40 protein-coding genes, 6 tRNA genes, 2 pseudogenes and 1 riboswitch are annotated in these 57671 nt (G+C 70.5%); of the genes and pseudogenes, 20 read left to right on the forward strand and 28 right to left on the reverse strand.

The window, feature by feature from the left end; all coding sequences use genetic code 11:
• Positions 1–192: 192 nt before the first annotated feature.
• Positions 193–2301: an asparagine synthase-related protein gene (locus KUM44_RS17235; RefSeq protein WP_217208780.1), complete on the reverse strand. Its 2109-nt coding sequence runs from the start codon at positions 2299–2301 to the stop codon at positions 193–195.
• Between the two features lie 701 nt (positions 2302–3002).
• On the opposite strand from KUM44_RS17235, the gene KUM44_RS17240 reads away from it, so the two are divergent.
• The 4 genes from KUM44_RS17240 to KUM44_RS17255 all read left to right on the forward strand — a co-directional run bounded on the left by KUM44_RS17240 (position 3003) and on the right by KUM44_RS17255 (position 8558).
• Positions 3003–4427, forward strand: a complete 1425-nt coding sequence (locus KUM44_RS17240) for an MFS transporter (RefSeq protein ID WP_217208782.1) — start codon at positions 3003–3005, stop codon at positions 4425–4427.
• Positions 4428–4789: 362 nt separating this feature from the next.
• A complete protein-coding gene (lhgO, locus tag KUM44_RS17245) occupies positions 4790–5998 on the forward strand; it encodes an L-2-hydroxyglutarate oxidase (protein ID WP_308402633.1) in 1209 nt (402 codons plus the stop codon).
• A gap of 321 nt (positions 5999–6319) precedes the next feature.
• The gene (gene trmB / locus KUM44_RS17250; protein ID WP_217208786.1) at positions 6320–7150 is read left to right on the forward strand and encodes a tRNA (guanosine(46)-N7)-methyltransferase TrmB; all 831 of its coding nucleotides are present in this window, start codon (positions 6320–6322) and stop codon (positions 7148–7150) included.
• An 82-nt stretch (positions 7151–7232) separates the two neighbouring features.
• Positions 7233–8558: a PrsW family intramembrane metalloprotease gene (locus tag KUM44_RS17255; RefSeq protein WP_217208787.1), complete on the forward strand. Its 1326-nt coding sequence runs from the start codon at positions 7233–7235 to the stop codon at positions 8556–8558.
• A gap of 183 nt (positions 8559–8741) precedes the next feature.
• Here KUM44_RS17255 and KUM44_RS17260 read toward each other — a convergent pair whose 3' ends face one another.
• The 5 genes from KUM44_RS17260 to KUM44_RS17280 form a co-directional block, all read right to left on the reverse strand.
• The gene (locus KUM44_RS17260; RefSeq protein ID WP_217208788.1) at positions 8742–9689 is read right to left on the reverse strand and encodes an aldo/keto reductase; all 948 of its coding nucleotides are present in this window, start codon (positions 9687–9689) and stop codon (positions 8742–8744) included.
• A 161-nt stretch (positions 9690–9850) separates the two neighbouring features.
• Positions 9851–10876 (reverse strand): M23 family metallopeptidase, encoded by a 1026-nt coding sequence (locus KUM44_RS17265; RefSeq protein WP_217208789.1) that lies wholly within the window; start codon positions 10874–10876, stop codon positions 9851–9853.
• A gap of 11 nt (positions 10877–10887) precedes the next feature.
• Positions 10888–11045: riboswitch (cyclic di-AMP (ydaO/yuaA leader) on the reverse strand.
• 273 nt (positions 11046–11318) lie between these two features.
• On the reverse strand, positions 11319–12404 hold the full coding sequence (locus KUM44_RS17270; protein ID WP_217208790.1) for a PP2C family protein-serine/threonine phosphatase: 1086 nt from the start codon (positions 12402–12404) through the stop codon (positions 11319–11321).
• Positions 12405–12539: 135 nt separating this feature from the next.
• Positions 12540–12613, reverse strand: a tRNA-Met gene (locus tag KUM44_RS17275).
• Between the two features lie 100 nt (positions 12614–12713).
• The gene (locus KUM44_RS17280; protein WP_217208791.1) at positions 12714–13847 is read right to left on the reverse strand and encodes a dihydrofolate reductase family protein; all 1134 of its coding nucleotides are present in this window, start codon (positions 13845–13847) and stop codon (positions 12714–12716) included.
• Between the two features lie 83 nt (positions 13848–13930).
• On the opposite strand from KUM44_RS17280, the gene KUM44_RS17285 reads away from it, so the two are divergent.
• Positions 13931–14446: a MarR family winged helix-turn-helix transcriptional regulator gene (locus KUM44_RS17285; protein ID WP_217208792.1), complete on the forward strand. Its 516-nt coding sequence runs from the start codon at positions 13931–13933 to the stop codon at positions 14444–14446.
• A gap of 111 nt (positions 14447–14557) precedes the next feature.
• Complete coding sequence (gene ribA / locus KUM44_RS17290; RefSeq protein ID WP_217208793.1) at positions 14558–15202, forward strand: GTP cyclohydrolase II; 645 nt, start codon at positions 14558–14560, stop codon at positions 15200–15202.
• An 84-nt stretch (positions 15203–15286) separates the two neighbouring features.
• On the opposite strand, the gene KUM44_RS17295 is transcribed toward ribA, so the two are convergent.
• The 4 genes and pseudogenes from KUM44_RS17295 to KUM44_RS17310 form a co-directional block, all read right to left on the reverse strand.
• On the reverse strand, positions 15287–18568 hold the full coding sequence (locus KUM44_RS17295) for a S8 family serine peptidase (RefSeq protein WP_217208795.1): 3282 nt from the start codon (positions 18566–18568) through the stop codon (positions 15287–15289).
• A gap of 274 nt (positions 18569–18842) precedes the next feature.
• Entirely contained in the window at positions 18843–19190 is a 348-nt protein-coding gene (locus KUM44_RS17300) for a hypothetical protein (RefSeq protein WP_217208797.1), read from the reverse strand.
• A 390-nt stretch (positions 19191–19580) separates the two neighbouring features.
• Positions 19581–20137: pseudogene (locus KUM44_RS47185) on the reverse strand (DUF5994 family protein).
• Between the two features lie 156 nt (positions 20138–20293).
• Positions 20294–20545 (reverse strand): hypothetical protein, encoded by a 252-nt coding sequence (locus tag KUM44_RS17310; protein ID WP_217208799.1) that lies wholly within the window; start codon positions 20543–20545, stop codon positions 20294–20296.
• A 176-nt stretch (positions 20546–20721) separates the two neighbouring features.
• On the opposite strand from KUM44_RS17310, the gene KUM44_RS17315 reads away from it, so the two are divergent.
• Positions 20722–21192 (forward strand): DUF5994 family protein, encoded by a 471-nt coding sequence (locus KUM44_RS17315; protein ID WP_217208800.1) that lies wholly within the window; start codon positions 20722–20724, stop codon positions 21190–21192.
• 267 nt (positions 21193–21459) lie between these two features.
• On the opposite strand, the gene KUM44_RS17320 is transcribed toward KUM44_RS17315, so the two are convergent.
• The gene (locus KUM44_RS17320) at positions 21460–22407 is read right to left on the reverse strand and encodes a LysR substrate-binding domain-containing protein (RefSeq protein WP_254389646.1); all 948 of its coding nucleotides are present in this window, start codon (positions 22405–22407) and stop codon (positions 21460–21462) included.
• A 174-nt stretch (positions 22408–22581) separates the two neighbouring features.
• Between KUM44_RS17320 and KUM44_RS17325 the strand changes: the two genes are divergently transcribed.
• Together KUM44_RS17325 and KUM44_RS17330 are read left to right on the forward strand one after the other, a co-directional pair.
• A complete protein-coding gene (locus KUM44_RS17325) occupies positions 22582–23547 on the forward strand; it encodes an FAD-dependent oxidoreductase (RefSeq protein WP_217208801.1) in 966 nt (321 codons plus the stop codon).
• Positions 23547–24518 carry a DUF2207 domain-containing protein gene (locus KUM44_RS17330; RefSeq protein ID WP_217208802.1) on the forward strand — a complete coding sequence of 324 codons (972 nt, stop codon included), beginning with the start codon at positions 23547–23549 and terminating at the stop codon, positions 24516–24518. Before KUM44_RS17325 ends, KUM44_RS17330 begins: the two co-directional genes overlap by 1 nt.
• A 1026-nt stretch (positions 24519–25544) precedes the next feature.
• Here the strand turns inward: KUM44_RS17330 and KUM44_RS17335 are convergent.
• A pseudogene (locus KUM44_RS17335) lies at positions 25545–26642 on the reverse strand (bifunctional (p)ppGpp synthetase/guanosine-3',5'-bis(diphosphate) 3'-pyrophosphohydrolase); the annotation flags it as partial.
• Between the two features lie 476 nt (positions 26643–27118).
• Here KUM44_RS17335 and KUM44_RS17340 point away from each other — a divergent pair.
• Positions 27119–27283, forward strand: coding sequence for a hypothetical protein (locus KUM44_RS17340; protein WP_217208803.1), 165 nt, complete (start codon positions 27119–27121; stop codon positions 27281–27283).
• A 147-nt stretch (positions 27284–27430) separates the two neighbouring features.
• Positions 27431–29935, forward strand: a complete 2505-nt coding sequence (locus tag KUM44_RS17345; RefSeq protein WP_217208804.1) for a tetratricopeptide repeat protein — start codon at positions 27431–27433, stop codon at positions 29933–29935.
• A gap of 181 nt (positions 29936–30116) precedes the next feature.
• On the opposite strand, the gene KUM44_RS17350 is transcribed toward KUM44_RS17345, so the two are convergent.
• The 5 genes from KUM44_RS17350 to KUM44_RS17370 all read right to left on the reverse strand — a co-directional run bounded on the left by KUM44_RS17350 (position 30117) and on the right by KUM44_RS17370 (position 37171).
• Positions 30117–30189, reverse strand: a tRNA-Lys gene (locus tag KUM44_RS17350).
• A 233-nt stretch (positions 30190–30422) separates the two neighbouring features.
• Positions 30423–33542, reverse strand: coding sequence for a VCBS repeat-containing protein (locus KUM44_RS17355; protein WP_254389647.1), 3120 nt, complete (start codon positions 33540–33542; stop codon positions 30423–30425).
• A 223-nt stretch (positions 33543–33765) separates the two neighbouring features.
• Positions 33766–35919 carry a DEAD/DEAH box helicase gene (locus tag KUM44_RS17360; protein WP_217208806.1) on the reverse strand — a complete coding sequence of 718 codons (2154 nt, stop codon included), beginning with the start codon at positions 35917–35919 and terminating at the stop codon, positions 33766–33768.
• A 252-nt stretch (positions 35920–36171) separates the two neighbouring features.
• Positions 36172–36711, reverse strand: a complete 540-nt coding sequence (locus KUM44_RS17365) for a hypothetical protein (RefSeq protein WP_217208807.1) — start codon at positions 36709–36711, stop codon at positions 36172–36174.
• Between the two features lie 109 nt (positions 36712–36820).
• Positions 36821–37171 (reverse strand): metallopeptidase family protein, encoded by a 351-nt coding sequence (locus KUM44_RS17370; RefSeq protein WP_217208808.1) that lies wholly within the window; start codon positions 37169–37171, stop codon positions 36821–36823.
• Positions 37172–37255: 84 nt separating this feature from the next.
• Here KUM44_RS17370 and KUM44_RS17375 point away from each other — a divergent pair, with 84 nt between their 5' ends.
• From KUM44_RS17375 to KUM44_RS17405, 7 genes are all read left to right on the forward strand, one after another.
• On the forward strand, positions 37256–38827 hold the full coding sequence (locus KUM44_RS17375; protein WP_217208809.1) for a metallophosphoesterase: 1572 nt from the start codon (positions 37256–37258) through the stop codon (positions 38825–38827).
• 80 nt (positions 38828–38907) lie between these two features.
• A tRNA-Glu gene (locus tag KUM44_RS17380) sits at positions 38908–38980 on the forward strand.
• A gap of 37 nt (positions 38981–39017) precedes the next feature.
• A tRNA-Asp gene (locus KUM44_RS17385) sits at positions 39018–39092 on the forward strand.
• Between the two features lie 22 nt (positions 39093–39114).
• Positions 39115–39188: transfer RNA gene (locus KUM44_RS17390), tRNA-Phe, on the forward strand.
• 130 nt (positions 39189–39318) lie between these two features.
• Complete coding sequence (gene hrpA, locus KUM44_RS17395) at positions 39319–43263, forward strand: ATP-dependent RNA helicase HrpA (RefSeq protein WP_217208810.1); 3945 nt, start codon at positions 39319–39321, stop codon at positions 43261–43263.
• Positions 43264–43357: 94 nt separating this feature from the next.
• Positions 43358–43432, forward strand: a tRNA-Asp gene (locus KUM44_RS17400).
• Between the two features lie 471 nt (positions 43433–43903).
• Positions 43904–44119: a DUF6274 family protein gene (locus KUM44_RS17405; RefSeq protein WP_217208811.1), complete on the forward strand. Its 216-nt coding sequence runs from the start codon at positions 43904–43906 to the stop codon at positions 44117–44119.
• A 516-nt stretch (positions 44120–44635) separates the two neighbouring features.
• On the opposite strand, the gene bldC is transcribed toward KUM44_RS17405, so the two are convergent.
• A complete protein-coding gene (gene bldC / locus KUM44_RS17410) occupies positions 44636–44842 on the reverse strand; it encodes a developmental transcriptional regulator BldC (RefSeq protein ID WP_003949541.1) in 207 nt (68 codons plus the stop codon).
• Between the two features lie 577 nt (positions 44843–45419).
• Positions 45420–46262, reverse strand: a complete 843-nt coding sequence (locus tag KUM44_RS17415) for a hypothetical protein (RefSeq protein WP_217208812.1) — start codon at positions 46260–46262, stop codon at positions 45420–45422.
• 220 nt (positions 46263–46482) lie between these two features.
• Between KUM44_RS17415 and KUM44_RS17420 the strand changes: the two genes are divergently transcribed.
• Together KUM44_RS17420 and KUM44_RS17425 are read left to right on the forward strand one after the other, a co-directional pair.
• A complete protein-coding gene (locus KUM44_RS17420; protein WP_217208814.1) occupies positions 46483–47571 on the forward strand; it encodes a Glu/Leu/Phe/Val dehydrogenase dimerization domain-containing protein in 1089 nt (362 codons plus the stop codon).
• Positions 47572–47889: 318 nt separating this feature from the next.
• Positions 47890–48141 carry a DUF3073 domain-containing protein gene (locus KUM44_RS17425; RefSeq protein WP_217208815.1) on the forward strand — a complete coding sequence of 84 codons (252 nt, stop codon included), beginning with the start codon at positions 47890–47892 and terminating at the stop codon, positions 48139–48141.
• 85 nt (positions 48142–48226) lie between these two features.
• On the opposite strand, the gene purM is transcribed toward KUM44_RS17425, so the two are convergent.
• The 9 genes from purM to purS all read right to left on the reverse strand — a co-directional run bounded on the left by purM (position 48227) and on the right by purS (position 57366).
• A complete protein-coding gene (purM, locus tag KUM44_RS17430; RefSeq protein ID WP_217208817.1) occupies positions 48227–49294 on the reverse strand; it encodes a phosphoribosylformylglycinamidine cyclo-ligase in 1068 nt (355 codons plus the stop codon).
• A 62-nt stretch (positions 49295–49356) separates the two neighbouring features.
• On the reverse strand, positions 49357–50886 hold the full coding sequence (gene purF, locus KUM44_RS17435; RefSeq protein WP_217208818.1) for an amidophosphoribosyltransferase: 1530 nt from the start codon (positions 50884–50886) through the stop codon (positions 49357–49359).
• A gap of 61 nt (positions 50887–50947) precedes the next feature.
• Entirely contained in the window at positions 50948–51742 is a 795-nt protein-coding gene (locus tag KUM44_RS17440) for an META domain-containing protein (protein WP_217208819.1), read from the reverse strand.
• Between the two features lie 79 nt (positions 51743–51821).
• Positions 51822–52619 carry a maleylpyruvate isomerase family mycothiol-dependent enzyme gene (locus tag KUM44_RS17445; RefSeq protein WP_217208821.1) on the reverse strand — a complete coding sequence of 266 codons (798 nt, stop codon included), beginning with the start codon at positions 52617–52619 and terminating at the stop codon, positions 51822–51824.
• 9 nt (positions 52620–52628) lie between these two features.
• Positions 52629–53495, reverse strand: a complete 867-nt coding sequence (locus KUM44_RS17450) for a M23 family metallopeptidase (RefSeq protein ID WP_217208822.1) — start codon at positions 53493–53495, stop codon at positions 52629–52631.
• Positions 53496–53539: 44 nt separating this feature from the next.
• Positions 53540–54040: a helix-turn-helix transcriptional regulator gene (locus KUM44_RS17455; protein WP_217208823.1), complete on the reverse strand. Its 501-nt coding sequence runs from the start codon at positions 54038–54040 to the stop codon at positions 53540–53542.
• 130 nt (positions 54041–54170) lie between these two features.
• A complete protein-coding gene (purL, locus tag KUM44_RS17460) occupies positions 54171–56429 on the reverse strand; it encodes a phosphoribosylformylglycinamidine synthase subunit PurL (protein ID WP_217208824.1) in 2259 nt (752 codons plus the stop codon).
• On the reverse strand, positions 56426–57106 hold the full coding sequence (purQ, locus tag KUM44_RS17465; protein ID WP_217208825.1) for a phosphoribosylformylglycinamidine synthase subunit PurQ: 681 nt from the start codon (positions 57104–57106) through the stop codon (positions 56426–56428). The genes purL and purQ overlap by 4 nt, the downstream gene beginning before the upstream one ends.
• Complete coding sequence (gene purS, locus KUM44_RS17470; protein ID WP_019982969.1) at positions 57103–57366, reverse strand: phosphoribosylformylglycinamidine synthase subunit PurS; 264 nt, start codon at positions 57364–57366, stop codon at positions 57103–57105. The genes purQ and purS overlap by 4 nt, the downstream gene beginning before the upstream one ends.
• Between the last annotated feature and the right edge of the window lie 305 nt (positions 57367–57671).

The following is a 57671-nucleotide window of genomic DNA, read 5'->3' on the forward strand; positions in this document are numbered from 1 at the left end:
CCTGCGGGTGGGTGGGGGCCAGGGACGGTGGCGGCCTCAGACGCCGGACAGGCTAGAAGTACCTGGGCCTACCAAACCCCTGCGGGTGGGCGGGGGCCAGGGACGGTGGCGGCCTCAGACGCCGGACAGGCTAGAAGTACCTGGGCCTACCAAACCCCTGCGGGTGGGCGGGGGCCCGGGACGGTGGCGGCCTCAGACGCCGGACGGGCTGGAGTGGCCGACCCCCGTTCCCAGTGCCCCCCGCTGTGGCTTGATGCCTGCCGGTACTGCTCGTTGGCGGGCGGGGGTGCCGGTCCAGCAGGTGCCTCGGCGGGCCAGTAGGCGGTGGAGCCAGAGTTCCAGGGATACGAGGTCGGCGAGGCCGTCGAGGGGGAGGGGTTCGCCTTCGGCGGCGGCGCGGAGGGCCTTGCGGACGACTCGGGCTTCGACCAGGCCTGCCTGGGCGAGGAGGGGGGTGCCGAAGAGGGCCATCAGGGAGTCGGCCGACGCTCGAAGGCCGGTACGTACCGCTGCTGCCGCCGGGGCGTGGGACGGGGCGCCCCAGCCGGGCGGGAGGTCGGCGACTCCGGCGCCCTCCAGGACCGTGCGGAGGATGGCGGCGCGGGCGCCGGGCTGGACGCGCAGGGCCTCGGGGAGCGCGCGGCACGCGCGTACCACCTGGTTGTCGAGGAACGGGGTGTGCAGGCGCTGGGAGCGGATCTCGGCGGCTTGTTCCAGGACGCGGATGTCCGCGGCCTGGCGGGCGAGGGCGGCACGCGCGCGGTAGTCGCCGGGGCGTTGGCCGGGGCCCACTCCGTTGCGGCTCGTCGCGGCTTGCAGGCGAACCGATACTTCAGCCAGGGCCTCGCCGGTCAGCCAGCGGGCCGCGGGGCCCGGTCTGGCCCAGGTGAGCGCGGCGAGCGACGCCCCTACGGCACCTCCGGGCTCGTCGAAGCGGCGGTCCATCAGACGGGCGGCCAGGGACTCCACTCCCGTGCGGTACGGCGTACGGGCCAGCTTTCTCGCCGCGCCGTACACGCGCGCGGGGACCAGCACCGAGCCGTCCGCCTTCGCCAGCGCCGCGACCGGGCGGACCAGGTGGCGGCGTTTGCGGTCCATCAGGAGGTCGGCCAGGCGGGCCGGGTGGGCGTCCAGGACCTGGCGGGCGCCGTAGCCCGTGAAGTGGTCAGCGCTGCCGGCGGCGAGGCGGACGCGGTGACGCGCCGCCGTGACCAGGCTGGGGCCCGGCTCGTCCGTCAGGGGGCCCTCCAGGTCGGCGTACGGCAGTGTCTCCTCGCCGCCCGTGACCACCACGTGGTGCAGGCGGGGGTTGGCCGCCAGGTTCCCGGCCCGCTCCAGCTCGGCCTCGCGGCCGCCCACCGCGAGGTCGTTGAAGGTGACCGCCAGGAGGCGCTCCCCCGCGCCCGTGCCGTGGCCCAGGACCGTGCCCGGCATGCCCGGGAGGCCTGCGGCGAGAAGGGCCAGGGTGCCTGACGCGGGGCCGCCGGAGAGGTCCGCGCCGATGCCCGGGACCGGCATCCCGCGCGCGGCGCGCCGTTCGGCGGGGCCCATGCCCGGGACCGGGCCGGGGTCTATGTCGGCGCCGGGGACATGGCGGGGCGCGGACAGACGTGCGCGTACCGCCTCCACCAGGGCGTCGCGTACGGCGTCCACCGCGCTGTCCGGGTCGGCGGTGGGCGCCGCGACCGCCAGCGAGGCGACCGGCTCGTACCCGGCGATCTCGCGCGCCCCGGTGCGCAGGATCAGCGCATGCCCCGGCGGAATGCGCCGTACGCCGTCGTACGGGGTGGAGTCGTGCAGGGCGGCCGGTACGTCGGGGGCTGCCAGCAGCGCGGCGAGGTGGCCGAAGTCGAGGTTGGCCTCGATGAGGTCGGCGAGGGGGAGCGCGGCGGTCGCATAGGCCGTACCGCCGGCCCAAGGGGTGTAGAACACCGGCCGCGCGCCCGCCAGATCACCGCACACCGTGACCCGGCGGCCGACCTGGACGACGGCCGTGTAGCTGCCGGACCAGGCCGTCAGATGCCGCAGTGCGCCTCCGCGCGCGGCGAACAGGCCGAGGCGCAGTTGTTCGTCACTCGCGCCGCAGGTACCGAGGACGGCGATCCTGTTCTGCGCGTCGGCCTTCACCACGCGCACCTCGTCGGGGCGCCAGTCGCCGACGGCCCACAGTGGATCGGGGTCGCCCCACAGGAGTTGGGAGCCGACCGGGTGCACGGTCTCGCCGTCGCTTCCGGTGGCCCCCGCGGAGCCGATACCGGCGGCCACCGCGGTGGTGCTGCTCCATCCCACCAACCACCGCATCGCCGCCTCCACAGGCTGTGGACAACCAGTGCACCGTACGAACCGGTCACCATGCTGCCATGAAGGACGCGCGCCGGAGTGGCGGCGGAGCCGCTCGAGATCCCGGAATTGTCAGCGTGCAAGGCCCGTCGGGCGATCCGAACGCCCGCACGAGGCAAGGGGATCGGCCACCGACTGCGACGCGAATGCGCCCCCGATGCGCTCCCCCAAAACGCCCTTCACGCCCTCAAGTCCCATGGTCGGAGCGGTAATTGCCCGGGCGAGGCGGGGTCGCTTTTCGGCCAAATCGGCGATGCGGGGACAGGCTCGCGCACACTCCGTGCAATCCCTGCGCACTACGCGGTGTGCTCGCGGTGCGCGCAGTCCGGGGAACGGTGTACGCCCCCCGGACCGTTCCGCCGCCCGCGGGGATGTAGGCGGCGGAATCCCCCAGCCCGCTGGATCCAGTACAGCGGGCCGACCCACGCATGAGCCATGGAACCGCTCCCCCGGTGGCTGGAGAAGAGCGCACGGACGGGCGCACGGCCACACAGCGGGAGCACGTCACAACTGTGTGTAGGGGATGCGCACTTGAGTACGGACCACAATCCCGCCATCCGGAAGAATGCCCCTTAACGCTTGGGATGCGGCGAACTACGCTGGGTTTACGAATGCCGCGTGGTTATGCCAGCGCGGCAGCCGTCTGTGTCGAGGGGTGGCGCATGTCCAGGGAGCAACGCGGGCCGAACGAAAAACTCGGCGCCGTTCTCGCCCTCGCGGGAATCAGCAACGCAGGACTCGCCCGACGCGTCAACGATCTTGGCGCTCAGCGGGGCCTGACTCTTCGCTACGACAAGACGTCGGTGGCGCGCTGGGTGTCGAAAGGCATGGTGCCGCAGGGTGCCGCGCCGCACCTCATCGCGGCCGCCATCGGCCAGAAGCTGGGCCGTCCGGTGCCGCTCCACGAGATCGGCCTGGCGGACGCGGACCCCGCACCCGAAGTGGGCCTCGCCTTCCCCCGGGACGTCGGACAGGCGGTGAAGTCGGCGACGGAGCTCTACCGTCTCGACCTCGCCGGGCGGCGCGCCGGCTCCGGCGGCATCTGGCAGTCGTTGGCCGGTTCGTTCGCAGTAAGCGCATACGCAACGCCCGCCTCACGGTGGCTGATAACCCCGGCCGACAGTTCGGTGGCGCGCGAGGTGAACCCGTCCGAGGGGGCCGGCGCACCGCTCAAAGTCGGCCACAGCGATGTGCAGAAGCTGCGGGAGGCCGCCGAGGACGCCAGGCGCTGGGACTCCAAGTACGGAGGCGGCGACTGGCGTTCGTCCATGGTGCCCGAGTGCCTGCGGGTGGAGGCGGCACCGCTGCTGCTCGGCTCGTACTCCGACGAAGTGGGCCGTGCCCTGTTCGGGGCGAGTGCCGAACTCACGCGTCTCGCCGGGTGGATGGCCTTCGACACCGGGCAACAGGAGGCCGCCCAGCGGTACTACATCCAGGCGCTGCGACTCGCCCGCGCGGCGGCCGACGTACCCCTCGGCGGGTACGTGCTGGCGTCGATGTCGCTCCAGGCGACCTACCGGGGCTTCGGCGACGAGGGCGTCGACCTCGCCCAGGCCGCGCTGGAACGCAACCGGGGGCTCGCCACGGCCCGCACCATGAGCTTCTTCCGCCTCGTCGAGGCACGCGCACACGCGCGCGCGGGTGACGCACAGGCCGCCGGTGCGTCGCTGAAGGCGGCGGAAGGCTGGCTGGAGCGGTCCAGGGAGGGCGACAACGACCCGTCCTGGCTCGGCTTCTACTCCTACGACCGCTTCGCCGCGGACGCCGCCGAGTGCTACCGCGACCTGAAGGCACCACGTCAGGTACGGCGGTTCACGGAACAGGCGCTGTCGAAGCCGACGGAGGAGTTCGTGCGGTCGCACGGGCTGCGGCTCGTCGTCTCGGCGGTGGCCGAGCTGGAGTCGGGCAATCTCGATGCGGCGTGTGAGCAGGGGGTGCGGGCGGTGGAGGTCGCGGGGCGGATATCGTCCGCGCGCACCACGGAGTACGTCAAGGACCTGCTGCACCGCCTGGAGCCGTACGGCGACGAACCGCGCGTGGTCGAGCTACGGGAACGTGCACGGCCGTTGCTGATGGCGCCGGCGTAGGCGGAGATCGGAGGGCCTCGGCACCCGCGCGTGGTCGGCGGCGGCCGGCCTTCAAGGCGGTCTCCTTCTCGTTGCAGAGCATCCGCACCAGGTAGGTGTCGCCCCTTGCCGCCCTTGCCTGCCCTGCGGAAGACGTCCCACTGGACTCGCCATGGGTGAAGCGCAGCTCGGCGCCCGGTGAACTCCTCGTGGCGGAATCACGGCGGACGAATGCCGCATTTCCCGCCCTTGCCCAAGGATCCCCCTGGGAATCGTCACGCCGAGGCGCGCGGGCCGGGCATCCCCTCCCGGCGCCGTGGTCCCTTGGGTTTGAGTGCGTTGTCAGTGGCGCAAGGCATTATCGAAACCGGGAGGTGGGGCAGGTGCGGACGCTCGCTTACGACTGTGACGTGCTCGTCATCGGCGGTGGGATCGTCGGGCTGTCCACGGCGTATGCGATCACGCGTGCGGCGCCGGGGACGCGGGTGACCGTCCTGGAGAAGGAGCCGGGTCCGGCCCGGCACCAGACGGGGCGCAACAGCGGGGTCATCCACAGCGGGATCTACTACCGGCCGGGGTCTCTGAAGGCGCGGTACGCGGTGCGGGGCGCCGCCGAGATGGTCAAGTTCTGCGCGGAGTACGGCATCGCGCACGCCGTCACCGGCAAGCTGATCGTCGCGACGGAGCGGGCGGAGCTGCCACGGCTGCACGCGCTGGTACAGCGCGGCCGGGAGAACGGCATTCCGGTGCGGGAGCTGGGCGTCGCGCAGATCGCGGAGTACGAGCCGGAGGTGCAGGGGCTCGCCGCCATACACGTCGGGACCACGGGCGTGTGTGACTTCGTCGGGGTCGCGCGGCAGCTGGCCGAGGCCTCCGGGGCGGAGATCCGGTACGGCGCGGAGGTCGAGCGGGTCGACCGGCGGGCGGAGCGGGGGGTCGCGGTGCGGACCACGCGCGGGGACGTCGTGCGGGGGCGCGTGCTGGTGAACTGTGCCGGGCTGTACTGCGACGAGGTGGCCCGGATGACCGGGGACGAGCCCGAGGTGCGGATCGTGCCGTTCCGGGGGGAGTACTACTCGCTGGCGCGGCCCGAGCTGGTGCGGGGGCTGGTGTATCCGGTGCCTGATCCGGCGTTCCCGTTCCTCGGGGTGCATCTCACGCGCGGGATCGACGGGGATGTGCACGTCGGGCCCAACGCGGTGCCGGCGCTGGCCCGGGAGGGGTACGGGTGGGGGATCGTACGGCCGCGGGAGGTCGGGGCGACGGTGGCGTGGCCCGGGGTGTGGCGGATGGCGCGGCGGCACTGGCGGTACGGGGCGGGGGAGCTGCGGCGGTCGGTGTCGCGGGGGGCGTTCACGGAGGCGGTGCGGAGGTTGTTGCCTGCGGTGACCTCGGATGATCTGGTGCCGGCTGCGGCAGGGGTGCGGGCGCAGGCCGTGTTGCGGGACGGGGGGCTGGTGGATGACTTCCTGATACGGGAGGGGGTGCGGGCCGTGCATGTGCTGAATGCGCCGAGCCCTGCGGCTACCGCTTCGCTGCCGATCGGGAGGGAGGTGGCGAGGCGGGCGCTGGGGGTGTTGGGGGCTGTGTGAGTGGGGTGCGGTGCGGTGTGGGTGCGGGGCCGCGGTTTTCGCCCCCGCCGCCCCTACCCGTCCCATCCCTTGAAGGGCCTCCGCCCCTTCCACCCCGCTGGGGCTGCCGCCCCAGACCCCGCCATCGGCCCGAAAGGCCTCGTCCTCAAACGCCGGACGGGCTGAGAGTGCCTGGGCCGGCGAAGACCCTGCGGGTGGGCGGGGGCCAGGGACGGTGGCGGCCTCGTCCTCAAACGCCGGACGGGCTGGAGATGCCCGGCCCGGGCCGACGAAAAGCCTGCGCGTGGATCGATGCGAGGGCGCCGTAAAATCGGTTTCACTGTGTCTGACTCCCTCAACGCCTCCGAAGCCCCCCAGCCCGAGCACGCCGGGGATGCCGGCCATCACCCCGGTGTTTCCGTACGGCGCACCCGGGCCAAGGGGGAGCCGCGGTTTCCCGACGGGCCCAAGGCCGATCCGGCCGGGTCGCACTTCGAGCGGCGGATTCGGAGTTTTCAGCCGCGGCGGAGTCGGGTGACCGCGGGGCAGGCGGACGCGTTGCAGCGGCTGTGGCCCAAGTGGGGGCTCGACATCGACGGGCAGCGGGTCGTCGACCTCCCCGAGCTGTTCGGGAACGACAACCCCGTGGTGCTGGAGATCGGCTTCGGGATGGGCGAGGCGACCGCGCAGATGGCCGCCGGTGACACCGGCACCAACATCCTCGCCGTCGACGTGCACACCCCGGGGCAGGGCAATCTGCTCAATCTCGCCGATCAGAACGGGCTGTCCAACGTCCGGGTCGGCAACGGCGACGCGATCATCCTGCTCCGCGAGATGCTCGCGCCGGACTCGCTCGACGGACTGCGCGTCTACTTCCCGGACCCTTGGCCCAAGAAGCGGCACCACAAGCGGCGGCTCATCCAGCCCGAGTTCCTCAGCCTCGCGGCGACCCGGCTGAAGCCCGGTGCCGTCGTGCACTGTGCCACCGACTGGGAGCCGTACGCCGAACAGATGCTCGAAGTGCTGACCGCGCACCCCGACTTCGAGAACACCCAGGGCGACGGCGGTTTCGCGCCCCGTCCGCAGTTCCGGCCGCTGACCCGTTTCGAGGGGCAGGGACTGGACAAGGGTCATGTGGTGAACGACCTGCTCTTCCGCCGCGTACAGCGGTAGCAGCAGCAAGCAACCCCCCCACCGGCGCCCGAGCCCCTCGCGCTGCTGCCGACGGCGCCCCTGCCTCGTTAGGGTCAATGCCGTGGCCACCTGTCCCCCGTACCCGACGCACCCCACCGGGCCCACCGGTCCCACCGGCGGCGCACCGCGGCACGCGCACTGGTGGCACAAGCGGTGGGTGCGTTACGGCGCGCTCAGCACGCTGCTCGCGCTCTCCGGGCTGGTCATCCTCGCCCTGGTACGTGAGCAGACCGGCACCGAAGGGTTCCTGGTCGGGCTCGGGCTCGCCGTACTGCCCGTGCCGCTGCTCGTCGCCTCGTTCCGGTGGCTGGACCGGGTCGAGCCGGGGCCCTGGCGCAATCTGCTGTTCTCCTTCGCCTGGGGTGCCTGCGCGGCGGCGCTGATAGCGATCGTCGCCAACAGCTTCGCGACGAGATGGATAGCCACCGCGACCGCCGACCCGTCCCATGCGGACACCCTGGGCGCGACCGTCATAGCGCCCGTCGTGGAGGAGATGGCGAAGGCCGCGGCCGTACTGCTCGTGTTCCTCTTCCGGCGACGGGACTTCACCGGGATCGTCGACGGCGTGGTGATAGCCGGCGTCACCGCCACCGGGTTCGCCTTCACCGAGAACATCCTCTACCTCGGTACCGCCTTCGGTACCGACCAGCTCTCCGGCGACAGCGGCATCGCCTCCGTGACCGCGGCGACCTTCTTCGTCCGCGTCATCATGTCGCCGTTCGCGCACCCCCTCTTCACCGTCCTGACCGGCATCGGCTTCGGCATCGCCGCGCTGTCGGGCGAGCGGCAGCATGTGCGGCGCGTTCTCCTCCCTCTCTTCGGGCTGTTGCTCGCCATGGGCATGCACGCCCTGTGGAACGGCTCGTCGGCCTTCGGCGAGTTCGGGTTCTTCGCGGTGTACGCGGCCTTCATGGTGCCCGCCTTCGGGCTGCTGACGTGGCTGGTGATCTGGACGCGGCAGCGGGAGCTGCGAACCGTGCGGGAGGAGCTGCCCGCTTATGTCGCCGCCGGGTGGCTGGCGCCGGGGGAGCCGTTCGCGCTCGGTTCGATGCGGGCTCGGCGGGTGGCTCGGCAGTATGCGCGGCGGCTCGGTGGACGGGGGGCCGCGCGGGCGGTGGCGGAGTACGAGGGGTACGCGACGTCGTTGGCGTTTCTGCGGCGTCGGGGGCGGCGGGGGCGGGTTGGGGGTGACTTCGTGGTGCGTGAGCGGGAGTTGTTGCAGGAGTTGTGGTTGCGGCGCGAGGTGGCTCGGCCGGCGTTGGAGCGGGCTGCGTTGGAGGGGGTGGCTGTGCAGGTGTGGGCTGCGTATGGGTATGCGGGGGCGGGGTACTGGCAGGCGTATGGAGCGGCGGCGCCGTACCCCGGGTACAACCCGTATCGGACGTGAGCGGGGTTCAGCGCGGTTTTCCTCGCCCCCGCCGCCCCTACCCGTCCCATCCCTTGCAGGGGCTCCGCCCCTTCCACCCCGCCAGGGGGCTGCCGCCCCCTGGACCCCCGCTTCGGCCCGAAGGGCCTCGTCCTCAAACGCCGGACGGGCTGAAAATCAAACGCCGGACCCGCTGAGAATGCCTCAAGCCGACGCCTCCGTGAGCCTCCCCACCTCCTCCTCCGTCAGCCTCAGCTCGTCCACCCCGATCAGGGCCGGCAGCTGCTCCACCGTCCGGGCCGAGGCGATCGGGGCCGTGACCGTCGGCTGGGCTGCCAGCCAGGACAGGGCTACCGTCGCCACCGGTGCCTCGTGGGCGGCGGCGATGTCGTCCAGGGCGGTGAGGACCCTCTGGCCGCGCTCCGATGCCGCGTGCTTGGCGGCGCCCTCGGCGCGTGGGCTCTCCACCGTCGCGCCGGCGCGGTACTTGCCCGTGAGGAAGCCGGACGCCAGGGCGAAGTACGGGACCGCCGCCAGACCCTCGCGCTCGGCGAGGTTCTGGAGTTCGCCCTCGTAGGTGTCGCGGGAGACCAGGTTGTAGTGGGGCTGGAGGGCGACGTACCGGGCGAGGCCCTCGCGGTCGGAGAAGGCCAGGGAGGCCTCCAGGCGCCGCGCCGAGATGTTGGACGCGGCGATGTGCCGTACCTTGCCGGCCTTCACCAGGTCGTCCAGCGCGCCGATGATCTCCTCGACCGGCACTTCCGGCTTGTCGAAGTGGGTGTAGTAGAGGTCGATGTGGTCGGTGCCGAGTCGGCGGAGCGAGGCGTCCGCGGCAGCCTTGATGTTGGCCGCGGTCAGGCCCTGGAAGTCCGGGTGCTGGCTGACCTTGGTGGCGATGACGACGTCGTCCCGGTTGCCGCGCGCCTTCAGCCAGTTGCCGATGACGGTCTCGGACTCGCCGCCCGCGTTTCCCTCGACCCACGCCGAGTACGAGTCGGCCGTGTCGATGAAGTTGCCGCCCGCGGCCGTGTAGGCGTCCAGGACGGCGAAGGACTGGGACTCGTCGGCCGTCCAGCCGAAGACGTTGCCGCCGAGGGAGAGCGGGAAGACCTCCAGGTCGGAGGAGCCGAGCTTGCGAAGGGGTGCAGTCATGCTCGGAATCAACGTCCTTGCCGGAGGCCGATCTTCCTGGCCCGCCGCAAAGTTCCCGTAAACAAGTGGAGCCCGGCGCTCCGGGAACCGGCAGCCCTGACGTCGGGGGGTTGTCGTCAGGACCACCGGGGATCAGGAACCGCCGGGGAGACCTCAGGGGCTCAGGGCGTGAGCCCCTTGCCGCGCAGCCACGCCAGCGGGTCGATGCCGTTCGCGCTGCCGTCGGGGTGGACCTCGAGGTGCAGGTGGGCGCCGGTCACGTTGCCCGTGGCGCCCACGCGGCCGATGACGTCGCCCGTGTTGACCTTCTGGCCGACGCTCACGCTGATCGAGGACTGGTGGGCGAACCAGATCTCGGTGCCGTCGTCGAGGGTGAGCTCCGTCTTGTAGCCGTACGACCCGTCCCAGCCGGCGAACGTGATCGTGCCGCTGTGCACGGCCTTGATCAGCGTGCCCGTGGGAGCGGCGAAGTCGAGGCCGGTGTGGTAGCCGGAGGACCAGTAGGCGCCGGCCTGACCGAAGGTCGAGGTGATCGTGTACGACGAGGTCGGCAGCGTGTACTGCTTGGCCAGCTCGGCGAGGCGCTCGGCCTCGGCCTTCTTGCGGGCCTCCTCCTCGGCCTTGGCCTTGGCGGCGGCGGCCTTGGCCTCGGCCTCCTTCTCCGCCTTGGCGGCCGCGGCGGCGGCCTCCTTCTCGGCGGCGGCGACAGCAGCCGCGGCGGCCTTGCTCTCGATCTGGTCCTGCTGCTGCTCGGCCTGCGCCATGATCCGGCTGCGCAGCGCCTCGCCGGCGTCGGTGGTGTCCTGCTGGGTCTCGTCGGCCGCCGCACCCATGGTGCTGAGAGCGGTACCGGCGTCCTCGGCGGGCGCGGCGTCGTCGTCGGAGATGAGGGGCAGGTCCGGGATGGTGATGGCCACCGGCGGCTTGCCGCTGTTGGCGCTGGCCATGCCGCCCGCGCCGACGGCGGCTATGACACCGACGCCGAGCACCGTGGAGCTGCGGGCGAGTCCCCCGCCGCGCTGCTTGGAGACGCGATGCCTGCCGCGTACCGGACGAATGGACTCCGCGGTGGGGTTCCACTCCTCGAACGGGCCCTCGTCGGTGCGATGGCGGTCGTAGCCGAAGGTCTCGGTGGTGCGCCGGCTCGGCACGAACGGGGCTTGCGGGGCAGGGCGGTTGGACGCCACGTGGGCGTGCTCCTTTCCTTCCTTCTCGCCTACCGGGTTAGCTGACGGGTTCGGAGCAGGAAGGTCTCCTACGCGCGTATACCGGCCGTGGGTTCCCGGCGGTATCCGTGCGATTCACCCCAAGGTGGTGGTTCCCCGGTTCCCTTGCGGGATTCGGCGCGTGCGCACGGAGCCGCCTCTTGTGACGGCTGGGACGACCGCGCTGCGTTATCGAACGTTAATAGACGCGGGGTGCGGATTCCAAGCTGTTCCGCTTGATCATTAACGATTTTCGCCTGGACTTACGGGTCATGAGCGGCCTAATTCGGGCGAGTTGGCCAGCACTCGGGAGTCACACAGGTAATGACGGTATGTCAGTTGTTATGCGGAGGGGGGTCGCCCGATCACCGTTGGTGACAACGATCAAGGGTGCTGCCTCCATGGCCGCTCCACAAGATCTCCATCAGGGTCGCCGTACGGCGATGAGGGCCATGTCGTCCGCCATCCCTCCCCCGGAGTGCCGGCGCACCTCCGCCGCGAGCGCGCCGAGCAGCGCGGCCGGCTCGCGCCGGGCGTTGGCCCGCCCCGCGAGTCCCGCCTCGGGGTCGTAGAACCGGTCGCGCTCGTCCCGGGCCTCGGACAGGCCGTCGGTGTACACGAGCAGCGTCGCTCCGCTCGGGAAGCCGGTCTCCTGGGCCCGGTCCGGCCAGGCACCCAGCTCCCGCATGCCGAGCGGCAGCGCAGGCTCGGGGGCGGACAGCGCGCATACGGTGCCGTCGGCGTAGAGCAGCAGCGGCGGGGGATGCCCCCGGTTGACCAGACGCACGATCCCGTCGCCGTGCGGGAGTTCGGCGAGGACGGCGGTGGTGAACCCCTCGGCGGACTCCACCCCCTCGCGTCCCGCGCGCTCCCTTGCGAGGGCCCGCTCCAGGCGCTGCGCCACCGCCTCCAGCGTGGTCTCCTGCTCGGCGGCCTCCCGGAACGCCCCGATGACGACGGCGACGATCCCGACCGCCCCCATCCCCTTGCCGCGCACGTCCCCCACCACGAGCCGCACACCGTGCGCACTGTCCTGCACCGCGTACAGGTCACCGCCGATGAAGGCCCCCTCCTGCGCCGCCTCGTACCGCGCCGCGATCTGGAACCCACCGATCCGCCCGGGGGGTTCGGGCAGTACGGCGCGCTGGGCGGCCTCGGCGATGGCTCGGGCGGAGGCGAGGCGGGCGTCGCTGCGGCGGACGAGGAGGTTGACGAGGACGGCGAGGACCGAGACGGTGACCACCGTGACCAGCTCGGTGATCACCTCGGCCCGGGAGAGGCCGCCCAGACCGGCGCGGAGCACGAGCAGCGCGCCGACCGCCACGGCACTGGTGAGCACCGTGCCGCGCTGCGAGTAGAGCGGGGCGGCGACCAGGGGCGCCGCGGTGAAGAAGGGGGCGCCGGTGAAATCCGTGGGCGTGACGTAGTCGTAGCCGCATCCGGCCGCGATCAGCAGGGCAGGCAGCAGCCGGACGAACCGGCGTGCGTACGAGATCCGCCGTTCCTCCACCTCACCAGGGTTGCCGACGCGTGGGCGGCGAGCGAGTGGTGGGAGCCGACCGGACCAGCGGGGGTATCGGGCGGGAAAGCCGCGGTGGAAAACACTCAGGGCCGGAACTTTTCAGTTCCGGCCCTGAGTCTTCAGTAGCGGGGACAGGATTTGAACCTGCGACCTCTGGGTTATGAGCCCAGCGAGCTACCGAGCTGCTCCACCCCGCGGCGATGACTCAATAGTACGCCATCCGCGGGACGCAAAGCACCAGCGTTTCCCGGGGCCGCCGCGAGCGGCGGTTTTCGAGGTTTGTTCAGGGCCCCGGCGTCACGGCAGAAGGTGGCTGTTCGGGGCCTTGGCCCGGCCCTCGTACTCGGGCAGGACGACCACGTCCACCCCTTCGCCCGCCAGCAGCCCGCTCCCGTCGGCGCCCGTCACGAACGTGTCCGGCTCCCGCCAGGCCGTCACCACCCGGCGCACCCCCGCGTCGAGGATCAACCGGGCGCACGGCACCGGACGGGACGCCCGGCGCGTGCACGGCTCCAGGCTCGTGTAGACCGTGGCGGACGTCACACGCGGATCCCCGGGCGCGATCTTCGCCAGCGCCGCCTCCTCGGCGTGCACCACGGGATCGCCGCCCTCGCGGGAGTGGCCCCGCGCCAGCTCGGTCCCGTCGGCCGCCACCACGACCGCCCCGACGCTGAAGGCCGTACCCGACGGCGGGCACTCGGCCGCCAGCTCGCATGCCAGCGCCAGCCATTTCCGGTCCGCGGCGGAGGGCAGCACGCCGGCGCCGGGCGCGGTCGGCTCGTAGCGCATCAGGACGACGTCCTCGATCTGTCGCGTCTCCAGCAGACGCAGGCGTCCGCCCTGGTACCCGCCCGGGCCGAACAGCCGCGGCGCCTTCGGATCCCCCACGAACAGCGGCGCCAGCACCAGCTGCACCTCGTCGGCCAGGCCCTGCTGGAGCAGCTGCGTGTGGATCGTGCCGCCGCCCTCCACCATCAGCCGCTCGACCCCGCGCGCCTCGCGCAGGTGGCGCAGCAGGCCCCGCCAGTCCAGGTCGGCGCCCAGCGCGACCACGTCCGCCGCGACCGGCGCCCGGCGCAGCCGCTCCGCGCCCTTCTCCGTCGTATAGACGATCTTCTCGCCGCCGGTGTGCCAGAAGCTCGCCGTCGGATCCAGCTCGCCGGACGCGCTGACGGTCACCTTCAGCGGGTACTCCGGTTTGCCTTCCGCCTTGCGCGCGGCCCGCCGCTCGGCCGAGTTCACCAGCAGCCGGGGGTTGTCGGCCCGGATCGTGCCGGCGCCGATCAGGATGGCGTCGACGGACGCGCGTACCTCGTCGACGCGGTCGAAGTCGGCCGGGCTGGAGAGAAGCAGACGGTCGGGGGTGGTGTCATCGAGGTAGCCGTCCAGGGAGACCGCGGCGGACAGCAGGACGTAGGGGTACGACGGCATCGACGCGCTCCCTTTCGGGGCCGGAGTGGGGTCGGAACGAGACAGGGCTTGGTTCAAGTTTGAAACAAAACTACACTGGCCGTATGACGACTCGCTGGCTCACCCCCGAGGAGCAACGCGCCTGGCGCGCGTACATCGGCGCCGCCCTCCTGGTCGAGGACGCGCTGGACCGGCAGCTCCAGCAGGAGGCCGGCATGCCGCACATGTACTACTCCATCCTCTCCACCCTGTCCGAGTCCCCGGAACGCCGCCTGAGGATGACCGATCTCGCGGAACGGCTGAAGATCACCCGCAGTCGGCTGACGTACGCCGTGACGCGCCTGGAGAAGGACGGCCTGGTACGGCGCGAGGACTGCCGCTGGGACAAACGGGGCAGCGTGGCGGCCCTCACCGACGAGGGGATGCGGGTCCTGGAGCGCGCGGCCCCGGGGCACGTCGAAACCGTACGGTCATTGCTCTTCGACCGGCTGACCCCGGAGCAGGTCGGGCAGCTGGAGGAGATCTTCACGGCGGTCGGCGAGGGGTTCAAGGGTGAGGGTGCGCACGGTACGGCGGATGACGTGCCGTGGCGGCGGCGGTCGCCCAAGTCCTGTTCGTGACCTCGGCGACAAACTTGTTGCTTCAAATTTAAAGCATGGGGTAGGGTCCTGATCCGAGGAGCTGCTTCAAATCTGAAGCAGACAGCCCTGTACGGAACCCGGAGAACCCGCATGCCCGACTTCACCGCCGCCGCCACCCAGCGCGCCCGCGTCCGGGTCCCGCTGCGCTTCCAGGACGGCTACCGCGCCGACGCCGAACTGGTCACCTTCCACGGCCTGACCGACGGCCAGGAGCACGTGGCCGTCGTCCTCGGCGATCCGGCCCCCGGCTCCACCCCGCTGGTCCGCCTGCACTCCGAGTGCCTCACCGGCGATGTCTTCGGCTCGGCCCGCTGCGACTGCGGCCCCCAGTTGCGCGAGGCCGTCGAGCGCATCGCCGAGCGCGGCGGCGTGCTGCTGTACCTGCGTCAGGAGGGCCGCGGCATCGGGCTCTACAACAAGCTGGACGCGTACGCCCTCCAGGACCAGGGCCTCGACACCTACGCCGCCAACGCCGCCCTCGGCCTCCCGGAGGACGCCCGCGACTACACGGCGGCCGCCCAGATGCTCACCGCCCTCGGCATCGGCGAACTGGACCTGCTCTCCAACAACCCCGACAAGGCCGACCAGTTGCGCGCCCTCGGCATCCAGGTCCAGGACCGCGTCCCCACCGGCGTCTTCGCCACCCCGGACAATGTCCGCTACCTGCGCGCGAAGGTCGTGCAGACCCAGCACACCCTGCCGCTCGGCGAGCTCGCGGGGCTCAACGCGGGCTGACGGCAAGGCGAAAGGGGCGGGCGTCCGGCATCGGACACCCGCCCCTCAGTCGTACAACTGCCGTTCAACCGGGCCGTACGACGACTACGGCGTGACCTTCTCGATCGTCACGCCGCCCACACCCGCGGTCGTCCCGCGCGTGTTCACCAGCCGCACCTCGCCGAAGAGCTGCCGGCCCTCGGGCACCGCCCGCGCGACCGTGACGTCGGCCGCCACCTTCGCCGAGTCGCCCGTGCCGAGCTTCACCGGCGACGACTCGTCGACCTTGACCGAGCCGAGCGCGGAGGAGAAGAAGGCGTCCCGGTAGTCGTAGGCGGTGGAGCCGGAAGGCGCCTCGAAGCCGACCACCTCGACGGTGTAGGTGCCTGCGGCCGGGTTCGCGATGGAGACGGACTCGTCGGAGTCGCCGTCGGCGGACTGGCCGACGAGCTTGCCCGCCGCGTCGTACACCGACAGGTCGAGGTCGGCGCCCGCGTCGGAGACCTTGCCGATGGAGACGTCCAGCGAGGTCGTGCCCTCGGGCACCTCGACGGTGCTGGTCTGCGTCTGGCCCTCGGCGATGGTCGGCCGCGCCGTCTTCGAGGAGCCGAGGGCGCCGCCCTTGAGGTTGCCCTCAACGGCCTCCATCTTGTTCGTCACCGTCCAGGAGGCGGGGAACGGCGTGCCGACCTTGGCCTCCGGCACGGTCACGGACGCCGGGTCGAAGGACGCGCCGTACACGGTGGCGTTCAGCTTGTACGGGTTGTCCAGCAGCGTCGACGTACGGCGCGCGTCGACCTCGATCTCCCAGACGCCGGGCTCCGGGTCCGCGTACCGGGCGATGTCCGTCGTCTTCACGTCGTCGTCGGCGGCCTGGGTGCCGTACGGGCTGATGGCGCTGAACACCGTCTTGCCCTCCTTCAGCCCGCCGAGCGTGACCTGGAGCGACTTCGCGCCCTGGGGGACGGTGACGAAGTACGACTTGAAGTTGTTGCGCTCCACCGAACCGGAGGCGGTGAAGGTGTGCTTCACCGGCGTGGAGACCACGACGGTGTTGAGGATCTGCTTGTCGACGCCCGCCGTCCTCGGGTCGTCGGCCACCAGGATCGCGCTCTTGATGCCCGCGTGCTTGGGCGCGGCCTGCACCTTGACGGTGACCGGCTTGTTCAGCGGCAGGTCGACGACCTTCGGGCCGAGGATCGAGAAGGTGCGGGCCTTGTTGTTCGCCAGGCGCAGGGTGTGCGCGAGCGAGCCGGCGGGCCCGGACGTACGGGTGATGGTGACGTCGTACGTCTTCTTCTCCCCGGCCTTGAGGCCGCCCTCGCGGTCGTAGACGCCCGTGCCGAAGCCCGGCGTCTTCAGCGCCTGGTCGAGCGCGGTGTCGACCGGGGCCTTGACGGCGTAGTCATGGGCGGTGGCGCCCGCCTTGATCGCCTTCCAGGCATCGCCGACGTCGATGAGGCCGGCGCCCTCCTCGTAGGCCTGAAGTCCCTCGATGTGCCGGGCCGTCGAGGTCAGCGCGGTACGCAGCTTCTCGGGCGTCAGCTTGATGCCCCGCTGCTTGGCGGCGGACAGGAGCAGCGCGGACGAGCCCGCGGCCTGCGGGGACGCCATCGAGGTGCCGTTGTACATGGCGTAGCCGGCCGGGAGCTTCCAGCCCGCCTCGGCGATCGGCGCGCCGGGCATCCAGGCCGGGATCGGGCTGACCGCGGAGCCGGGGGCGACGACGGTCGGGGTGAAGCCGCCGTCCTCACGCGGGCCGCGCGAGGAGAAGTTGAACAGCTGGTACTCGTTCGCCACGCCGCTGCCGTAGTTGGCGGCGTACGTCTCCTTGGAGACGCCGGCGCCGACCGAGAGGACCTTGTCGGCGAGGCCGGGGTCGCCGATGGTGTTGGCGCCGGGGCCGGAGTTGCCGCCGGAGATGACGAGCTGGACGCCGTAGGTGTCGATGAGGCGCGTGTAGAGCTCGGCGCGGGCGTTGTTGCCGTCGTTCAGCGGGGGCAGGCCGCCGATGGACATGTTGACGACGTCGACGCCGCGGTTGGCGACGAGGTCGATCATGCCCTCGGTCATCGCGACGTTGGTGCAGCCGGGGCCGAAGATGCAGGCTCGGGACGACACGATCTTCGCGCCGGGGGCGGCGCCGTTCATGTGCTTGCTGCCGAGCATGCCGTTGGCGGCGGTGATGCCGGCCACATGGGTGCCGTGGGAGCCTGCGGTGAGGCCTATGTTGACGAAGTCGGACTTCTTGCCGACCCAGTCGCCGCCCAGCGGGTCCATCGGGACGCCCTTGCGGATCTCGACGACGAAGTCCTGCGTCTCGGGGATGTCGGTCGCCGGGTTGTCGGTGCCGAAGCGGCCGACCTGGTGACCCTCCTTGTACGGCTTCATCGGGGTGTCGTCGGTGAAGTCGCCGTTGTCGTTGACGTCGACGGTGACCGTGCCGGCGGCGGGGTCGTAGAGCACGCCCCAGTCGTCGGTCTTGTCGCCGTCGCGGTTGACGTCACCGTCGGCGTCGCCGTCCTTGACCTCGCCCTGGTTGGTGACGGCCTCGCTGAAGGTGCTGATCCCGTACGAGCCCGCGGGGGCCTTCCAGGTCTTGTCGCCGTAGGTGAAGGTGGGCCCGGTGACGGACGTGGTCATCGGGCGCCAGGTGCCGTCGCCGTCGACGATCGGGTCGGTGGCGGTCACCCAGTCGACGATCTTGCGCTCACCGGTCGTCGTCTTCTGTAGCGCGGGGCTCGCGAGGTCGACGCCGGTGTCGAGGACGCCGATGGTCACACCGCGGCCGTCCGCCTTCGGGTTCTTCTTCACGAAGTCGACGGCGCCCGTCTCGAAGGACGGGTTGTACGGGTTCTTCGCGGGGGTGTCCTTGCCGGGGCCGGGGTAAGTGGCCGCGGAGGCGCTCGACTTGCCGCCGCTGTCGAGGCTCGGCTCCTCCAGGGGTATCTCGTCCCGCAGGTCGATGGCGTGCACGGAGGAGAGCCTCGTGGCGGAGGCGATGGCCGAGTCGGCCTTGCCGGTCGGCACGGTGGCCCGTACGTATCCGAGCTTGTCGTACGTACGGCCGACCGAGCCGCCCTTGATCGCGTCCAGCTCCTGGGCGACCTTCTCGGTCTGCCCCGGCGCCGTGGCGATCATCATCGTGACGGTCTTGTCGCGCTGTGCCTTGGCCTCCGCGAGGAGGTCGGCGTCGTCCGAACCGAGCTTGTCGTGAGCGGACTTGACGCCGGGATCGGCCGCGGTGGCGGTCGAGCCGTCCGCGGCGAGGGCGAGGGGTATGGGCCCGGCCGCGGAGAGCGCGGCGACGAGGCCTGCGGCCACGGCGATCCGGGCGGCGCGTCGCGCGCCGCCCGGTATCGGGGCCGGGTGGGGGGTGGGGGGCATGGTGATCCCTGGTGCTGAAGGAATGAAGGTCGGCGGCCGGATCGAGCACCTTCGACCGCCGCGGTCCGGAATGTGATCCCGGATGATCGCCCAGCTTCCCTCAAGGGACCGTTTTCTGTTGATAGTTCAGGGCGACGAGATCGCGGTGTGACGCAAACTCGCCATGCGTCAGGGGGGACTTATCGGGCTGGCCTGTGACATTCCTGCGGGGGGACATCGGGCTCGCGCGGTCCCCGAAGTCCGAGCTCGTGGACGCGCCTGTCGACGTCGTCGTTCACAGGCGGAGCAGGCGTCGGGTGATCTCCCGGTACTGCCTCAGCGCCAGGTGGAGTTCGGCCGCCTGCGTTTCGGGGTCCTGGTCCTGCCAGCCCGCGCGGAGGGTCCGCCGCTGTTCGGCGAGGACGGCCATGAGCTGGGCGGTGGCCTCGTCGAAGGCACCCTCGGCTTCCTGCAATGACTCACGCGGAGCGTCGGGGAACGTGTTGACGGCCCGTCCGAGGCGCCGGACGATCTCGTTCCGCGCGTCCGACGGGATCAGCTGTGCCGGCCCGGGGGCATGGCGTCCCGTGACGTCGCGGGGCTGGTCCGCGGGCTGTTGAGCGCGCGTCTGGTCGTACATCATCGAGTACCGCTTTCCTGTGCGTCGGGCCGGGTGTCCGCAGCGGCACGACCCTGAGCGGTGCCACCGGTCGACGTCCGGCGCCAGCCTGTGTCAGCGCGATGCCGCTTGCGGGCGGACGCGGCGGTTACACAGGCGGGAGTACGGTGAAGGAGACGAGGACCCTTCCTGTGCCGGAAACCCGGACCGGCTCAAGGGCGCGCTCTCGTGTTCCGGTCCTCATGTTCCGGTCCTCTGTTCCGGGGTCCTCTGTTCCGGTCTCGTGTCCGGTCCTCGCGTTCTGATGAGTCCACCAGAACACATTCCTTCCACAGCATGCCACCGTCGCTCGGTCCGATCCCCGCCACGACGGGCGCAGCGTCGGGCTCCGCCCCGCTGCGGTGACCACGGCGATCACATCCCCGCGGCGCGCTGCTGGTTCTGGCCGTGTGCCCAGAAGGCACCGCCGCGCCCGTCCTCTCCGGTCCTCTCCTGTCGCGGGCTTGCGCAGCGGGCCCGTTCCGCCGTCATGAGCGCGGTCGCGGTCATCGGCGGGCCGGTGCCCGCACTCGCGGCGGCCATCAGCCGGGCGGCCGAGGCGGCGTCGGTCTCCGGGGGGATCACCAGGAGGTTCCAGGGTCCCGCGGTGAAGGAGAGCAGAAGGATCGCGTGCGGGTCCAGATCCGCCGTGAACCAACCGACCCGCACCACATGGCCGTTGACGAAGATCCTGGCGGGAGGATGGGCCAGTGCCGGGGGTTGACGGCCATCCGGGTGATCCGTCCCCACAGCGGATCCAGCACGTCGGCCAACGCGGAGAGCTCGCCCAGCAGGTCATCCGACCGAGGCCACCAGGCGCCGTCCAGCTCGGCCGGCCCGCCGGAAGGGCTCTCGGGTTTCAGCGCGAGGCGCGCGGGCGGGGCCCTGAAGGGAACGGCCCGCAGCGGAGGAGGAGGGATGGTCGCGGACATCAGGCAGGACCCGTTCTCCGGACCCTGCGCGGGCACAGTCGTCCGGCGTCGTCGCTCATCGGGAACGGCACCGGCGTCGGAGCCGGTGTGCGAAGTGCTCCCGATGCCTTCACGCTACTCCGCGAAGGGGTCGGGCGGGCCGTTCCGGGCCCTGGCTCACTTCCGGCGGCGGGCGTTCTCCGCGGACCGGCTGGTCTCCAGCCACGACCGTGCCGGTTCTGCCGGGCGGGCGGTGTCCACGGTGAGGTCGAGGCGCGTTCCCCCGTCGGCGCCCGCGGGGTAGCTGCGCTGCTCGGTGGCGGCGAAGCAGTGGCGGAGAGCCTCCGCGACCCGGCGGGCGGCCTCGGGCGAGGAGGCGACGATACGGACCTCGGCGTACCCGTCCGAGGGTGCTTCCATGGGCTGCATGGCGACCTCGGAGTTCGATGGACCAGAAGAGGACGGGACGGTTCTCCCACCCTACCGCGGTGCGTCCCACAGCCCTGGCGGATGTCCCGCGGGCTTCCCGGCCACCGCAGGCCGGGGAGTACCGTGAAACCAGGAAGCCACGCCGTTCCCTCGTTCCAGGCAGGCAGGCGAGACCGATGCCGGACTCCCACTCCCCGCAGGTGACCAGGCTCCTGCCGGACGCTGTCCACCAGGCGGTGAAGCCCGGGACGGCCGTCGTACGGCTGGAGACGACACACGACCGCCAGGGAGTGCTCGACGGGGCGTGGTGGCCGCGCTCCCGTGACATCGCCGCCGAGCTTCCCGCTCTGATCACCGCGCTCACCGAGTATCTCGGGCCCATCACCCGCGTCGGCCTGGACGCCGACGCCTGGGAAGCGCTGCCGACGCGGATGACCGTCGAGGGCCGTGTCGTCCACATCGATTCCTCTCCGGTCGGCGACGACACCGTCCTCATCACCCTGGGCGAGCAGGATCTCTTTTCCTTCCTCGTGGTCCCGCCGCACGCGACGCCCGAGGCGGCGCGCGCCGCCATGACCGAAGCGGTCCGCGCGGACAACGTCACGCAGGCCGCGCAGATCCTCATCGACACCGGCGGCAGGGCCTGAGAAGGTCAGCCGCGGCGGCCTTGGCGCAGGTGACCGGCGCGGGCGTATCTGATGGATCAGGACACGGCTGGTCAGCATGGTCCACTCCGGAACCGCGATCTGCGCACCGTTCGAACTGCGCGGAGACCCGGGCGAGTTGGTTCAGTCCTGCGCCGGTCGCCAGTTGGTGGGCCGCCCAGGACAGTGGCTCCACGTGCGCGGCAGGCACGTTCGTCGGCTCTCGTGCACTGCCCCCCCATCAGCGCAGCACGTTGATGGCCTGCACCGTCACGGCGTGGGCGTCGGCCCCGGCCCAACGCCGCCCACCGGGTCCCCGGAGTCATCCGGTCCCGCCTGGCCGGCCACCGACTCGACGACATCCAGGAGCCGGTCCAGCAGGGGAGTGGCGGTGCGTCGGTGGTAGGCCAGGGCGATGTCCACGGTGGGGACGGGGGCGCTCAGCCGACGTAGGCGCACCCCGGGTACCCGGAGCGCACGCGCTCGCCCCTCGGGCACCGGCGCGATTCCGGCGCCCGTGGCCACCGCGAGGAGAAGCTGCTCGTCGTCGGGTTCCTCACGGACGATGCGCGGGCCGCCATGGGGCCACAGCTGCTGGGTGATCCGGTCGTGCATGCCCGGGCCGTTCTCGCGCGGCCACAGGATCACCGGTTCCGTGGCGATGCGGTGGCGGGGGATCCGGCGTTCGCCGGCGAGCGGGTGGTCGACGGGGACGGCCAGGAGGAGTTCTTCCCGGGCGATCAGACGGCACTGTATGCCCGGTGTGTCCAGTGGAGGGCGGACGAAGGCCGCGTCCAGTCGGCCGGCGAGCAGTTCGCTGACGTTGTGTGCCGTCCACCCCGTCTGCGGGACGAGGTCGATGTCCGGGTTGCGTGCGCGGAACTGCGCGACGAGGGCGTCGACGACACCGCCACGGGCGGAGCGGGTGTAGGCCAGGCGCAGTTGCTCCCGCCGCCCGTCGCGTGCCGCACGGATCCGCTCCTGCGCCGCGGCCGCGTGGGCCAGCAGTTCAACGGCTTCACGCGCCACGACCGTCCCCACGGCGGTCAGGGCGCAGCCACGACTGGTCCGGTCGAGCAGCCGGGCACCGATGTCCCGTTCCAACGCCTTGATCTGCTGGCTCAGGGCGGGCTGGGCGATGTGCAGCCTGTGCGCGGCCCGGGTGAAGTTCAACTCCTCCGCCAGTACCGCGAAGTACCGCAGCCGTCGCAGGTCCATCCACCGACTATAAGCGCTTCCATAAGCGCTTCTTATGGCATCGAGCAGGACTGGTCTTGGACGGCCCGTCAGCCCGGGCTGTGCACTGGGCAGTACGCGAATCCGCGAGGTCCACGAGGTCATCCGCGAGGTCATCCGCGAGGTCTTCCACGAGGTCAGGACGGTGGTGCCGAGATGTTCGATGTGACGGTCGTCGGTGGCGGGGTCATCGGGCTCACCAGCGCGCTGCGGTTGCAACAGGCGGGCGCCCGGGTCGCCTTGGTCACGGCCGAGCCACCGGGCTCGACCACGTCGTCGGTCGCGGCGGCCGTCTGGTACCCGACCCGTACGCCGGGCCAACCGCGGGTACTGGACTGGGCCACCCGAACCTTCGACGAACTCGCCCGCCAGGCGGCCGACGGTGTCCCCGGGGTGGTGATGCGCCCGACGAGGATGCTGCTGCGGGCCGAACCTCCCGCCGTGCAGTGGTGGACGGCGGCCGTCCCCGACGTACGTCGGCTGAGGGCGGAGGAGATACGGGCGCCCTACACCAGCGGTCTGGCGTTCACCGTGCCGTCCGTGGAGATGCCCCGCTACCTGCCGTGGCTGCACCAGCAGTTCACCGCGGCGGGCGGCACGCTGGTGCTGCGCCGGATCGACCGCCTGGACCAGGCGACCGCGTGGGCACCGGTGGTCGTCAACGCCACCGGCCTGGGCGCCCGCGCGCTGTGCGGGGATGCGCGGCTGCGGCCGGTCAGGGGCCAGCTGCTCCTGGTCGGCAACCCTGGCCTGCACGTCTCCCTGCGGGACGAGGACGACCCGGACGGCTACACCTACATCCACCCCCGCAGCACCGATGTCGTCCTGGGAGGCACCTTCGAGAACGACCGGTGGGACACCGCGCCCTGCCCGGACACCGCCCGGGCGATCCTGCGCCGCTGCACCGCCCTGCTGCCGGAACTCGCCGACACCCCGGTCATCGGGCACGTGGTGGGGCTACGGCCGCACCGAAACGGCGGTGTCCGGCTGGAAGCCGACCCGCACGTCCCGGACGGGGGGACACGGCTGGTCCACAACTACGGGCACGGCGGCGCCGGCGTCACCCTGGCCTGGGGCTGCGCCGATGCCGCCACCGCCCTGGCACTCGGCGGCGACCACTGATGCCCCGCCGTCGACCTACGGCCAACAACGCCGGCCCCACAGCGTCGGTGGAGCAGCTCCAGCGCACCCTGGACAGCCTCTACGACCAGGCCAGTGTGCTGGGCCACGGCCTCCTCGCACTGCGCCGCGCGAACACCACCGAAACCGTCGCCCGAAGCATCGCCCACCAGATCCTTCACTTGGCCACGCGCGGCGTTGTCCGTCTGGTCGACGACCGCACAATCCAGCCGGTCGCCGACGCCGGGTCGGAGAACCTCCGTCCGGACGAGCGGCTTCTCCTCCAACTGCTGTTCACCGGCAGGGCCGACGGCGCCCCTGTCCGGACAGCGTCGTTCGCCGCGGAATACAAGGGCGATCACCAGGTCGCCACCTGGGCTCATCTGGTCCGCCCGGTCAGAAGGTCGGCCGACGAGGAAGTGCGACGAGCCGGATGGGCACGGACCCGCCCGGTCACGGCCAGGGACCGCATGCGGGTCCTGGGCGCCCTGAGCTGCTACCCAGGGCTCTCCGGGACGCTCGTACTGGCCCAGACAGCGGGCGGGATGTCCCTGTCCCCGGCGGTCGGCCTCGGCCTGGCCTACGGCGCCGCCGTGGGAGCCGGCCTGGCCTGGGTCGCGCCGTCGACCGACTGGTTCCTCACCGGAGAAGGCCGGCGAGTGCGTGACGCGGCCAGGGACTACGCCGGCCGACTGCGCGAGCTCCTGGCCCACGACGACCCGTTGCCGCCGGACCAGGCCTCGCTCACGTTCTACGAGCAGGCGCTGCCCTTCGCGATGCTGCACGGATTCGGCTCCGAGTGGGAAGAGCGCCTGCGCGAGCACTACGCCCTCGACACCACCCGCAACACGGTCCTGCTCGACGATCCGCCGGTCCACAGGCTCGCCGCCCTTGCCCACGCGATCGTCGGCACCATCGCTCCCGTTCGGCCGCCGGGCGTGGACGGCGGAGGCGGCGGTGGCGGTGGCGGGTGAGACAGCCCCCGGTCACGCAGAGGAGCCCCAATCTCAGCGCGAATTCCCGCGTGTGCGAATGTAACGCCATCCGGAGTAGAGCATCCCCAGCACTCCCCCAACCACACCGGCCCAAGCCACTACCACTGCCCAGAGGGCCATGGTTTTCGTGAGCCACAGCAGACTCAGTAGGACCGTCGCTACAGCGACCGCGAATCGCTCTCCATAGCTCCAGTCATAGCGACCGATCAGTCTCGGTTTGCTGTGCATGTGTATCTCACGCCCCTCATCTTGATGGTCGTCCCGCCTATCCTCGTGTTGAGGGGGGCGGCATCAGTGCCACCACCGCCGCCGCCGCTGTCCTTCTTGCGGCAGTCCCAGGCGTGGACTGTTTCGCCAGCGTGCACGCATAGCACCCGACGGCAGCGCCGATTCCTGCGATCGACGCCCCCTTGGCCAGAGCCTTGGCAAAACCTGCCACGCCAGTGCCGACCCCCATGACAAAGCAGATGTCGTCAGCAGCACTGCGAGATTGCCCCGGCGTTGCCGACTGTGCGACTGTCCCAGCGCTCCTGGCGTCCGGCGCAGCCGCTCCGCATACTCACGAAGTCAATTCCCCTTGCGTTCAGCAATTACTGGTCAGGCAATTACCGGTCAGGCAATTACCGGTCAGGCAATTACTTGACCATTACAAGGGGACGCTATCAACGAGGTCATGTATACACAATGGCGAACTTTGCCCACCAGGGGCCTCCTTGATGAATTCTCACTCAGGCCATCTCCGCCATATCGGGTGAATCTCATCCATACCCGCAAAACAGGCGTTCGTGTGAACGTAGACGTAAATATCCCCGCAGGGTTACATGCCGCCCGAGCCGAAGACCTCGCCTCGGACGTCGTAGCCGTACACGGCCTGGAAGTCGGCCTCGGCGGGGGGGCCAGGGCGCGGTTGTCGAAGCGGATGGCGATCATCGCGGTGTCCAGCAGCCCTTGGTCCTTGAAGTCGGGGCGACGCGGCCTTCGCCGGGTATGCCCTCAAGATGTCCCCTTGTACTTCCAATGCGCGGCGATGCCGTACTCGGCGCGGCGATGCATGTCAAAGGTGCGGATCTGAACTTCGATCGGCTTGCCGTCGGGGCCGATGACCGTCGTGTGCAGCGACTGGTACATGTTGACCTTGGGCATCGCGATGTAGTCCTTGAACCACCCCGGAACCGTGTTCCAGCGGGCGTGGACCGTAGCCAGGGCCGCATAGCAGTCGCGGTCGGTGTCGACCAGGACTCGGATGCCCACCAGGTCGTAGATCTCCTCGAAGTCCCAGCCCCGAACGATCATCTTCTCGTAAACGCTGTAGTAGTGCTTCGCGCGACCGGCGACCGTCGCCTCGATATGGGCCGCGCGCAGCGCCTGCTGCACCTCGTCAGTGACGAGGGCGAGGTACTCATCGCGCTTGGGAACGCGCTCGGCGACGAGGCGGACTATCTCGTCGTACTTCTCGGGACAGAGGATCGCGAAGGCGTGGTCCTCCAGCTCCCGCTTGATGGTGCTCATGCCGATGCGATGGGCGAGCGGCGCGTAGATCTCGAGGGCCTCGCGCGCCTGCTTCTCGCACTTGAGGTAGCGCATGGTCCGCATGCAGTGCAGGCGGTCGGCGAGCTTGATGACCAGGACGCGCGGGTCCTCGGTCGTGGCGGCGATCATCTTGCGCACGGTCTCGGCCTGCGCCGCCTCGCCGAACTCGACCTCGTCCAGCTTGGTGAGGCCGTCGACGAGCCCGGCGACCTGGTCGCCGAAGTCGCGGCGGAGCTGCTCGTAGCAGTACTCGGTGTCCTTGACGGTGCCATGGAGGAGTCCGGCCATGAGAGCGGCAGAATCCAGCCCCAGCTCGGCGAGGATCACGGTCACCGCGAGCGCATGCGTGATGTACGGGGCGCCGTTCTCGCACTTCCGGCCGCGGTGCCGACGCTCGGCGAACTGGTAGGAACGCTCGATCCGGTGGAGTGTCGCGGCCTCGCTCTCCGGATCATTGCCATGGACTGTGCGCAGCAGCGGATCCAGCACCGAAGCGTAAGGGCAGCCGCGCTGCGACCCATTCCTGTGATCGGTCACATCTCCCCCTGTTCTTCTCGATACAAGCCTCGACAGCTTGGCGGTCTCATCGCATTACCGAGGCGACACGTGTGTCGATCCGAGAGGCGTATGCCCGCTTCTGGTAGCGGCCTCATCCAGGTTGAGTGAGAAATCCTTGGCGGATGAGGCGTCACAGGCGGCTGCGGGTGACGTTCATGGCCGGGTCATCGGTGTGCATGCCGAGGAGTTCGTGCAGTTCACGGACTCGGAACACCTGGTCGGGATGCTGGTTGAAGGCGTTCACGATGGCCTGGTAGGCGGCGGTCGACTCGGGTGGATCGGCCTCGTCTCCGGCTCCGGTCGGCGCGAGTTCGGCGACGACCTTTCGTGCGGTGGCCAGCTCCGCGGCTGGGTCGCCGGGGCTTCGGCCCGGTGAAGCCGTGAGCCCTGGGCCGCGGCCCAGGGCTCAGCCCTCTACGCCCTTGCGGCTCTGTCAGTAGCCGCTGGAGTCGTACGAGCCGGACGAGCCGGACGAGTCCGATGAACTCGACGTGTCGTACGAGCTGGACGAGATGGACGACGAGTCCGGTGAGCTTGTCGAGCTGGACGAGCGGGACGAGTCAGTTGAGCTCGTTGAGCGGGACACCTGCTGTTGCCAGGTCCTCTCCCGCTCGCGCCGCTTCCGCTCGGACTCCTCCCGCGCTGCCTGTTCATAGTCCGAGGACATGACACAACCTCCGCTCATTGACGACCCGGTTGGTTCCTGTGACATCTTCTGGCCAGGCCGCCGCCGTCCTGCCGCTTCCCGGTCAAAGTCGGTCACGCGGGGTCGGGGCCCGGCTCTGCCGGGGTAGGGGACGGGGATGACCTCGATGGAACCACCGCAGCAGCCCGAGCCGGACGGCCTCCGCAGCCTGGACGAACTGGCCGCGCGGCTAGGGGAGTTGCGGACCTGGGCCGGCCTGTCGGTGCGGGAGGTGCACCGCCGCGTAGCGCGTGCCCGCCGGGCGCGTGGCGTTCCCGAGGAGCCGAGTTACGACACCGTCCACCGTTGCTTCCGGCTCGGCCGGACCCGGCTGAACGCGGACCTGTTGGCGGAGATCGCCCAGGTGCTGGGCGCCGAGGGCGCGCGATGGCGGCGGGCGCACGCCCGGGTCGTCGGCGACGCGACCGAGGCGGCGGTCGTCACCGTCCTCGACGCGCCGCCCGCCGACCTCCCGGCGTTCACGGGGCGGCGAGGCGAGCTGGCCACGCTGCTCGCCGCGCGAGCGCCCGCGGTCTCGGTCATCGAGGGCATGGCCGGGGTGGGCAAGACCACGCTCGCCGTCCACGCCGCCCACCGGCTACGCCGGCTGCGCCGCGTCGACACGGTTCTCTGGGTAGACCTCCGTGGCTACGCGCCGGGCATGGCCCCAGCCGATCCGGCCGCCGTGCTCGACGGGTTCCTGCGGCTGCTCGGCATGTCCCCCGACCGCATCCGCCTGCTCGATCTGCCCGGCCGCGCCCGGGAGTTCCGCGCGCGGCTGGCGGGCCGGCGAGCGCTGATCGGTCTCGATAACGCCATCTCGGCCGAGCAGGTCCACCCACTGCTACCGGGCCCGGACGCCCCGGCATGCCCGGCGCTGGTCACCACCCGCCGCCGCATCACCGGGCTGCCCGAGGCCCGGCGGCTGCCGCTGGAGGCGTTCACGCCGGCCGAGTCGATGGAACTGCTGCGCCGGGCCATGGGCAACGGCCCCGTCGACGACCCCGAAACGGCCGGGCGGATCGCCGCCTCGGTCGGCCACCTGCCGCTGGCCCTGGGCGTGGTGGCCGGCCGGATCAGCCGCGGCGGCAGCGGCTGGACCCTGACCGACCACCTCGAACGCCTTAACGACCACCGCGCCCGGCTCACCGTTGACGACGGCGTCGAGCTCGCGCTCCGTCTCTCCTACGAGCAGCTTGACCCCCCGCACCGCCGTCTGTTCCGGCTGCTGGCCCTGCACCCCGGACCCACCGTCGACGCCTACGCCGCCGCCGCGCTGGCCGGCGACGACCTGGCCACCGCGCGCGACGGCCTCGACGCCCTCTTCCGCGCCAGCCTGCTCCGCCAACCAGACCTGGGCCGTTATGAGTTTCACGACCTGGTGCACGTCTACGCCGCGAGCCGGTCCCATGACGAGGACCCGGCCCGCGCCCGGCGGGCCGCGCTCTCCCGGCTGCTCGACCACCACCGGTACGCGGCGTCGCTGGCGATGGACCACTTCGCTCCGCATGAGCGCCGGCGGCGCCCATCCGCCGGTACCTCCGGCACGCCCGCCCCGGAACTGGCCGGCTGGGAAGAGGCGACCGCCTGGCTCAACGCCGAACGGGCCGGCCTGATCGCCACCGCCGTCCACGCCGCCGGCCACCCCGAGACGCACGACCGGCCGGACCACTGCGGCCACATGTCCGCCATCCTCTCCCGCTACCTCGGCATCGGCGGCCACTACCGCGAGGCCGAGGCGCTGCACGCCCACGGCGCTCGCACGTCCTCCGACCCCGGCACCCGTGGCTGGGCGCTGGCGGGCCTGGGAACGACCCGCTGGCGCCTGGGCCGCTACCCCGAGACCGCCGACGCGCTCCGCCAGGCCCTGGCCGCCTTCCGCGGCGCGGGCGATCTGGCCGGCCAGGGGTGGGCGCTGGGGAACCTCGGCCACGTGCACCGGCACCTGGGCGAGGTCGACGCGGCCCGCACGTGCTTCGAGGACGCGGGGGCCGTCGCCCTCGCCCTGGTCAGGGGCGGCGTCGAGGCGGCCCCACGCGGCGTGATGTACGAGCCGCTGGGACGCTATCCGGAGACCTACACGGCCGCCGAGGAGGCCGTGACCATGGGCAAGCAGGTGCTGGCCCTGGCCCGTGCTTTCGGCGACCGCGTCAGCGAGGCCAACGTGCTGGTCAGCCTGGGCGCGGTCCACCGCGAGGCCGGGAACCGTCCGGAGGCCCTGGAACACCTTCTGCATGCCCTGGAGATCATGCGCGAGACCGGCAACCGCTTCGCGGAGGTCGACGTGCTCGTCGAACTCGGCGCGACGCTGCGCGAGTTCAACGCCCCGCTCAAGGCGCGGCAACGCTGCGAGGAGGCCGCCGCGCTCGCCGCCCGGCTCTGCGACCGCTACCAGCAGGCACGCGCCCACGACGGGATCGCGCACTGCCACGCCCTGCTCGACGACCCGGAGGCCGCCCGCACACACTGGCAGGAAGCGCACCGCCTCTTCACCGAGCTGGGAGCCCCCGAGGCCGACGACGTCGCGGCCCGTGCTGCGCGATGCGCCGGCCGACGGGATTCGCCCCAGCGGGGGCGAGAAGGCAGCGAAGCCGATCCCCCGGTCGCGTCCGGCAGCTGCTGATTCGTCCGTCCAAGCGGCAACCCGATCCGCAGGCCGCGCGCACATCCGCTCACGCATCGCTCAGGCATCGCTCAGGCATCGCTCACGCAGTGGCTCGAAAACGAGGCAGCGCCCGACCCGACCGAAGCCGACCCAGGCGCTGCGTAGCAGGTCAGAGGGCATATCCCCCGCCCGCCACCGGTAGGCCCTGTGGGACTCGAACCCACAACCAATGGATTAAAAGTCCACTGCTCTGCCAATTGAGCTAAGGGCCCAGGCGATGTTGCCACCCCGAGCATAGCCGCACGCGGCCGAGACTCCGATCGGGTATCGGGGTCACGGCCACGTCAGCGGGGCGGAGGGCGGCGGAATGAGCCCTCTCCGGGCTCGCTCGCGCCGAAACGCTACGGAGCCCGCCATCTGTCATGCCCCCAGCAATTCCTGTCATGTCCCCAGCGATTCCCTCACCGGGGACGTGACATGCGTCACAGCTTGGCCAAAAGTGCCGCTAGAAAATGCCCTTGTAGACCTGCCACCCACTCGCGATCTTCACCCGGGCCCCGAACGACCCCTTCCCGTCACCGCTGTTGCGCCACACGTTGCCGCTGCCGTCCCGGGAGACGAGGTCCGCCCTGCCGTCTCCCGTGATGTCCCCGGTGCCGACGATGACGTTGTATCCCGAGCCCCAGCCGGAGAACACCTTCACCCGGTCCTTCAACAGCCCGTTGCCCAGGCCGTTGTAGCGCCACAGCGTCCCGGCCTTGTCGCGGGCCAGGAGATCCCCGTGACCGTCGCCGTTCAGGTCCCCGGCACCCACGATCTTCGTGTAGCCGCTCCACGCCGAACGGATCTTCTTCCCCGCCGCCAGCGTCCCGTCGCTCTTCGCCGCGAACAGGTAGATGTCCCCGGTCGACGCCTTGCGCGCCAGCAGGTCGGCCCGCTTGTCGCCGGTCAGGTCGCCCGGCGAGGTGAGCACGTTGTAGGCGTTCCAGCCGGTGCCGAGCTTCGTGTACGACGCCGAAGGCGTCGGCGCCAGGCCGCACTTGGCCTTGTAGCCACGCAGCGAGCCGTCACTCATCCGCACCAGCACGTCATTGCACCGGTCGCCGTTGAGGTCTCCGAAGGGCACCGCGACGGTCTTCGCCGACCAGCCGCCCCCCGAGACCTTCCCGGAGAACGTGCCCTTGCCCGTGCCCTGCTGGAAGGTCAGCGCGCCCGAGGAGTTGAGGGTGAGCAGGTCACCGACGCCGTCCGGCAGGCCCGCCGTGCCGACGTGGTCCCGGCGGACCGCGTCGCCCCTCACCAGCCGGACGGTGCCGCGCACCTGGAGCGGGGCGCCGACGCCGTCGGCCGGGGTGACGGTCAGGGTCCAGTCGTAGGAACCGTTCGGCACGAAGGCGTCCCCGGTCCTCGTGGGGTCGTCGCCGTGCCAGCCGACGGCCAGCTCGCCGCGCGCCGCCGTGCCGTCCCTACCGTCGGTGTAGACCTTGCCGGTCGCGCGGTTGCGGACGGTCAGGTCCCAGCCGGAGGAGGGCTTGGACAGCAGCACGGTGGTGAGGGTGTCCGGCACGGTGTCGCTCGTGCGGGCCGTGACGGTCGCCGTGTTCTGCGCGGGACCCAGCAGGCGGAGCGGCTGCTGTGCGACCCCGGACGGGACCAGGTGCACCCGCTCCTGGTCGTCCACGTAGGCCGCGTTCGCGCCGGCCTCGTCGACCGTCCAGCGCACGTCCCGCTGCGAGACCCCGGTGTCGGGCAGGTCCCCGATGACCCGGCTCACGGCCGTCCCGTCGGCGACCGTGGTGAGCGTCAGCTTCCCGGCCTGCCGGTCGTGCGTGACGACGAACCCGTCCCCGAGCTTGGCCTCACCGGTCGGCACGGCCACGGACGTCTTCGCCGTACGGTCGTAGACCCCGGCCTTGTCACCGCACGTCCAGTACAGGTACCGCCCGAGCGCCTGGAGTTCGGTCGGCGCACAGCCGGAGGCGAGCGTCACCGTCTCGGTGGTCTTCTTCGTCGTCAGGTGGTACGCGGTGACCGTGCCGGAGGCCGCGCCCGCCGTCCACAGGGTGTCGCCGGAGAGGGCGGCGGGGCCCCGCGTGGCGTACGGCGCCGCATGGTCGCCGATCTTGTAGGCGTATGTGGTGCCGGGCGTCGCGTAGAGGACGTACCGCCCCGACACGTCGAGGATGCGCCCGTCGACGGGCACGCCCCGCTCCCACAGGCCCGCGCCGGTGGGGCCGTTGACGCGCAGGACGTTGGTCTCCGAGCCGTACTCCATCCAGGCGATCCGCCCGTCGGCCGTACCGAAGACCTGCGAGCACGCCACATCGGTCACCGGGCAGGTGCCGATCACCCCGGCGGTGCTGGGCGTGAACGAGGAGCGCTCGCCGAAGGCGGGGGCGCCGGTGGCGGCGACGGTCCGCAGATAGTCGTTGCGCTGCGTGCTGCCGCCGGTGTCGGTGACGACCAGGCGCCCCTGTTCCAGGGAGATGCCCTGGATCGGAGCGGGCGGCTTGGGGAGCGCCCTGGCCTGCGTGACGACCGGCTTGCCCGACGCGTCGGCGTGGATGCGCTGAATACCCCAGTCATCGGCGGCGGTACGGCCGATGGAGACGGCGGTGCCGTCCGACACGGCGGCGACCTCGCCGCGTGACGAGGTGAGCAGGGTCACCTCGTCACCGCCCGCGATCGGCTTGGCCGTGATCTGGGCGCTCCCGGTGGGCTGGTGCACCAGCCAGTCGCCGACGACGGCCAGTTCGTCGACGTAGTTGGCGCTGGGGCTCCCGGCGAGGCCCACCTCCACCGGGGCGGCCCCCAGGTCGGCGCGGGGCATCACCAGCACCTTGGTGTTCAACGCCCTGCTGTAGACGGCGACATGGTCCGCCGAGAGCTTGACGTAGCCGTAGGCGAGGGAGGGCAGCGGCCGGGTCCAGTTCTGGACGCGGCCCGTGGCGCGGTCGACGGCGACCATGCGGGCGGCGCCGTCCAGCGTCGCGTTGAAGATCAGGCCCTCGGCGTCGGCGCCGCGCGGCTGCCCCAGCGTCATGCCCGCCGGCGCCCCGCCGACCTCCGTGTCGACGACGGTCCCGTCCTCGCGTACGTCCAGGAGGTGGACGACCCGGGTGACCGTGCCGTCGGCGTTCGTGACGTTGGCGGCCGTGACGACCGTGGTCCCGTAGATCGTGAGCACGGTGTGGCCCGTGGGCAGCTGGAAGGCGCGGGTGGTGCCGTCCGCCGCGTTCCAGAAGTCGATCCGGCCGTCCCACGCACGGTAGGCGAGCACATCGGTGCCGGTGCCCGTCATGCTCGCGGTGCCGGTCGGCATCGGCGCCTCGAAGGACCTGCCGTCGGCGTACCGCGTCCACAGCAGCCGGTAGCTGCCCTCCAGCCGGTGGAAGACGCCCTCGGCGCCGGCCCCGTTCGCACCGGTCGTGGTGTCGGCGGAATGGAGCGTCGCCGCCAGATGGGTGGTCCGCGGGGTCGACGGTACGACCGTCTCCTGCGGCACCTCCGCCGCCGACGCGGCCGGCAGCAGCGGGCTCAGCCCACCCGCGAGCGCGGCGGACGCGGCTACGGCGACGGCAGCGCGTCTCGCTCTCGAACGACGTACGAAGACATGGCGGGCCAAGGCGATCCTCCCCTGAACACGGGAGAGGGAGCGGCGCACTGTTCTCAGATGCCCCCGGCCCCCCGGCCGTCGCATCCCCCTCATAAGTCGGCTGATCTTACAGCTCTTTCCCAGAGGCGAGGAGAGCGTTTCCGACCGGGCCCGCGCACGGGAAAGCGCCGGGCCCCCACCCGGAGAGGTGGGGGCCCGGCGCTCAGTGCCTTACCGGCCTTACCGGCTGACGTCAGCCGTTGCGCTTCCAGCGCGGCTTGTCATCACGGCGCCCGAAGGAACCGGAGGTGCCGGAGGTGCCGGAGGTGCCGCCACGGTGGTCGTCACGACGGCCGTACGGACGCTCGTGCCCGCCGGAGCGGAAGCCCGGACGGTCGTCACGGCGGTCGCGGTTGAAGGGACGGTCGCTGCCACGGTGCCCGCCACGCTCGTCCCGGCGCTCGAAGGAACGCCCGGCCGGACGGTCGTCCCGACGGAACCCACCCCGGTCGTCACGGCGCTCGAAGGAACGGCCGCCACGGTCACGGTCGAAGGAACGCCCACCGCGGTCGTCCCGACGGTCGTCGCGACGGAAGCCGCCACGGTCGTTGTCCCGACGCTCGAACCCACGGTCACCACGGTCACGGTTGAACCCACCGCGGTCGTTGTCCCGACGCTCGAAGGAACGCCCACCGCGGTCGTCCCGACGGTCATCGCGACGGAAGCCGCCACGGTCGTTGTCCCGACGCTCGAACCCACGGTCACCACGGTCACGGTTGAACCCACCGCGGTCGTTGTCCCGACGCTCGAAGGAACGCCCGCCCCGGTCGTCCCGACGGTCATCGCGGCGCTCGTCACGGCGGAAGCCACCACGGTCGTTGTCGCGACGCTCACGACGCTCGTACGCCGGAGCCTCGGCCCGCTCGACGTCCTGCGCCACCGGCTGCTCGGGCACGGCCACCTCGACGGCCTCGACCGCCGCCTGCGCCTCGGCCACCGCGGCCTCCGGGTCCTCACCGCGCTCGCGCGCCGCGCGGGCGACGAGCCGGTCGGACTCCTCGCGCAGCTCCACGGCACGCCGCTGCGCCCGCTCCAGCTGCTTGGTCAGCTGAGCCACCTCACGCTCGGCCTGCTGCGCGGCGTTGCCCGCGGACTCCGCCTGCACCTCGGTCATCGAACGGGCGCCGGTGATCTCGGCGACCTCCGGGTCGAAGGCGGCACCGCCCTGGATGATGTGGCGCGAGGCGTCGACGCCCGCGTCCTCCATCAGCCGGAAGATCTGGCGGCGCTGGTGCGGCAGGGAGAGGGAGACGACCGTGCCGGTACGCCCCGCACGCGCCGTACGACCCGCCCGGTGCAGGTAGTCCTTGTGGTCACCGGCCGGGTCCACGTTCAGCACCAGGTCGATGCCGTCGACGTGGATACCGCGCGCGGCGACATCGGTCGCGACGAGCACATTCACGTACCCGTCCTTGAAGTCGGCCAGCGTCCGCGTCCGCGCGCCCTGCGTCATACCGCCGTGCAGCGCGTCCGACTTCACACCGGCGTCGCGCAGCTGCTCGGCGACACGGTCGGCGCCCAGCTGCGTCCGCACGAAGATGATCGTCCGCCCCTTGCGGGACGCGATGGCCGCCGTCACCGGCGCCTTGTCCTTGGGCTTCACGATCAGGATGTGGTGCGACATGGTCGTCACCGCGCCCTGCGCCGCGTCGACCTCGTGGCTGACCGGGTCGTTCAGGTAGCGCGTGACCAGGGTCTTGATCTCGTTCTCCATCGTGGCGGAGAACAGCATCCGCTGGCCGCCGGCCGGGACCTGGTCGAGCAGCTCGGTGACCTCGGGCAGGAAGCCCAGGTCGGACATCTGGTCGGCCTCGTCGAGGACGGCGACCTCGACGTTGCCCAGGTCGCAGGCGCCGCGGTTGATGAGGTCGCGCAGTCGGCCCGGGGTGGCGACGAGGATGTCGACGCCGCGCTCCAGGGCGTAGATCTGGTTGCCCATCGACGTACCGCCGCAGACGACCTTCATCTTCAGGCCGACCTGGTCGCCGTAGGGCTGGAGCGCGTCCGCGACCTGCATCGCGAGCTCACGGGTCGGGGTGAGGATGATGGCGCGCGGCTTGTGCTTCTCGGTGCGGCCGCCGGACAGGCGGGCCAGCGTCGGCAGACCGAACGACAGGGTCTTGCCGGAGCCGGTGCGGCCACGGCCCAGGATGTCCTTGCCGGCCAGGGCGTCCGGGATGGTCGCGGCCTGGATCGGGAAGGGGACCGTCACGCCGTTCTGCGCGAGCTTGCGGACGACGCCCTCGGGGAGACCGAGGTCCGCGAAGGTCACCTCGGGAGCGTCCTCGACGGCCGCGTTCTCCGCGTCCTCGGGCACGACGACGTGATCAGTACTGGAAATGGACATGCGTATGCGAAACCTTCCGGAGTCTCGTCGGCACGCGCCCGTCAACTCCGTGATTCGCAATACGACCGCCTCAATGCGGTCAGCCACGGCAAGGGAGAGAACGCGCCACACGGCGCGCTCTGCAGTGGCGCCGGGCAAATGGGATCAAACGATCTACCACCATACGCACCCCAGGCCCCCCAAGGCAAACCGACCGTCAACCATGTAGTCAACGTCACGTGCCACCACCCCCTCACCCCCACCGCCCTCACCTCAGGCGGGCGCCCCCGCGGCCGGCGCCGGCTCCCGCTGAGCCAGCTGCGGCCCCGTCTCCTCGTGCGCCGACGACGACGGCTCGGCCACCGTGGGCGTCGGCGACGGGGTCGTCGGCTGCTCGGTCGGCGTCGGCTCCGGATCCGGTGTCCGCGTGGGGGTCGGCTCGGCCGTCCGGGTGGGCCCCGGCCTCTCACTCGTCCCCGGCTCCACCGGCCCGCCCCCCGCGGGCACGGAGGCACTCACCGCGGCGGACGGCGAGGCGGAGGGAGACGCCGGCCCGGCGCTCTTGTCCTTGCCCTTCCCCTCGCCCTTCTTGTCCTTCTCCCGCTTGTCGTCGCCCGCGTGCGCCCCGTACCCGGCCCCGCCGCCCGACACCGCCGACCCACCGTCCGGCTCCTCACCGCCGCGCTGCCCCGCCGAGTGCGACGGCTTCGCGTCCTTGCCACCCCCGTCGTCACCCACACTCATACAGCCGGCGGCAGCGGCGACGGCCATCACCGTGGCGGCCAGACGGACAGGTACGTACAAGGGGCGCACGGGAGCCACCTCCAGGGGCGGGCGAAGAAGTCAACCTGCCCAACTCCCGCCGCCCACAAGAGGACACGCACCCCGAACAAGCCGGACAGCACGCGTCACAGAGGCACTCTCACCCGTACCCGAGCGCATGCAACCGCGCATCGTCGATCCCGAAGTGATGCGCGATCTCATGCACCACCGTCACCTCGGTCTCCTCGACGACCTCCTCGCGCGACTCGCACATCCGCAGCGTCGGCCCCCGGTAGATCGTGATCCGGTCCGGCAGCACCCCGGCGTACCACTCCCCGCGCTCCGTCAGCGGGGTCCCCTCGTACAGCCCGAGCAGCTGGGGGTCGTCCACCGGCGGTTCGTCCTCGACGAACACCGCGACGTTGTCCATCAGCCGCGTCAACTCCGGCGGAATCCGGTCCAGCGCCTCGGCGACCAGTTCCTCGAACTCCTCGCGCGTCATCTCCAGCACAGGCCCATTGTCAGGCACCACAGCTCCGTAAGGAGCAGCCAACGGCCCCGCATATCCACATAGGCACTTGGGCATACGGGACCAATGGCCCGCGTCCCCGCTGCCGTCACCAAGGCCCTCGGTCACCTCCCCGGGGCCCCACGCGCCCTCGCCCGCCGCCACGCCACCCGCCGCCCGGGCCCCACCCCGGAACTCGTCACCCAGCCCCACCCCTGGAAACGCGCCCTCGGCCTGGTCACCGTCGTCCTCCTGGGCGCCTGGCTCGGCCTGCTGGTCGTCGGCAACGTACGCGTCCCGGTCGGCCCGATGGACACGACGATGACCCTGCGCCCCTCCGTCGCCGGCGGCACGAAGATCAACGTCTCCCCCCTCGGCGCCCTCCAGCTGGACAGCCACATCGCCCCCGTCCGCCTGGACGTCAACGTCGACCAACTGGACCCCGCCCGCGCCCAGGCCCTCGTCGACCACCCCGAACGCCTCTCCGGCCTCCAGGACGAGGTCGCCCAGGACGTCACGCACGGCACCCGCGACCTGGCCGTACGCAGCTGCGTCGCCGTCGTCACCGGGGCCACGGCACTCGGCCTGGTGGTCTACCGCCGACCCCGCCGCGCCCTCGCCGCCGGCGGCCTCGCCCTCACCCTCCTGGCGGCCTCCGGCGGTACGGCCTACGCCACCTGGAACCCCGAATCGGTCCTGGAACCGAAGTTCTCCGGCCTGCTGTCCTCAGCCCCGTCCCTGGTCGGCAACGCCCGCAGCATCGTCACCGAATTCGACGTCTATCAAAAGGAGTTGGCCCGCCTGGTCACCAACGTGACCAAGCTCTACGACGCCACCTCCACGCTCCCCGCCTACGCGCCGGACCCCACCACCATCCGCGTCCTGCACGTCTCCGACATCCACCTCAACCCGGCGAGCTGGAAGATCATCGCCTCGCTCGTGGACCAGTACAAGGTCGACGTGATCGTCGACTCCGGCGACACCATGGACCACGGCACGGCCGCCGAGAACGGCTTCCTCGACCCCATCGAGAACCTGGGCGCCCCTTACGTCTGGGTCCGCGGCAACCACGACTCCCGCACCACCCAGGGCTACCTGGAAAACCTCAAGAACGTCCACGTCCTGGACGACGGCGAGGCCCGGACCATCGCCGGCCTGCGCTTCGCCGGCATCGGCGACCCCCAGTTCACCCCCGACCGCTCCCGGGTCCCCGGCGGCGACGCCGCGAACGAACTGGCGGGCGCCCGCCTCGCGACCTCGCTCCGCGACCAGAGGACCGCCGGCACCCCCGTGGACGTGGCCGTCGCCCACGAACCGGTGGCGGCCCGCCAGACCGACGGCGAGGTCCCCCTGGCCCTGGCCGGCCACATCCACCGCCAGGAGACCGAGCTCCTCCCCTCCGGCACCCGCCTGCGCATCGAGGGCTCCACCGGCGGCAGCGGACTGCGCGCCATCGAGGGCAAGCACCCCGACCCCATCCAGACCTCGATCCTCTACTTCGACCGCGACACCCGTCGCCTCCAGGCCTGGGACGAGATCGAACTGGGCGGCCTGGGGCTGACCACCGCGGAGGTGCGGCGCCACCTGGTCGAGGAGAACCAGCCGGGCGCGACGGACTCCCCCAGCCCGTCAAACTCGTCCCCCAGCCCCTCGCCGTAAACCGTTTTGGCGATACCTCCCGCCATCCCATATGCTTCTCACGTCCCCGACGCGCTGAGAAGCGCCCAGGCGGGCCGATAGCCCTCATCGTCTAGCGGCCTAGGACGCCGCCCTTTCAAGGCGGTAGCACGGGTTCGAATCCCGTTGGGGGCACGCAACACCGTGTGCGACACTGTCGTACACATCGCTTGGTCCTGTGGAGCAGTTTGGAGTGCTCGCCACCCTGTCAAGGTGGAGGCCGCGGGTTCAAATCCCGTCAGGACCGCCGAGGCTTGCAGAAGCCTCGTGGCTGGGTAGCTCAGTTGGTACGAGCGACCGCCTGAAAAGCGGTAGGTCGCCGGTTCGATCCCGGCCCCAGCCACCGCAGCCCTACCAGGGCCGACGCCCCCTCCGGGATCTCCTCGAGGGGGCGCTTCGCATGTCGCCCCGCCCACCGCCGGCGGCAAAAGCGTTCGCCATCGATTTCGGTGGGATGAGATCCTGGATCGCGTATGTCTACGCACCCTGCCCCCGCCCTCGGCGCCCTCGCCCCCCGTCTGACCGAGTTGTCCCTGCGTGATGCGCAGCGGCTCGGGCGGCGGCTCGAAGGTGCGCGCAAGATCCGTAAGCCGGAGGCGCGGGCCGCCGTGCTGGCCGAGATCGAGGCGGAGATCGCCAAGGGTGAGGAGCGTATCGCCACGCGGCGCGCCCTTGTGCCTGCCGTCACGTATCCCGAGCAGCTGCCGGTCAGCCAGAAGAAGAGCGACATCGCGGACGCGATCCGTGATCACCAGGTCGTGATCGTCGCCGGTGAGACCGGTTCCGGCAAGACCACACAGATCCCGAAGATCTGTCTCGAGCTCGGACGTGGCGTGCGCGGCATGATCGGGCACACACAGCCCCGGCGTATCGCGGCGCGCACGGTCGCCGAGCGGGTGGCGGAGGAGCTGGACACGCCGCTCGGGGAGTCCGTCGGCTGGAAGGTGCGCTTCACCGACCAGGTGAACCCGGACGCCACCTTCATCAAGCTGATGACGGACGGCATCCTGCTCGCCGAGATCCAGACCGACCGCGAGCTGCGCGCCTACGACACGATCATCATCGACGAGGCCCACGAGCGGTCCCTCAACATCGACTTCCTGCTGGGGTATCTGGCCCAGCTGCTGCCGAAGCGGCCCGACCTCAAGGTCGTCATCACCTCGGCGACCATCGACCCCGAGCGCTTCTCCCGGCACTTCGGTGACGCGCCGATCATCGAGGTCAGCGGGCGGACCTATCCGGTGGAGGTGCGGTACCGGCCGCTCCTCGAAGAGGACTCGGAGGACTCCGACCGGGATCAGATCACCGCGATCTGTGACGCCGTGGAGGAGCTCCAGGGCGAGGGCAAGGGCGACATCCTCGTCTTCCTCTCGGGAGAGCGGGAGATCAGGGACACCGCCGACGCACTCGTGAAGAAGAACTACCGCTTCACCGAGGTCCTGCCCCTGTATGCCCGGCTCTCGCACGCCGAGCAGCACCGCGTGTTCCAGCCCCACACCGGCCGCAGGATCGTTCTGGCCACCAACGTCGCCGAGACGTCGCTGACCGTCCCCGGCATCAAGTACGTCATCGACCCCGGCTTCGCCCGCATCAGCCGCTACAGCCACCGCACCAAGGTCCAGCGGCTGCCCATCGAACCGATCTCCCAGGCCAGCGCCAACCAGCGCAAGGGCCGCTGCGGCCGTACGAGCGACGGTGTCTGCATCCGCCTGTACAGCGAGGACGACTTCCTCGCCCGCCCGGAGTTCACGGACGCCGAGATCCTCCGTACGAATCTCGCCTCCGTCATCCTCCAGATGACCGCGGCCGGCCTCGGCGACATCGAGAAGTTCCCCTTCATCGACCCGCCGGACCACCGCAACATCCGCGACGGCGTCCAGCTCCTCCAGGAGCTCGGCGCGATCGACCCGGCCGAGAAGGACGTACGCAAACGGCTCACGCAGACCGGCCGCAAGCTCGCTCAGCTCCCCGTCGACCCGCGCCTGGCCCGCATGGTCCTGGAGGCGGACAGGAACGGCTGTGTCCGCGAGGTCATGGTCATAGCGGCCGCGCTCTCCATCCAGGACCCGCGCGAGCGCCCGGCCGACAAGCAGGCCCAGGCCGACCAGCAGCACGCCCGGTTCAAGGACGAGACGAGCGATTTCCTCGCGTATCTCAACCTGTGGCGTTACGTCCGCGAACAGCAGCGTGAGCGTGGCTCGTCTTCGTTCCGCCGGATGTGCAAGCAGGAGTATCTGAACTTCCTGCGCATTCGCGAATGGCAGGACATCTACACCCAGCTCCGCACGGTCGCCAAGCAGATGGGCATCCATCTCAACGAGGAGGACGCTCCCGCCGACCGTATCCATCTCTCCCTCCTCGCCGGTCTTCTGTCCCACATCGGGATGAAGGACGTGAAGGACGGCGCGAAGAACGAGTACCTGGGCGCCCGCAGCGCCAAGTTCGCGATCTTCCCTGGCTCGGCCCTGTTCAAGAAGCCCCCGCGCTTCGTGATGTCCGCCGAGCTCGTGGAGACCTCCCGTCTGTGGGCCCGGGTCAACGCGAAGATCGAGCCGGAGTGGGTGGAGCCGCTCGCCGAGCACCTGCTGAAGCGGACGTACAGCGAACCGCACTGGGAGAAGGACCAGGCGGCGGTGATGGCGTACGAGAAGGTGACGCTGTACGGCGTCCCGATCATCGCCCAGCGCAAGGTGAACTACGGGCGTATCGACCCGGAAGTCAGCCGCGAGCTGTTCATCCGCAACGCCCTGGTCGAGGGCGACTGGCGCACCCACCACAAGTTCTTCGCCGACAACCGCAAACTCCTCAGCGAGGTCGAGGAGTTGGAGCACCGGGCCCGGCGCCGGGACATCGTGGTCGACGACGAGACGTTGTTCGACTTCTACGACGAGAAGGTTCCCGAGCACGTCGTCTCCGGTGCGCACTTCGACTCCTGGTGGAAGCACAAGCGGCACGAGCAGCCGGACTTCCTGGACTTCGAGCGCGAGATGCTGATCCGGGAGTCGGCGGAGGCGGTCACCAAGGCGGACTATCCGGACACCTGGCGGCAGGGTGCGCTGAAGTTCCGGGTGACGTACCAGTTCGAGCCGGGCGCGGACGCCGACGGTGTGACCGTCCACATCCCGCTCCAGGTCCTCAACCAGGTCTCGGACGAGGGCTTCGACTGGCAGATCCCGGGCCTGCGGGAGGAACTGGTGACGGAGCTGATCCGTTCCCTCCCGAAGCCGATCCGCCGCAACTACGTGCCGGCGCCGAACTTCGCCAAGAGGTTCCTGGACACGGCGGTCCCGCTCCAGGAACCACTGGCCGTGACCATGGCCCGCGAGCTGAAGCGCATGGTCGGCGTCCCCTTCACCGCGGACGACTTCGACTGGTCGAAGGTCCCGGACCATCTGCGCATCACCTTCCGGATCGTGGACGAACGGCGCCGCAAGCTGGCCGAGGACAAGGACCTGGAGGTGCTGAAGCTCCAGCTGAAGCCGAAGGCGCGCAAGGCCCTCTCCCAGGCCGCCGCGGCCACCGCGTCCCGCCAGGGCGGCGAGTCCCTGGAGCGCACAGGCCTGACCGACTGGACCATCGGCGGCCTCACCCGCGTCTTCGAGACCCGCCGCGCCGGTCAGCCGGTCAAGGCGTACCCGGCGCTGGTGGACGACGGCGACACCGTCTCCGTACGCCTCTTCGACACGGAGGCGGAGCAGCAGCAAGCCATGTGGAAGGGCACACGCCGGCTGATCCTGCGCAACATCCCGGTCAACCCGGCGAAATTCGCGAGCGACCGCCTGACGAACGCCCAGAAGCTGGCCCTGTCCGCCAACCCCCACGGCTCGATCCAGGCCCTCTTCGACGACTGCGCGATGGCCGCGGCGGACAAGCTGATCGGCGACTTCGGCGGACCGGCCTGGGACGAGGAGTCGTACCGGAAGTTGTACGACAAGGTGCGCGCCGAGATCGTCGACACGACGGTCCGTACGGTGGGCCAGGTGCAGCAGGTCCTCGCCGCCTGGCAGGCCGCCGAGCGCCGTCTGAAGGCCGTACGCAGCCCTGCCCTGCTCGCCAACCTCACGGACGTGCGCAAGCAGCTGGACGCCCTGGTGCGGCCCGGCTTCGTGACGACGGCGGGCCTGCGGCGGATGCCCGACCTGATGCGCTATCTGATCGCGGTGGACCGCCGGCTCCAGCAGATGCCGACGAACGTCCAGCGGGACACGACCCGTATGGAGAAGGTCCACGAGATGCAGGACGAGTACGCCTGGCTCCTGGAGCAGATGCCGCAGGGCCGCCCGGTCCCGCAGCAGGTCCTGGACGTCCGCTGGATGCTGGAGGAGCTCCGCGTCAGCTACTTCGCCCACGCGCTCGGCACGGCGTACCCGATCTCCGACAAGCGGATCGTGAAGACGATCGACACGCTGGCGCCGTAACGAGACGTGCACGTTGGGTGAGTTCGACCCCGGGGCTCACCCTCCTGTACAGTCTCTTCTCGCAGCGCAACGCACGAATGGCGCCGCGAAACCTGGTCCTGTGGAGCAGTTTGGAGTGCTCGCCACCCTGTCAAGGTGGAGGCCGCGGGTTCAAATCCCGTCAGGACCGCAGTGAGAACGAGAGGGCTCGCATCCGCGAAGGGTGCGGGCCCTCTCGCCATCCCCGACTCAGCCCATCCACCCTGCCAAGGTGGAGGCCGCGCCCGCGGCGCAGCCGCAACCGGGTACAGCAAATCCCGTCAGGACCGCAGTGAGAACGACAGGGCCCGCATCCGCGAAGGGTGCGGGCCCTCTCGCGTTAAGGCCCGCACCCGATCGAGGGGGCGGGCCTTCTTCATGTCCGGGCCCGGCCCCTCGAACGCCGGCCCGCACCCCCAGCCCGTCCGGCGTTTGAGGACGAGGCCCTTCGGGCCGAAGCGGGGGTCTGGGGGCCGCAGGCCCCCAGGGACGGCCACCCCAGCGCCGGGTGACAGGGACCCGGCGTAACCGGCGGAGCCACCCCGCCACCTTGACGGCGTCACATTCGCTCGGTACCCAGAAGTCAGGGCCCTTCCGGCGTGGCCCCCCTTGGAGGTGGCGTATGGCGGCATCGACTAGGCACGAGACGCGGGCGTTGCTCCGCGCGCACCTGGCGGCCGCCACCTCCTATCGGCATCTCACCCGGCACTGCCCGATCTGCCACCACCTGTTGCGGCTGGCGATGGACTCCGCCCCGCGCAGCGCCCCCCAGGCCGCCCTGGCCCCCGAGGAGGCCGTCGGGGAGGTCGTCGGGGAGGAAACCCCGTCCACAGCGTGACCCGGCGGGACGACTTCCGCCCGGCCCTCACCAAGGTCAACTCCCGTCCTGACATGGGCCGCTGGACACGCATGCCGCTTTAGCGCACGGAGGCCACAGGCAACAAGCACCGCGCGATGTGACGGGTGTCACCGCATGAGTTTCCGGAAGCGCGGTACTTACAACCTGCCTACAACTGGTCAATTTAATATGTGCAATTGCACCAGCTTCTAGGCATCCTCCGGCACACGCTCAGTGACGCCCCAGGGCGGGTCCACAGGAGATCCGGCACTCCTCCCCGGAGTCCGACAAGGCCACGCACAGGACGGCCGGCCGGCACACATCCCTCGCACAAAAAGATCGCGCTGGACTCGGCGGAGTCCAGCGCGATCCACGACGCACCCATGCTGCGTGCCTGAAAAGCTCTGAGGGCTCGGGCGTGGGCCCTGTTGGGGCAGAACCCGCGTCGCTTGGAGCTAGGGTTCGGGCGCCGCGGCCAGTTGGGGGAACTGCCGTTTTGCCCGGTTATGGAGTTGTTCAGGCCTCGCTGCGCTGCTGCGGGATGCCCGCGAGCAGTGCGCGGACCTCAGCCTCGCGGTAACGGCGGTGTCCGCCGAGCGTACGGATGGAAGTAAGCTTCCCGGCCTTCGCCCACCGCGTGACCGTCTTGGGGTCCACGCGGAACATCGTGGCGACCTCAGCCGGGGTCAGCAGCGGCTCGGCATCAGGGGTGCGAGCGGTCATGAGCGGCCTCCTCGGGAGAACCGAACCTTCTCGGTTCTTTCCTCTAAATTCTGCACCTTGACCCGCGTTGCCCGAAATGGTCGACGCGAGTCGAGTCGGTTATAGGACGAACGGCTTGTCCTCGGCACTACAACTACACCATCTGTCCAGCCGCGTCGGCCAAACCGATGGAATTGCCCTCCCAGGTGTTCATCAGCGACGGAAGCCGATGGACCATGCCATAGCGGACAGTCACGCCACTGTGACGATCAGTCACAGTGGCGTGCAGGAGTCCCAAGACCCCCCAAAGCGTGCAATGTCGAGAGGGAGTCCTCCCCGGACTCCTTGTCCTATTTTGGCACGAGGAGGGGTTAGGGGCGCAAGAGCCGCGTACGTGCGGTCCGTCACGCTTACGCGCGTTGAATCATGCTTGACGCATACGCCCGTATCGAGTCCTACGTCCCTTGTTGACGAGACATCAGAAACCTCAGAGCGAGCACGAAACCCCAAATCGGGCGTCTCGTCAAACGCCAGTTCGTTACGTCACACAGTGCGTCAGATCACACGGGCCGCCGTGGCTTGGGTCACACCGGTCGGCTCAGTTCGCCGAACGCCGGTCCCGCACCGACCGCCACCGCTCCACCAGCCGCCCGTAGGCCTCCCCCGCGGCCGCCCCGTCGCCCCGCCTGAGCGCGTCGATGCCGTGCGTCACATCGGCGGCCGAGTGGTCGTCCTCCAGCTCGCCGGCGGACAGGGTGTGCACCAGACCGCCGTAGTCCAGCTCGACCAGGGACCGCGGGTGGAACTCCTCCAGCCAGCGCCCGACGTCCAGCAGGCCGTCGATGAGCGGCCCCTCGTCGATGGCGTCCTTCAGGGTCCGCAGGGCCCGCGCCACGCGCCGCCGCGCCTGCACCATGGGCGTGCGGTAGCGCAGCATCGGGGGGATCTCGCCCGAGCCCTTGTCGAACCGCCGCTCCTCGTCCGACACCAGCACGAACCAGTGCAGCGGCACCTGCCAGGTCGAGGTACGGATCCACGGCCGGGCGTCCGGGTTGCGGGCCAGCCAGCGCTCGTAGTCCTGGGCCGCCTGACGCCGTACGACCTCCGGCAGCACCGCGTCCAGGACCGGCCTCGGCAGCTCGTCACCCAGCTCGCCGAGCGCCTGCCAGCCACGCAGCCGGGTGCGCCACGGGCACACACACAGCACCCCGTCGACCTCCGCCACGAAGGCGTCGCCGCTCTCCTGGACCGGCACCGGGATGGGCGGGGTGGGCAGCAAGTCGGCCAGGGAGCGGCGCAGTTCGACCTGGTACGAGGGGCGGTCGGGGCGGCGGGCGTAGCGGGCCCAGTGGTCGCGTTCCGGTTCGGGGAAGGCGGCCAGTGGCTCGTACACGCGCAGATAGGTCGCGTACGGGACGATCACCGAGGACACCTTGGGCACGCCTGCTCTCTCCCCCGCCGTCTGCCAGGAAAACCCGCGGAACCCGCTCACAAACGTGCGGGAAAACTATGCAAATCGTCGCACGGCTGTACTCCGCGAGTAGGTGATCCTGAGCACTGCGGGATGGACGGGTGCCAACGGGTCTAATCTCATGCTCACAGCCCCCGCCACCCGTACGGGAGCTCGCTCCGATCGCCGCCAGTACTCAGGAGTCACCACAGTGACCGACGTAACACACGGCGTCCTGAACACCCTGTTCCACTCGGACCAGGGGGGTCATGAGCAAGTCGTGCTCTGTCAGGACCGCGCCAGCGGCCTCAAGGCCGTCATCGCCATCCACTCCACCGCCCTGGGCCCCGCCCTCGGCGGTACGCGCTTCTACCCGTACGCGACCGAGGAAGAGGCCGTCGCCGACGCGCTGAACCTCGCGCGCGGGATGTCGTACAAGAACGCCATGGCCGGACTCGATCACGGCGGCGGCAAGGCCGTGATCATCGGGGATCCGGAGAAGATCAAGAGCGAGGAGCTGCTGCTCGCGTACGGCCGGTTCGTGGCCTCCCTTGGCGGCCGCTACGTCACCGCCTGCGACGTCGGTACGTACGTCGCCGACATGGACGTCGTGGCGCGCGAGTGCCGCTGGACGACCGGGCGCTCCCCGGAGAACGGCGGCGCGGGCGACTCCTCCGTGCTCACCGCCTACGGCGTCTACCAGGGCATGCGCGCCTCCGCCCAGCACCAGTGGGGCGACCCGTCGCTGCGCGGCCGCACCGTGGGCATCGCGGGCGTCGGCAAGGTCGGCCACCACTTGGTGGAGCACCTGCGGGCGGAGGGCGCCGAGGTCGTCATCACGGACGTGCGCGAGGAGGCCGTGGGCCGGATCCTCGCGGCGCACCCGACGGGCGTACGGGCCGTCGCCGACACCGCGACCCTGATCCGGGCCGAGAACCTCGACATCTACGCCCCCTGCGCGCTCGGTGGCGCCCTGAACGACGACACCGTGCCGGTGCTGACCGCGAAGGTGGTGTGCGGCGCGGCCAACAACCAGCTCGCCCACCCGGGCGTCGAGAAGGACCTCGCGGACCGGGGCATCCTCTACGCACCCGACTACGTGGTGAACGCCGGCGGTGTCATCCAGGTCGCCGACGAGTTGCACGGCTTCGACTTCGACCGGTGCAAGGCGAAGGCCGCGAAGATCTACGACACCACGCTGGCCATATTCGCACGTGCGAAGACGGACGGGATTCCGCCGGCCGCCGCGGCCGACCGGATCGCCGAGCAGCGGATGGCGGAGGCTCGCGGGGCGCACTGACCCGGCGTGCCGTCCGGCTGAAGATCACCCCAAACAGGGGTTTGGCCGGTACCCGCCGGTGGGCAGTTGGAGAGAACTCTCACTTCTACCGGCGGGTCGACCGCCGATAAGTGGTTAAAATCGCGGTTGACCAGCGAGGACAGGGCACCTCGAAGGTCCTGTGCACACGCGCGTGCTGCGGGCGACGTACCGTATGGGCGCGGGCTCAGGTACCGTGGAAGCCCTACGGACCGGCCTCTCCACGGAGAGTCCGTTCCGGATCATGAACGCGTGTCAGACTCTGGGGCCGTCGAGCCCCGTCGTTGAGGGGGTCGAGCCATGGGGCGCGGCCGGGCCAAGGCCAAGCAGACGAAGGTCGCCCGCCAGCTGAAGTACAACAGCGGTGGGACGGATCTCTCACGCCTGGCTGAGGAGCTGGGCGCATCGCCGTCGAACCAGTCGCCGAATGGCGAGCCGTTCGAAGACGATGAGCAGGATGACGACGACTTGTACTCCCGTTACGCCGACCTCTATGAGGACGACGACGAGGACGAGGACGACGATTCCTCGCAGCAACGTCGCGGAGCTTGACCTTGCATTGAGCACTCACCCGGTCGGTGACCTCGGTCACCGACCGGGTTCTGTGCTGCCTGCGGGGCTTCAGCTCGCGGCGTGTCTAATTTGAATACGTACCGATCAGGGCCGCGCCCGTCTCGTGGTCACCCCGGTCGGTGATCTCGCCGGCGACCCAGGCGTCCACGCCTCGGTCGGCCAGGGTCGCCAGGGCCGCGTCGGTGGACTCTTCCGGGACGATCGCGATCATGCCGACGCCCATGTTCAGGGTCTTCTCCAGCTCCAGGCGCTCGACCTGCCCCGTCTTGCCGACGAGGTCGAAGATCGGGGCCGGGGTCCAGGTGGTGCGGTCGACGATCGCGTGCAGGCCGTCCGGGATCACTCGGGCCAGGTTGGCGGCGAGACCGCCACCCGTGACGTGGCTGAACGCGTGTACGTCCGTCGTGCGGGTGAGGGCCAGACAGTCCAGCGAGTAGATCTTCGTCGGCTCCAGCAGCTCCTCGCCGAGGGTGCGGCCGAGCTCGTCGATCCGCGTGTCCAGGGCGAGGCCGGCCTGGTTCAGCAGCACGTGGCGGACCAGCGAGTACCCGTTGGAGTGAAGGCCGGACGCCGCCATGGCGATCACCGCGTCACCCTTACGGATGCGATCCGGGCCCAGCAGCCGGTCGGCCTCCACGACGCCCGTACCGGCACCGGCGACGTCGAAGTCGTCCTCGCCCAGCAGGCCGGGGTGCTCGGCGGTCTCGCCGCCGACCAGGGCGCAGCCGGCCAGCACACAGCCCTCGGCGATGCCCTTCACGATGGCGGCGACACGCTCGGGGTGGACCTTGCCGACACAGATGTAGTCGGTCATGAACAGCGGCTCGGCGCCGCACACCACGATGTCGTCCATGACCATGGCGACCAGGTCGTGGCCGATGGTGTCGTAGACGCCCAGCTGGCGGGCGATGTCGACCTTGGTGCCGACGCCGTCGGTGGCGGAGGCGAGGAGGGGGCGCTCGTAGCGCTTGAGGGCGGAGGCGTCGAAGAGGCCGGCGAAACCGCCGAGGCCGCCGAGGACCTCGGGGCGCTGGGTCTTCTTCACCCACTCCTTCATCAGCTCGACCGCGCGGTCGCCCGCTTCGATGTCGACGCCCGCGGCTGCGTAGCTGGCACCAGTTGTCTCAGACATGGCAGAAGAGAACCTTCGTGTCGTACGGCAGGCGTTTTTCAAAAAAGCACAGCACGGGCCCGCTACGGGCGGCGGATCGCGTCGGCGGCGGCCGTGGCGGCCGGGCCGGCGGCCAGCTCCGTCTCCAGGAGCTGCTTGCCGAGCAGCTCGGGGTCGGGGAGCTCCATCGGGTACTCGCCGTCGAAGCAGGCGCGGCAGAGGTTCGGCTTGGCGATGGTGGTCGCCTCGATCATGCCGTCGATGGAGATGTACGCCAGCGAGTCGGCGCCCAGCGAGGTGCCGATCTCCTCGATCGACATGCCGTTGGCGATGAGCTCGGCGCGGGTCGCGAAGTCGATGCCGAAGAAGCAGGGCCACTTCACGGGGGGAGAGGAGATCCGGATGTGGACCTCCGCCGCTCCCGCCTCGCGGAGCATGCGGACCAGGGCGCGCTGGGTGTTGCCGCGCACGATCGAGTCGTCGACGACGACCAGGCGCTTGCCCTTGATGACTTCCTTCAGCGGGTTCAGCTTCAGGCGGATGCCGAGCTGGCGGATGGTCTGCGAGGGCTGGATGAACGTACGTCCGACGTACGCGTTCTTCACCAGACCCGCACCGAACGGGATGCCGCTGGCCTCCGCGTAACCGATCGCCGCCGGGGTGCCGGACTCCGGGGTCGCTATGACCAGGTCGGCCTCGACCGGGGCTTCCTTGGCGAGCTTGCGGCCCATCTCCACACGGGAGAGGTAGACGTTCCGGCCGGCGATGTCGGTGTCCGGGCGGGCCAGGTACACGTACTCGAAGACACAGCCCTTGGGCTTCGCTTCCGCGAATCGCGAGCTGCGCAGACCGTTCTCGTCGATGGCGACGAACTCGCCCGGCTCGATCTCGCGGACGAAGCTCGCGCCGCAGATGTCGAGGGCGGCGGACTCGGACGCGGCGACCCAGCCGCGCTCCAGCCGGCCGAGGACCAGCGGGCGGATGCCCTGCGGGTCACGGGCGGCGTACAGGGTGTTCTCGTCCATGAAGACGAGGCTGAAGGCGCCCTTGACCTGCGGGAGGACCTGGTGGGCTGCCTCCTCGATGGTGAGCGGCTTGCCGTCCTCGTCGACCTGGGCCGCGAGGAGCGCGGTCAGCAGGTCGGTGTCGTTGGTGGCCGCGACGCGCGGGGTGCGGCCGCCTTCCTGCTTGGGCAGGTCGGCGACCATCTCCGCGAGCTGGGCCGTGTTGACCAGGTTGCCGTTGTGGCCGAGCGCGATGGAGCCGTGCGCGGTGGCGCGGAACGTCGGCTGGGCGTTCTCCCACACGGAGGCGCCGGTGGTCGAGTAGCGGGCGTGTCCGACCGCGATGTGACCCTGGAGCGAACCGAGCGAGGTCTCGTCGAAGACCTGGGACACGAGGCCCATGTCCTTGAAGACGAGGATCTGGGAGCCGTTGCTGACCGCGATTCCCGCGGATTCCTGGCCCCGATGCTGGAGGGCGTAGAGCCCGAAGTAAGTGAGCTTGGCGACCTCTTCGCCCGGAGCCCAGACACCGAAAACGCCGCAGGCGTCCTGGGGGCCTTTCTCACCGGGGAGCAGATCATGATTGAGTCGACCGTCACCACGTGGCACGCCTCCGAGTGTAGGCGAGATCGACCACTGGTCCGAATTGGGGATACGCGACCGTAAAGGATCACTCGGCGGCGGTCGCGCTCACGCGTTCACCGTTTGTGCTGGTCAGAGTGATGCTGCGGTGATCGAGTCCGTACTTCACCGTGCTGTCGAAGAGGCCCAGCAGGGTCTTCTCCGTCTTCATGAGTGAGGTGTCGCACATCATTCGCGTGGTGGACGCGGTGCCGAGCGTGATACTGCCGTCGCGGACCGTTGCCTCGGCCTTCACTTTGTTGCAGCCGAGGCTGCCGCTGACCTGTCCGGTCTTCTCGTCGAAGGTGAGGTGCGCCTTGCCGTCGGCGTCCGGGCTGGTGATGTTCCACTTCGTGCCCTTGAGCGGGGCGGCCTCTTCCTTGGTGAGGGCGACACGGTCGCCGTCCTCCGTGGTGAGGGTCAGCTTGTCGCCTTCGACCTCGGTGGTGAGGTCGCCGGCGGAGAGGGTGCGGGCGAGGGTCTGCTCGAAGCCCGCGGGGACGCCGTCGCAGGCCATCTCGGTCGCCTGCACCTTGTCGAAGGTGACGTGGCTGTCGGCGAAGGCGGCGTCGGCGCCGAAGTTGTTGCAGCCGAGGTTGCCCTTGACCTCGCCGCCGTCGGCGATCCGCAGGTAGGCGTTGGCCGGGGCGGCGCTCTTCTTGCCGTCGACGGTGACCTCGTCCACGGCCCAGTAGGCGCCGGAGACGGAGGCCGAGGCTCCGGAGCCGACCGAGTCGCTGCCCGCGTCCTCGCTGCCACAGGCGGCCGCGAGCGGGAGAAGGGCCAGCGTGGCGATGGCGGCCAGTCGCTGCTTGTCCTTGCCGAGGGTGCCGAGTGTGTTCATGCCGGTGGGACGGGAGGGGCGCGGGACTGGTTCCGCGAGTTCCGCTTGCGGACACGACCCAGGGGGTGTTGGCCAGGTGTCACCCCATGAGCGGCAACAGCCCGCCCAGATCCGCCCGCTCCCCGCTCGCGCTCACCTTGGCGTCCTCCACCGCGTCCCGCCACGTCACCCGTCCGGTCGCGAGCCGGATCCAGGTCAGCGGGTCGGTCTCGACGACGTTGGGCGGGGTGCCCCGGGTGTGCCTCGGCCCCTCGACGCACTGCACGACGGCGTACGGCGGGATCCGCACCTCGGTCGAACCGCCGGGTGCCTTCGCGGCGAGGGCGTCGGCGAGCAGGCGGGTGCAGGCGGCGAGGGCCTGGCGGTCGTACGGGATGTCGAGGCCGGGGACGGCGGCGTTGAGGTCGTCGGTGTGCACCACGAGCTCGACGGTGCGGGTGACGAGGTGGTCGGCGAGGGTCATCGCGCCGGTGCGGGCGGCGAGGACACGGTCGCCGGACGCGTCCTCGAGCCGCTGTGCGAGGCGGTCCTCGGTGCGGGCGTAGAGGGCGTCCAGGTCGGGGTTGGCGGCGGCGAGGTCCCGGGTGCCGTCGGCGATGTCCCCGGCGCGGGCGGCGGTGGCGAACGGCCAGTCCAGGAGGGTGAGCTCCGCCTTCGCCGGCTCGTCGCGGTCGAGGTTGCGGCTGACGGTCTCCACGGCCATGGTCACGTGCGCGGCGAGGTCCCGCACCGTCCAGCCCTCCAGGCGGGTGGGAAGCGCGAGTTGCTCGGGGGTGAGGGTGCGTACGGCCTGCCGTATGTTTCCGAACTGCGCGAGGATCGCGGTGCGGATCTTGGCGGGGTCGTAGGTGCGGGTGCGCTTCTTGGCCGGGGGCATGGGGGCAGCCTATGCGGGCCGCGATGCCGTCGTCAGAGCCGGTGAGCCCGCCCCCGGCTGACCGGTCGCGGGGGCCTCGAACGCCTCGCCGTTGCGGGGGACGCCGATGCCGCGCCAGGTGAAGGGGACGCCTCGGGCGCTGTCCGGGTCCGGGCCGTCCATCAGCTGGAAGTGGAGGTGGGGCTCGGTGGAGTTGCCCGAGTTTCCGCAGCGTGCCAGCGGCTGGCCGGCGGTCACCCGGTCGCCCTCGCGGACGGTGAGCGAGCCGCGCTTCAGGTGGGCGTAGAGCGCGTAGGTGCCGTCGCCGAGGTCGAGGACGACGTGGTTGCCGACGATCCGCTTGGCCCCGAACAGGTCGCGTACGGACGCCTCCACGAGCATCAGGTACAGCAGGGCGAGCGGCGAGTTGCGGCTGAGGTGGTCGCGCTGGGTGCCGGTGGCCCGTACGACGGTGGCGTCGGCGACCGCGAGGAGCGGGGCACCGAAGGCGGGGAAGGCGCTGTTGCGGCGGGCGATCGGCCAGAGCCGGAACCCGGGGCGGGCGTCCGGCTCGGGTTCGGCGACGACGTCGATGGCGAACGTCTGGCCGTACGCGTGCGTGCCGTGGCTCGGCGTGCGGTCGGCCGGGCTGTTGAGCGCCGTCCAGCGGCCGGTGACGGGCGGGGCGACCTCGACGGGTTCCCGGGCCGCGCGGGGGCTGTCCGGGGTGCCGCCCCAGCGGGTGACCACGGTGAGGAGGGCGTAGGCCAGGACGATCGGCAGGAAGTTCCACCACCACGGATATCCGAGGTCCAGTGCGAGGTGCGCGATCACCAGGCCGAGAAAGGTCAGTTGCAGCCCTCGGTAGGCAAGAGTGGCCAGTTTGCGTGCGGACATCGTTCCCCCTTGCTCATGTCTTGTTCGCTCATGTCTTCTGCGCGTCACGGACGGGCGGTCGACAGCGCCACCAGCAGCGGTACGACCCGCCCCGGCGGTACCTCGTAGCGGCCCCGGCCGGTCGTGTGGAGCCAGCCCGCGCCGGTCAGTTGGCGCAGGTGGTGGTAGATCTGGCCGGTCGTGCCGACCTCGTCCAGCTCGGCGAGCTCGGCCGCGGTGCGCCGGCCCCCGATGACCTCGCGGAGCAGCCGCAGCCGGACCGGGTGGCCGAGGGCGGCGAAGGACTCGGCGGCCTCGCTCCAGTCGGCGTCCAGCAGACCCTTGGTCAGCGCGCCGTGCTGCCACTCGTACTGCTCCCCGGTCGGCAGCCGTACGGCACCGGTGAACAGCACTCCGCCGTCGGCCGCCTCCAGCCCGGCCAGCTGCTCCTTGAACCCGTGCAGGGCCCAGAAGTCGCCCTCACCGAGGCGGGGGGCGGTGTGCTGCGCGTTCTCCAGCGCTGCCAGTCGTCGCTCGAGGTCGGCGACGCGTTCTTCGAGTTCCACTCCCGTGACATTACGGAACTACGTAATTGCGTGCAAGCGTGTGTACGGGGTGGCGAACGGACGGGTCAGCGCACGACGAAGCCCCCGCCCGGCGGACCGGACGGGGGCTTCGGAGCCGTAGAACCGCTGCCTACTTGAGCAGGGCCGGAATCGTCTCCTCGTGCGCCACGCGCAGTTCCTCAAGGGAGAGCGCGAACTCGCCCTGGAGCTCCACCGAGTCGCCGTCGACGACACCGATGCGGGTGACCGGCAGGCCCCGCGCACCGCACATGTCGTTGAAGCGGACCTCCTCGGAGCGCGGCACGGCCACGAGCGCGCGGCCGGCCGACTCGGAGAAGAGGAGGGTGAAGGCGTCGAGCCCGTCCGGTACGACCAGACGCGCGCCCTTGCCGCCGAGCAGCGCCGACTCCACGACCGCCTGGATCAGGCCGCCGTCGGACAGGTCGTGCGCGGAGTCGATCATGCCGTCGCGGGAGGCGGAGATCAGGATCTCGGCGAGCAGGCGCTCGCGCTCCAGGTCCACCTTGGGGGGCAGTCCGCCCAGGTGGTCGTGGATCACCTGGGACCAGGCCGAGCCGCTGAACTCCTCACGCGTGTCGCCGAGGAGGTAGAGCAGCTGGCCCTCCTCCTGGAAGGCGACCGGCGTGCGCCGGGCCACGTCGTCGATGACGCCGAGGACCGCGACGACCGGGGTCGGGTGGATGGCCGCCTCGCCCGTCTGGTTGTAGAGCGAGACGTTGCCGCCCGTCACCGGGGTGCCCAGCTGCTGGCAGGCGTCCGCAAGACCGCGCACCGCCTCCGCGAACTGCCACATCACCGCCGGGTCCTCCGGCGAGCCGAAGTTCAGGCAGTCGGAGACCGCGAGCGGCTTGGCGCCGGTCGTGGCGACGTTGCGGTACGCCTCCGCCAGCGCCAGCTGGGCGCCGTGGTACGGGTCGAGCTTGGCGTACCGGCCGTTGCCGTCCGTCGCGATGGCGACGCCGAGGCCGGTCTCCTCGTCGATGCGGATCATGCCGGAGTCCTCGGGCTGGGCGAGGACGGTGTTGCCCTGGACGAAGTGGTCGTACTGCGAGGTGATCCACTTCTTGCTGGCCTGGTTCGGGGAGCCGACCAGCTTGAGGACCTGGTCCTTCAGCTCGTCCGAGGTCGCGGGCCGCGGCAGCTTGTTCGCGTCGTCGGCCTGGAGCTCGTCCTGCCAGGACGGGCGGGCGTACGGGCGCTCGTAGACCGGGCCCTCGTGCGCCACCGTGCGCGGGTCGACGTCGACGATCTTGCCGCCGTGCCAGTAGATCTCCAGACGGTCGCCGTCGGTCACCTCACCGATGACGGTGGCGATGACGTCCCACTTCTCGCAGATCTCCAGGAACCGGTCGACCTTCTCCGGCTCGACGACCGCACACATGCGTTCCTGCGACTCGCTCATGAGGATTTCCTCGGGCGAGAGGGTGGAGTCGCGCAGGGGGACGTCGTCGAGGGTGACGCGCATGCCGCCGGAGCCGTTCGAGGCCAGCTCGCTGGTCGCGCAGGACAGGCCCGCCGCACCGAGGTCCTGGATGCCGACGACCAGCTTCTCGGCGAACGCCTCCAGGGTGCACTCGATGAGCAGCTTCTCCTGGAAGGGGTCGCCGACCTGGACGGCCGGGCGCTTCGACGGCTTGGCGTCGTCGAAGGTCTCCGAGGCCAGGATCGACGCGCCGCCGATGCCGTCACCGCCCGTGCGGGCCCCGTACAGGATGACCTTGTTGCCCGCGCCGGACGCCTTGGCCAGGTGGATGTCCTCGTGCCGCATCACGCCGATGGCACCGGCGTTGACCAGCGGGTTGCCCTGGTAGCAGGCGTCGAAGACGACCTCGCCGCCGATGTTCGGCAGACCCAGGCAGTTGCCGTAGCCGCCGATGCCGGCGACGACGCCGGGCAGGACGCGCTTGGTGTCCGGGTGGTCGGCCGCACCGAACCGCAGCGGGTCCACGACCGCCACCGGCCGGGCGCCCATCGCGATGATGTCGCGCACGATGCCGCCTACGCCCGTCGCGGCGCCCTGGTAGGGCTCGACGTACGACGGGTGGTTGTGCGACTCGACCTTGAAGGTCACGGCGTAGCCCTGACCGACGTCCACGACACCCGCGTTCTCGCCGATGCCGACGAGCATCGCGTCGGACTCGGGCGCCTTCTCGCCGAACTGACGCAGGTGCACCTTCGACGACTTGTACGAGCAGTGCTCGGACCACATGACCGAGTACATCGCGAGCTCGGCGCCGGTCGGGCGGCGGCCGAGGATCTCCACCACCCGCTCGTACTCGTCCTTCTTCAGACCGAGTTCGGCCCAGGGCAGCTCGACGTCGGGGGTCGCGGCCGCGTGCTCGACCGTGTCCAGAGGCGTCCGGCTCATGCGTTGACCAGCTTCTTGAGGATCGAGGTGAAGAAGGGGAGGCCGTCGGTGCGGCCGGTGCCGATGAGCGGCTCGACGGCGTGCTCCGGGTGCGGCATCAGGCCCACCACGTTGCCGGCCTCGTTGGTGATGCCGGCGATGTCGTTGAGCGAGCCGTTCGGGTTGAAGTCGAGGTACCGGAAGGCGACCCGGCCCTCGGCCTCCAGCTTGTCCAGCGTGTACTGGTCGGCCACATAGCGGCCGTCCATGTTCTTCAACGGGATGTGGATCTCCTGACCGGCGCTGTAGTCGCTGGTCCAGGAGGTCTCGGCGTTCTCCACCCGCAGCTTCTGGTCGCGGCAGATGAAGTGCAGGTGGTCGTTGCCGAGCATCCCGCCCGGGAGGAGGTGGGCCTCGGTGAGGATCTGGAAGCCGTTGCAGATACCGAGGACCGGCAGGCCCGCCTTCGCCTGTTCGATGACGGTCTCCATCACCGGCGAGAAGCGCGCGATGGCTCCGGCCCGCAGATAGTCGCCGTAGGAGAAACCACCGCACAGCACCACGGCGTCGACCTGCTTGAGGTCCTTGTCCTTGTGCCAGAGAGCGACCGGTTCGGCACCCGCGAGGCGGATCGCGCGCTGGGTGTCCCGGTCGTCGAGACTCCCCGGGAAAGTGACGACGCCAATACGAGCGGTCACTTCGCGGCCTCCGCGACTTCTTCCACCTTGACGGTGAAGTCCTCGATCACGGTGTTGGCGAGGAAGGATTCCGCAAGATCGTGGATGCGGGCGAGCGCGGCGTCGTCGACCGGCCCGTCAACTTCCAGTTCGAAACGCTTTCCCTGACGTACGTCGGAGATGCCTTCGAAACCCAGCCGCGGCAGTGCGCGCTGCACCGCCTGGCCCTGGGGGTCGAGGATCTCCGGCTTGAGCATGACGTCGACTACGACGCGTGCCACTGGCACTCCCGGTGTGTGGTGCTGAGCAGGTTCCTTCAGACTACCCGCACAAAATTTCTACGCGAGTAGAGTTGTAGGAAGCTACGTGATGGCCATCACGATCCGGTATCGGACGGGGGTGTTCACGAAAAGTTACGGGAAAGATCCTCGATCAGCCCCGGATAGCTATTGCGCTCGGGACACGCGGGCAGATTTAGTCGGGCTTCACATTGCATTGCCGGGCACTGTACAAATGAATTGGCAAATAGCCGAGACTCGGCACGTCGTCGCAGCTGAGCTGCATGAGGTGCCGGACGAAGGGACCG

Source organism: Streptomyces sp. AC550_RSS872 (assembly GCF_019049285.1).
Classification (GTDB): domain Bacteria; phylum Actinomycetota; class Actinomycetes; order Streptomycetales; family Streptomycetaceae; genus Streptomyces.

Coding starts and splice junctions, on each gene's coding strand:
- KUM44_RS17375 (WP_217208809.1), top strand. CDS start 37,256: ATGGCCCGCGTCCCCGCTGCCGTCACCAAGGCCCTCGGTCACCTCCCC.
- KUM44_RS17300 (WP_217208797.1), bottom strand. CDS start 19,190: ATGATGTACGACCAGACGCGCGCTCAACAGCCCGCGGACCAGCCCCGC.
- bldC (WP_003949541.1), bottom strand. CDS start 44,842: ATGACCGCTCGCACCCCTGATGCCGAGCCGCTGCTGACCCCGGCTGAG.
- KUM44_RS17325 (WP_217208801.1), top strand. CDS start 22,582: ATGTTCGATGTGACGGTCGTCGGTGGCGGGGTCATCGGGCTCACCAGC.
- KUM44_RS17330 (WP_217208802.1), top strand. CDS start 23,547: ATGCCCCGCCGTCGACCTACGGCCAACAACGCCGGCCCCACAGCGTCG.
- KUM44_RS17285 (WP_217208792.1), top strand. CDS start 13,931: ATGACGACTCGCTGGCTCACCCCCGAGGAGCAACGCGCCTGGCGCGCG.
- purL (WP_217208824.1), bottom strand. CDS start 56,429: ATGAGCCGGACGCCTCTGGACACGGTCGAGCACGCGGCCGCGACCCCC.
- KUM44_RS17295 (WP_217208795.1), bottom strand. CDS start 18,568: ATGCCCCCCACCCCCCACCCGGCCCCGATACCGGGCGGCGCGCGACGC.
- KUM44_RS17235 (WP_217208780.1), bottom strand. CDS start 2,301: ATGCGGTGGTTGGTGGGATGGAGCAGCACCACCGCGGTGGCCGCCGGT.
- KUM44_RS17320 (WP_254389646.1), bottom strand. CDS start 22,407: ATGGACCTGCGACGGCTGCGGTACTTCGCGGTACTGGCGGAGGAGTTG.
- KUM44_RS17405 (WP_217208811.1), top strand. CDS start 43,904: ATGGCGGCATCGACTAGGCACGAGACGCGGGCGTTGCTCCGCGCGCAC.
- KUM44_RS17315 (WP_217208800.1), top strand. CDS start 20,722: ATGCCGGACTCCCACTCCCCGCAGGTGACCAGGCTCCTGCCGGACGCT.
- KUM44_RS17310 (WP_217208799.1), bottom strand. CDS start 20,545: ATGCAGCCCATGGAAGCACCCTCGGACGGGTACGCCGAGGTCCGTATC.
- KUM44_RS17450 (WP_217208822.1), bottom strand. CDS start 53,495: ATGTCCGCACGCAAACTGGCCACTCTTGCCTACCGAGGGCTGCAACTG.
- KUM44_RS17360 (WP_217208806.1), bottom strand. CDS start 35,919: ATGTCCATTTCCAGTACTGATCACGTCGTCGTGCCCGAGGACGCGGAG.
- hrpA (WP_217208810.1), top strand. CDS start 39,319: ATGTCTACGCACCCTGCCCCCGCCCTCGGCGCCCTCGCCCCCCGTCTG.
- KUM44_RS17425 (WP_217208815.1), top strand. CDS start 47,890: ATGGGGCGCGGCCGGGCCAAGGCCAAGCAGACGAAGGTCGCCCGCCAG.
- KUM44_RS17440 (WP_217208819.1), bottom strand. CDS start 51,742: ATGAACACACTCGGCACCCTCGGCAAGGACAAGCAGCGACTGGCCGCC.
- ribA (WP_217208793.1), top strand. CDS start 14,558: ATGCCCGACTTCACCGCCGCCGCCACCCAGCGCGCCCGCGTCCGGGTC.
- KUM44_RS17345 (WP_217208804.1), top strand. CDS start 27,431: ATGACCTCGATGGAACCACCGCAGCAGCCCGAGCCGGACGGCCTCCGC.
- KUM44_RS17280 (WP_217208791.1), bottom strand. CDS start 13,847: ATGCCGTCGTACCCCTACGTCCTGCTGTCCGCCGCGGTCTCCCTGGAC.
- KUM44_RS17445 (WP_217208821.1), bottom strand. CDS start 52,619: ATGCCCCCGGCCAAGAAGCGCACCCGCACCTACGACCCCGCCAAGATC.
- KUM44_RS17240 (WP_217208782.1), top strand. CDS start 3,003: ATGTCCAGGGAGCAACGCGGGCCGAACGAAAAACTCGGCGCCGTTCTC.
- KUM44_RS17260 (WP_217208788.1), bottom strand. CDS start 9,689: ATGACTGCACCCCTTCGCAAGCTCGGCTCCTCCGACCTGGAGGTCTTC.
- purM (WP_217208817.1), bottom strand. CDS start 49,294: ATGTCTGAGACAACTGGTGCCAGCTACGCAGCCGCGGGCGTCGACATC.